This window comes from Leclercia adecarboxylata, from assembly GCF_023639785.1.
Taxonomy (GTDB): Bacteria; Pseudomonadota; Gammaproteobacteria; order Enterobacterales; family Enterobacteriaceae; genus Enterobacter; species Enterobacter adecarboxylatus_D.
Map to the genome: position 1 here is coordinate 1320385 of NZ_CP098325.1, position 56730 is coordinate 1377114.

The 56730-nt window shown below is 58.4% G+C and carries 56 protein-coding genes, 5 tRNA genes, 1 other RNA gene and 1 riboswitch (2 of these 63 cut by a window edge); of the genes, 39 read left to right on the forward strand and 23 right to left on the reverse strand.

The features are described 5' to 3' along the window. The 15 genes from ybgC to pnuC all read left to right on the forward strand — a co-directional run. Positions 1-312, forward strand: the 3' portion of a protein-coding gene (gene ybgC, locus NB069_RS06160) for a tol-pal system-associated acyl-CoA thioesterase (RefSeq protein WP_250588558.1). Its footprint begins 93 nt before the window's first position; 312 of the gene's 405 nt are visible here — the last part of the coding sequence; its start codon lies off the left edge, out of view; its stop codon occupies positions 310-312. After that, the gene (gene tolQ, locus NB069_RS06165) at positions 309-1001 is read left to right on the forward strand and encodes a Tol-Pal system protein TolQ (protein ID WP_072036639.1); all 693 of its coding nucleotides are present in this window, start codon (positions 309-311) and stop codon (positions 999-1001) included. The genes ybgC and tolQ overlap by 4 nt, the downstream gene beginning before the upstream one ends. A gap of 3 nt (positions 1002-1004) precedes the next feature. Then, entirely contained in the window at positions 1005-1433 is a 429-nt protein-coding gene (tolR, locus tag NB069_RS06170; RefSeq protein ID WP_039029343.1) for a colicin uptake protein TolR, read from the forward strand. Between the two features lie 37 nt (positions 1434-1470). After that, a complete protein-coding gene (tolA, locus tag NB069_RS06175) occupies positions 1471-2781 on the forward strand; it encodes a cell envelope integrity protein TolA (RefSeq protein WP_250588559.1) in 1311 nt (436 codons plus the stop codon). A gap of 127 nt (positions 2782-2908) precedes the next feature. Next, positions 2909-4201 (forward strand): Tol-Pal system beta propeller repeat protein TolB, encoded by a 1293-nt coding sequence (tolB, locus tag NB069_RS06180; RefSeq protein WP_250589461.1) that lies wholly within the window; start codon positions 2909-2911, stop codon positions 4199-4201. A gap of 34 nt (positions 4202-4235) precedes the next feature. Beyond that, the gene (gene pal / locus NB069_RS06185) at positions 4236-4757 is read left to right on the forward strand and encodes a peptidoglycan-associated lipoprotein Pal (protein WP_032617096.1); all 522 of its coding nucleotides are present in this window, start codon (positions 4236-4238) and stop codon (positions 4755-4757) included. A 9-nt stretch (positions 4758-4766) separates the two neighbouring features. Further along, entirely contained in the window at positions 4767-5555 is a 789-nt protein-coding gene (cpoB, locus tag NB069_RS06190) for a cell division protein CpoB (protein ID WP_250588560.1), read from the forward strand. A gap of 162 nt (positions 5556-5717) precedes the next feature. After that, positions 5718-5793, forward strand: a tRNA-Lys gene (locus tag NB069_RS06195). 126 nt (positions 5794-5919) lie between these two features. Next, positions 5920-5995: transfer RNA gene (locus NB069_RS06200), tRNA-Val, on the forward strand. Between the two features lie 3 nt (positions 5996-5998). Next, positions 5999-6074: transfer RNA gene (locus tag NB069_RS06205), tRNA-Lys, on the forward strand. A gap of 147 nt (positions 6075-6221) precedes the next feature. Beyond that, positions 6222-6297: transfer RNA gene (locus tag NB069_RS06210), tRNA-Lys, on the forward strand. Positions 6298-6325: 28 nt separating this feature from the next. Further along, positions 6326-6401, forward strand: a tRNA-Lys gene (locus NB069_RS06215). 181 nt (positions 6402-6582) lie between these two features. Beyond that, a non-coding RNA gene (locus tag NB069_RS06225) (RtT sRNA) lies at positions 6583-6711 on the forward strand. Positions 6712-6965: 254 nt separating this feature from the next. Beyond that, the gene (nadA, locus tag NB069_RS06230; protein WP_250588561.1) at positions 6966-8009 is read left to right on the forward strand and encodes a quinolinate synthase NadA; all 1044 of its coding nucleotides are present in this window, start codon (positions 6966-6968) and stop codon (positions 8007-8009) included. 30 nt (positions 8010-8039) lie between these two features. Next, on the forward strand, positions 8040-8759 hold the full coding sequence (gene pnuC / locus NB069_RS06235) for a nicotinamide riboside transporter PnuC (RefSeq protein WP_250588562.1): 720 nt from the start codon (positions 8040-8042) through the stop codon (positions 8757-8759). Here pnuC and zitB read toward each other — a convergent pair. Together zitB and NB069_RS06245 are read right to left on the reverse strand one after the other, a co-directional pair. Beyond that, positions 8756-9694 carry a CDF family zinc transporter ZitB gene (gene zitB / locus NB069_RS06240; protein WP_250588563.1) on the reverse strand — a complete coding sequence of 313 codons (939 nt, stop codon included), beginning with the start codon at positions 9692-9694 and terminating at the stop codon, positions 8756-8758. The two genes, pnuC and zitB, sit on opposite strands and share 4 nt — an antisense overlap. Before the next feature lie 108 nt (positions 9695-9802). Continuing rightward, positions 9803-10294, reverse strand: a complete 492-nt coding sequence (locus tag NB069_RS06245) for a YbgS-like family protein (protein ID WP_250589462.1) — start codon at positions 10292-10294, stop codon at positions 9803-9805. Positions 10295-10615: 321 nt separating this feature from the next. Between NB069_RS06245 and aroG the strand changes: the two genes are divergently transcribed. Beyond that, the gene (gene aroG / locus NB069_RS06250) at positions 10616-11668 is read left to right on the forward strand and encodes a 3-deoxy-7-phosphoheptulonate synthase AroG (protein ID WP_250588564.1); all 1053 of its coding nucleotides are present in this window, start codon (positions 10616-10618) and stop codon (positions 11666-11668) included. 66 nt (positions 11669-11734) lie between these two features. Here the strand turns inward: aroG and gpmA are convergent, their stop codons facing one another. From gpmA to modE, 7 genes are all read right to left on the reverse strand, one after another. Then, positions 11735-12487, reverse strand: a complete 753-nt coding sequence (gene gpmA, locus NB069_RS06255) for a 2,3-diphosphoglycerate-dependent phosphoglycerate mutase (protein ID WP_250588565.1) — start codon at positions 12485-12487, stop codon at positions 11735-11737. Positions 12488-12699: 212 nt separating this feature from the next. Continuing rightward, on the reverse strand, positions 12700-13740 hold the full coding sequence (galM, locus tag NB069_RS06260) for a galactose-1-epimerase (RefSeq protein WP_250588566.1): 1041 nt from the start codon (positions 13738-13740) through the stop codon (positions 12700-12702). Continuing rightward, positions 13734-14882 carry a galactokinase gene (gene galK / locus NB069_RS06265; protein WP_250588567.1) on the reverse strand — a complete coding sequence of 383 codons (1149 nt, stop codon included), beginning with the start codon at positions 14880-14882 and terminating at the stop codon, positions 13734-13736. The genes galM and galK overlap by 7 nt, the downstream gene beginning before the upstream one ends. 2 nt (positions 14883-14884) lie before the next feature. Next, positions 14885-15931: a galactose-1-phosphate uridylyltransferase gene (galT, locus tag NB069_RS06270; protein WP_250588568.1), complete on the reverse strand. Its 1047-nt coding sequence runs from the start codon at positions 15929-15931 to the stop codon at positions 14885-14887. 9 nt (positions 15932-15940) lie between these two features. Beyond that, positions 15941-16957 (reverse strand): UDP-glucose 4-epimerase GalE, encoded by a 1017-nt coding sequence (galE, locus tag NB069_RS06275; RefSeq protein WP_250588569.1) that lies wholly within the window; start codon positions 16955-16957, stop codon positions 15941-15943. Positions 16958-17162: 205 nt separating this feature from the next. Then, complete coding sequence (gene modF / locus NB069_RS06280) at positions 17163-18632, reverse strand: molybdate ABC transporter ATP-binding protein ModF (RefSeq protein WP_250588570.1); 1470 nt, start codon at positions 18630-18632, stop codon at positions 17163-17165. Between the two features lie 68 nt (positions 18633-18700). Beyond that, positions 18701-19489 (reverse strand): molybdenum-dependent transcriptional regulator, encoded by a 789-nt coding sequence (modE, locus tag NB069_RS06285; RefSeq protein ID WP_250588571.1) that lies wholly within the window; start codon positions 19487-19489, stop codon positions 18701-18703. A 127-nt stretch (positions 19490-19616) separates the two neighbouring features. Between modE and NB069_RS06290 the strand changes: the two genes are divergently transcribed. The 4 genes from NB069_RS06290 to modC all read left to right on the forward strand — a co-directional run bounded on the left by NB069_RS06290 (position 19617) and on the right by modC (position 22468). After that, entirely contained in the window at positions 19617-19766 is a 150-nt protein-coding gene (locus NB069_RS06290; RefSeq protein ID WP_039029358.1) for an AcrZ family multidrug efflux pump-associated protein, read from the forward strand. 178 nt (positions 19767-19944) lie between these two features. Next, the gene (gene modA / locus NB069_RS06295) at positions 19945-20721 is read left to right on the forward strand and encodes a molybdate ABC transporter substrate-binding protein (RefSeq protein ID WP_250588572.1); all 777 of its coding nucleotides are present in this window, start codon (positions 19945-19947) and stop codon (positions 20719-20721) included. After that, positions 20718-21407 (forward strand): molybdate ABC transporter permease subunit, encoded by a 690-nt coding sequence (gene modB, locus NB069_RS06300; protein WP_138369561.1) that lies wholly within the window; start codon positions 20718-20720, stop codon positions 21405-21407. The genes modA and modB overlap by 4 nt, the downstream gene beginning before the upstream one ends. Positions 21408-21409: 2 nt before the next feature. Further along, positions 21410-22468, forward strand: a complete 1059-nt coding sequence (gene modC, locus NB069_RS06305; RefSeq protein WP_250588573.1) for a molybdenum ABC transporter ATP-binding protein ModC — start codon at positions 21410-21412, stop codon at positions 22466-22468. Here modC and NB069_RS06310 read toward each other — a convergent pair whose 3' ends face one another. Further along, the gene (locus NB069_RS06310) at positions 22469-23287 is read right to left on the reverse strand and encodes a pyridoxal phosphatase (RefSeq protein ID WP_250588574.1); all 819 of its coding nucleotides are present in this window, start codon (positions 23285-23287) and stop codon (positions 22469-22471) included. Between the two features lie 153 nt (positions 23288-23440). Between NB069_RS06310 and pgl the strand changes: the two genes are divergently transcribed. Then, a complete protein-coding gene (gene pgl, locus NB069_RS06315; protein ID WP_250588575.1) occupies positions 23441-24436 on the forward strand; it encodes a 6-phosphogluconolactonase in 996 nt (331 codons plus the stop codon). 131 nt (positions 24437-24567) lie between these two features. On the opposite strand, the gene NB069_RS06320 is transcribed toward pgl, so the two are convergent. After that, positions 24568-25851, reverse strand: coding sequence for a putative acyl-CoA thioester hydrolase (locus NB069_RS06320; RefSeq protein WP_250588576.1), 1284 nt, complete (start codon positions 25849-25851; stop codon positions 24568-24570). A 224-nt stretch (positions 25852-26075) separates the two neighbouring features. Between NB069_RS06320 and hutI the strand changes: the two genes are divergently transcribed. The 5 genes from hutI (at position 26076) to hutH (ending at position 32345) form a co-directional block, all read left to right on the forward strand. Continuing rightward, the gene (gene hutI / locus NB069_RS06325; RefSeq protein WP_250589463.1) at positions 26076-27299 is read left to right on the forward strand and encodes an imidazolonepropionase; all 1224 of its coding nucleotides are present in this window, start codon (positions 26076-26078) and stop codon (positions 27297-27299) included. Beyond that, entirely contained in the window at positions 27296-28234 is a 939-nt protein-coding gene (hutG, locus tag NB069_RS06330; RefSeq protein ID WP_250588577.1) for a formimidoylglutamase, read from the forward strand. The genes hutI and hutG overlap by 4 nt, the downstream gene beginning before the upstream one ends. Before the next feature lie 44 nt (positions 28235-28278). Then, complete coding sequence (locus tag NB069_RS06335) at positions 28279-29013, forward strand: histidine utilization repressor (protein WP_250588578.1); 735 nt, start codon at positions 28279-28281, stop codon at positions 29011-29013. A 126-nt stretch (positions 29014-29139) separates the two neighbouring features. After that, positions 29140-30825, forward strand: a complete 1686-nt coding sequence (gene hutU / locus NB069_RS06340) for a urocanate hydratase (protein WP_250588579.1) — start codon at positions 29140-29142, stop codon at positions 30823-30825. Then, the gene (gene hutH, locus NB069_RS06345) at positions 30825-32345 is read left to right on the forward strand and encodes a histidine ammonia-lyase (protein ID WP_250588580.1); all 1521 of its coding nucleotides are present in this window, start codon (positions 30825-30827) and stop codon (positions 32343-32345) included. Before hutU ends, hutH begins: the two co-directional genes overlap by 1 nt. A gap of 103 nt (positions 32346-32448) precedes the next feature. On the opposite strand, the gene NB069_RS06350 is transcribed toward hutH, so the two are convergent. Both NB069_RS06350 and bioA read right to left on the reverse strand, forming a co-directional pair. Then, the gene (locus NB069_RS06350) at positions 32449-32925 is read right to left on the reverse strand and encodes a kinase inhibitor (RefSeq protein WP_250588581.1); all 477 of its coding nucleotides are present in this window, start codon (positions 32923-32925) and stop codon (positions 32449-32451) included. A gap of 44 nt (positions 32926-32969) precedes the next feature. Beyond that, complete coding sequence (gene bioA / locus NB069_RS06355; protein WP_250589464.1) at positions 32970-34277, reverse strand: adenosylmethionine--8-amino-7-oxononanoate transaminase; 1308 nt, start codon at positions 34275-34277, stop codon at positions 32970-32972. A gap of 69 nt (positions 34278-34346) precedes the next feature. On the opposite strand from bioA, the gene bioB reads away from it, so the two are divergent. The 4 genes from bioB to bioD are packed head-to-tail and all read left to right on the forward strand — an operon-like array spanning position 34347 to position 37977. Further along, positions 34347-35387: a biotin synthase BioB gene (bioB, locus tag NB069_RS06360; RefSeq protein WP_250588582.1), complete on the forward strand. Its 1041-nt coding sequence runs from the start codon at positions 34347-34349 to the stop codon at positions 35385-35387. Then, entirely contained in the window at positions 35384-36541 is a 1158-nt protein-coding gene (gene bioF / locus NB069_RS06365) for an 8-amino-7-oxononanoate synthase (protein WP_250588583.1), read from the forward strand. The genes bioB and bioF overlap by 4 nt, the downstream gene beginning before the upstream one ends. Continuing rightward, complete coding sequence (gene bioC, locus NB069_RS06370; protein WP_250588584.1) at positions 36525-37280, forward strand: malonyl-ACP O-methyltransferase BioC; 756 nt, start codon at positions 36525-36527, stop codon at positions 37278-37280. The genes bioF and bioC overlap by 17 nt, the downstream gene beginning before the upstream one ends. Continuing rightward, entirely contained in the window at positions 37273-37977 is a 705-nt protein-coding gene (gene bioD, locus NB069_RS06375) for a dethiobiotin synthase (protein ID WP_250588585.1), read from the forward strand. Before bioC ends, bioD begins: the two co-directional genes overlap by 8 nt. On the opposite strand, the gene NB069_RS06380 is transcribed toward bioD, so the two are convergent. Next, positions 37937-38641 (reverse strand): ABC transporter ATP-binding protein, encoded by a 705-nt coding sequence (locus NB069_RS06380; protein WP_250588586.1) that lies wholly within the window; start codon positions 38639-38641, stop codon positions 37937-37939. The genes bioD and NB069_RS06380 overlap by 41 nt on opposite strands. 745 nt (positions 38642-39386) lie before the next feature. Between NB069_RS06380 and uvrB the strand changes: the two genes are divergently transcribed. Beyond that, on the forward strand, positions 39387-41402 hold the full coding sequence (gene uvrB / locus NB069_RS06385; RefSeq protein ID WP_250588587.1) for an excinuclease ABC subunit UvrB: 2016 nt from the start codon (positions 39387-39389) through the stop codon (positions 41400-41402). Between the two features lie 133 nt (positions 41403-41535). Here the strand turns inward: uvrB and yvcK are convergent, their stop codons facing one another. Continuing rightward, entirely contained in the window at positions 41536-42444 is a 909-nt protein-coding gene (gene yvcK, locus NB069_RS06390) for a uridine diphosphate-N-acetylglucosamine-binding protein YvcK (RefSeq protein ID WP_250588588.1), read from the reverse strand. A gap of 225 nt (positions 42445-42669) precedes the next feature. Then, positions 42670-42804: riboswitch (molybdenum cofactor riboswitch) on the forward strand. Between yvcK and moaA the strand changes: the two genes are divergently transcribed. From moaA to NB069_RS06420, 6 genes are all read left to right on the forward strand, one after another. Beyond that, positions 42792-43781, forward strand: coding sequence for a GTP 3',8-cyclase MoaA (moaA, locus tag NB069_RS06395; protein ID WP_250588589.1), 990 nt, complete (start codon positions 42792-42794; stop codon positions 43779-43781). (Overlaps the previous riboswitch by 13 nt.) A 20-nt stretch (positions 43782-43801) precedes the next feature. After that, positions 43802-44314, forward strand: coding sequence for a molybdenum cofactor biosynthesis protein B (gene moaB / locus NB069_RS06400; protein WP_250588590.1), 513 nt, complete (start codon positions 43802-43804; stop codon positions 44312-44314). 3 nt (positions 44315-44317) lie between these two features. After that, on the forward strand, positions 44318-44803 hold the full coding sequence (gene moaC / locus NB069_RS06405; RefSeq protein ID WP_250588591.1) for a cyclic pyranopterin monophosphate synthase MoaC: 486 nt from the start codon (positions 44318-44320) through the stop codon (positions 44801-44803). Continuing rightward, on the forward strand, positions 44796-45041 hold the full coding sequence (moaD, locus tag NB069_RS06410) for a molybdopterin synthase sulfur carrier subunit (RefSeq protein WP_039029381.1): 246 nt from the start codon (positions 44796-44798) through the stop codon (positions 45039-45041). Before moaC ends, moaD begins: the two co-directional genes overlap by 8 nt. A 1-nt stretch (position 45042) precedes the next feature. Further along, positions 45043-45495 carry a molybdopterin synthase catalytic subunit MoaE gene (gene moaE, locus NB069_RS06415; RefSeq protein WP_250588592.1) on the forward strand — a complete coding sequence of 151 codons (453 nt, stop codon included), beginning with the start codon at positions 45043-45045 and terminating at the stop codon, positions 45493-45495. Between the two features lie 58 nt (positions 45496-45553). Beyond that, positions 45554-46261 (forward strand): Bax inhibitor-1/YccA family protein, encoded by a 708-nt coding sequence (locus tag NB069_RS06420; RefSeq protein ID WP_250588593.1) that lies wholly within the window; start codon positions 45554-45556, stop codon positions 46259-46261. A gap of 84 nt (positions 46262-46345) precedes the next feature. Here the strand turns inward: NB069_RS06420 and NB069_RS06425 are convergent, their stop codons facing one another. The 3 genes from NB069_RS06425 to NB069_RS06435 are packed head-to-tail and all read right to left on the reverse strand — an operon-like array spanning position 46346 to position 49307. Next, entirely contained in the window at positions 46346-47308 is a 963-nt protein-coding gene (locus NB069_RS06425) for a lysylphosphatidylglycerol synthase domain-containing protein (RefSeq protein ID WP_250588594.1), read from the reverse strand. After that, positions 47308-48549, reverse strand: coding sequence for a cardiolipin synthase ClsB (clsB, locus tag NB069_RS06430; RefSeq protein ID WP_250588595.1), 1242 nt, complete (start codon positions 48547-48549; stop codon positions 47308-47310). Before clsB ends, NB069_RS06425 begins: the two co-directional genes overlap by 1 nt. After that, positions 48546-49307: an endonuclease/exonuclease/phosphatase family protein gene (locus NB069_RS06435; protein ID WP_250588596.1), complete on the reverse strand. Its 762-nt coding sequence runs from the start codon at positions 49305-49307 to the stop codon at positions 48546-48548. The genes clsB and NB069_RS06435 overlap by 4 nt, the downstream gene beginning before the upstream one ends. 132 nt (positions 49308-49439) lie before the next feature. Here NB069_RS06435 and NB069_RS06440 point away from each other — a divergent pair, with 132 nt between their 5' ends. After that, positions 49440-49850, forward strand: a complete 411-nt coding sequence (locus NB069_RS06440; RefSeq protein WP_250588597.1) for a YbhQ family protein — start codon at positions 49440-49442, stop codon at positions 49848-49850. Here the strand turns inward: NB069_RS06440 and NB069_RS06445 are convergent. The 5 genes from NB069_RS06445 to cecR form a co-directional block, all read right to left on the reverse strand. Further along, positions 49812-50918, reverse strand: coding sequence for an ABC transporter permease (locus NB069_RS06445; RefSeq protein ID WP_250588598.1), 1107 nt, complete (start codon positions 50916-50918; stop codon positions 49812-49814). The genes NB069_RS06440 and NB069_RS06445 overlap by 39 nt on opposite strands. Positions 50919-51006: 88 nt before the next feature. After that, positions 51007-52140, reverse strand: a complete 1134-nt coding sequence (locus NB069_RS06450; RefSeq protein ID WP_250588599.1) for an ABC transporter permease — start codon at positions 52138-52140, stop codon at positions 51007-51009. Next, positions 52133-53869, reverse strand: a complete 1737-nt coding sequence (locus tag NB069_RS06455) for an ATP-binding cassette domain-containing protein (RefSeq protein WP_250588600.1) — start codon at positions 53867-53869, stop codon at positions 52133-52135. Before NB069_RS06455 ends, NB069_RS06450 begins: the two co-directional genes overlap by 8 nt. Further along, positions 53862-54857, reverse strand: a complete 996-nt coding sequence (hlyD, locus tag NB069_RS06460) for a secretion protein HlyD (RefSeq protein ID WP_250588601.1) — start codon at positions 54855-54857, stop codon at positions 53862-53864. Before hlyD ends, NB069_RS06455 begins: the two co-directional genes overlap by 8 nt. Next, positions 54854-55531: a transcriptional regulator CecR gene (gene cecR, locus NB069_RS06465; RefSeq protein WP_250588602.1), complete on the reverse strand. Its 678-nt coding sequence runs from the start codon at positions 55529-55531 to the stop codon at positions 54854-54856. Before cecR ends, hlyD begins: the two co-directional genes overlap by 4 nt. A 226-nt stretch (positions 55532-55757) precedes the next feature. Between cecR and rhlE the strand changes: the two genes are divergently transcribed. Next, a protein-coding gene (gene rhlE / locus NB069_RS06470) for an ATP-dependent RNA helicase RhlE (protein WP_250588603.1) crosses the window boundary here: on the forward strand, positions 55758-56730 show its 5' portion. The gene runs 386 nt beyond the window's last position; only the first 973 of its 1359 coding nucleotides appear in the window; it begins with the start codon at positions 55758-55760; the stop codon falls past the right edge of the window.

Genomic DNA, 56730 nt, shown 5'->3' on the forward strand with positions numbered 1-56730 from the left:
TATGAACGAGCACGCACTGAAATGCTGCGCCATCATCACTTTAGCCAGCAGGTTCTGTTGGCGGAGCGAGTTGCCTTCGTGGTACGCAAGATGACGCTGGAGTATTTTGCGCCTGCCAGACTCGACGATATGCTCGAAGTCCAAACGGAAATAACATCAATGCGCGGAACCTCGATGGTTTTCACGCAGCGGATCGTCAATGGAGAGAACCAGGTACTGAACGAAGCTGAAGTCCTGATTGTCTGTGTTGATCCACTCATCATGAAGCCTCGTGCGCTTCCTAAGTCTATTGTCGCGGAGTTTAAGCAGTGACTGACATGAATATCCTTGATTTGTTCCTGAAGGCGAGCCTTCTGGTTAAACTTATCATGTTGATTTTGATTGGTTTTTCAATCGCATCCTGGGCCATCATTATCCAGAGAACCCGTATCCTCAACGCCGCAGGCCGCGAAGCGGAAGCTTTTGAAGACAAGTTCTGGTCCGGTATCGAACTTTCTCGTTTGTATCAGGAGAGCCAGGGCCGTCGTGAAAACCTCTCCGGCTCCGAGCAAATCTTCTATAGCGGATTTAAAGAGTTCGCGCGCCTGCACCGGGCTAACAACCATGCGCCGGAAGCGGTCGTTGAAGGCGCATCCCGTGCGATGCGTATTTCGATGAACCGTGAACTGGAGACGCTGGAAACGCATATCCCGTTCCTGGGTACCGTCGGCTCCATCAGCCCTTATATCGGTCTGTTTGGTACGGTCTGGGGGATCATGCACGCCTTTATCGCCCTGGGGGCGGTAAAACAGGCGACGCTGCAAATGGTTGCACCAGGTATCGCAGAAGCGCTGATCGCGACCGCTATCGGTCTGTTCGCGGCGATTCCAGCGGTTATGGCCTATAACCGTCTGAACCAGCGTGTGAACAAACTGGAACTGAACTACGACAACTTCATGGAAGAGTTCACTGCGATTCTGCACCGCCAGGCGTTTACCAGCACCGAGAGCAACAAGGGGTAAACCATGGCCAGACAGCGTGGACGGGGTCGTCGCGAATTGAAGTCCGAAATCAACATTGTACCGCTGCTGGATGTGCTGCTGGTGCTGCTGCTGATCTTTATGGCGACAGCACCCATCATTACCCAGAGCGTTGAGGTTGATCTGCCGGACGCGACAGAATCTCAGGCTGTAAGCACCAATGACGATCCTCCGGTCATCATTGAGGTATCCGGGGTTGGACAGTACAGCGTGGTAGTGGAAAAAGATCGTATGGATCAGCTACCGCCGGAGCAGGTCATTGCGGAAGCGCAACGACGTCTGCAATCCAATCCGAAAACAGTCTTCTTAATCGGGGGTGCGAAAGACGTGCCTTACGATGAAATAATTAAAGCGCTGAACCTGTTGCATAGCGCGGGCGTTAAGTCAGTCGGCTTGATGACGCAGCCTATTTGATCATCTGCGTACACAACAGAGTTTTTGGGAACCAATAGTGTCAAAGGCAACCGAACAAAACGATAAGCTTAAACGGGCGATAATTATCTCGGCGGTGCTGCATGTCATTCTTTTTGCAGCACTGATCTGGAGTTCGTTCGATGAGCATCTGGATGCCGCTGCCGGCGGGGGTGGAGGTTCATCCATCGATGCTGTCATGGTCGATCCCGGCGCGGTGGTGCAGAACTATAACCGCCAGCAACAGCAGCAAGCGAGTGCGAAACGTGCTGAAGAGCAACGCGAAAAACAGGCGCAACAGCAGGCGGAGGAGCTGCGTGAAAAGCAGGCTGCCGAGCAGGAACGCCTGAAGCAGCTTGAGAAAGAACGCTTGCAGGCGCAGGAAGCGGCAAAAGAGCAGGCGGAGCAGCAGAAACAGGCTGAAGCCGCAGCGAAGAAAGCCCAGGAGCAGCAGAAGCAGGCCGAAGAGGCCGCGGCGAAAGCCGCAGCAGAGGCTAAAGCGAAAGCGGATGCCCAGGCAAAACAAGCCGCAGAAGCCGCCGCCGCAGCAGCGAAAAAAGCCGCTGCCGATGCGCAGAAACAGGCTGAAGCCGAAGCAGCAAAAGCCGCTGCTGACGCGAAGAAAAAGGTAGAAGCAGAGGCGGCTAAGAAAGCCGCGGCAGAAGCCCAGAAGAAAGCCGAAGCAGAAGCCGCTAAGCAGGCTGCCCAGGAAGCCGAGAAGAAAGCGGCTGCTGAAGCCGCTAAAAAAGCCGCTGCGGCAGAGAAAGCCGCGGCAGCTGAAAAGGCGGCTGCAGAAAAAGCCGCAGCTGATAAGAAAGCCGCTGCGGCAGAAAAAGCAGCCGCAGATAAAAAAGCCGCTGCAGAGAAGAAAGCCGCTGCCGATAAAGCTGCTGCTGACAAAGCCGCCGCCGCGAAAGCCGCTGCTGCGAAAAAAGCTGCAGCAGAAAAAGCGGCTGCATCGGATGTAGACGACCTGTTCGGTGATTTGAGCTCAGGTAAGAATGCGCCGAAATCGGGTGGGGCAAAAGGTAACGGTCAACCAGCAAAAGATAGCGGGACAAGTGGGGCAAACGGCGGCGCGTCCGGCGCTGATATTAGTGCCTATGCCACGCAAATTCGTAACGCAATTCAGAGCCGTCTCTATGGCGCCGATCTGTATGCTGGTAAATCCTGTGTGCTGCATATCAAGCTGGCACCAGACGGGCTGCTGCTGAATGTCACCGAAGAAGGCGGCGATCCTGCGTTATGTCAGGCAGCGCTCACTGCAGCAAAAACTGCCAGAATTCCTAAACCGCCTAGCCAGGCTGTTTATGAAAAAGTAAAAGATGCCAAACTTGATTTCAAACTGTAGCGTTTTTCCCACTAAAGTTGGCAAAACAGTCTACGTTTGAGGCTGTGAGTTGGTAGTTTTGTTTATTTGGGTTTGTTAACATTCTGCTAAATTATGCGGGTAAGGTTACCCGGATATGGGAGATATGATGAAGCAGGCATTACGTGTTGCAATGAGTTTTTTAATGCTGTGGGCAGCGGTGCTGCACGCAGAAGTGCGTATCGAAATCACCCAGGGGGTGGATTCGGCACGTCCAATTGGTGTGGTTCCGTTCCAGTGGAAAGGGCCTGGTGCCGCGCCGGAAGATGTGGGTGGCATTGTTGCTGCTGACCTGCGCAATAGCGGTAAATTCAATCCGTTAGATCGTTCTCGTCTGCCACAGCAGCCGGGCACTGCCGCAGAACTGCAACCGGCGGCATGGTCTGCGCTGGGTATTGATGCGGTAGTGGTGGGGCAGGTTACCCCTAACCCGGACGGCGGTTACACCGTGGCCTATCAGCTGGTGGATACCGGTGGCGCACCGGGTACCGTGCTGGCACAGAACAGCTATAAAGTGAACAAACAGTGGCTGCGTTATGCGGGCCATACGGCGAGTGATGAAGTCTTTGAGAAGCTGACCAGCATTAAAGGCGCATTCCGCACCCGTATCGCTTACGTTGTGCAGACCAACGGCGGCCAGTTCCCATATGAGCTGCGCGTTTCTGACTACGATGGCTACAACCAGTTCACCGTTCACCGTTCACCACAGCCGCTGATGTCCCCGGCCTGGTCACCGGACGGTTCTAAGCTGGCGTATGTGACCTTCGAAAGTGGCCGTTCAGCGCTGGTTATCCAGACGCTGTCTAACGGTGCGGTACGTCAGGTTGCCTCTTTCCCACGTCATAACGGCGCACCTGCGTTCTCGCCTGACGGTACTAAACTGGCGTTTGCCCTGTCTAAAACCGGTAGCCTGAACCTGTACGTGATGGACATCGGCTCTGGCCAGATCCGTCAGGTCACCGACGGTCGCAGCAACAACACCGAACCAACCTGGTTCCCGGACAGCCAGAACCTGGCCTTTACCTCTGACCAGGCGGGTCGTCCACAGGTTTATAAAGTCAATATTAACGGCGGTGCACCGCAGCGTATCACCTGGGAAGGTTCTCAGAACCAGGACGCAGACGTGAGCGCTGACGGTAAGTTCATGGTAATGGTTAGCTCGGCCGGTGGTCAGCAGCACATTGCTAAACAAGATCTGGGCGGGGGCGGCGTACAAGTTCTGTCGTCGACTTTCCTGGACGAAACGCCAAGTCTGGCACCTAACGGCACTATGGTTATCTACAGCTCTTCTCAGGGGATGGGATCCGTGCTGAATCTGGTTTCTACCGATGGGCGTTTCAAAGCGCGTATTCCGGCAACTGATGGACAGGTAAAATCACCTGCCTGGTCGCCGTACCTGTAATAATAATTAATTGAATAATATAGGAATCATAGAAATGCAACTGAACAAAGTGCTGAAAGGGCTGATGATCGCTCTGCCTGTTATGGCAATCGCAGCGTGTTCTTCTAACAAGAACGCCAGCAACGACCAGAGCGGCGAAGGCATGATGGGTGCCGGCACCGGTATGGACGCAAACGGCAACGGCAATATGTCTTCTGAAGAGCAAGCGCGTCTTCAGATGCAGCAGCTGCAGCAGAACAACATTGTTTACTTCGATCTGGACAAGTTCGACATCCGTTCTGACTTCGCTGCGATGCTGGATGCGCACGCTAACTTCCTGCGTAGCAACCCGTCTTACAAAGTCACCGTAGAAGGTCACGCGGACGAACGTGGTACGCCTGAGTACAACATCTCCCTGGGTGAGCGTCGTGCTAACGCCGTTAAAATGTACCTGCAGGGTAAAGGCGTTTCTGCTGACCAGATCTCCATCGTTTCTTACGGTAAAGAAAAACCTGCAGTACTGGGCCACGACGAAGCGGCTTACTCCAAAAACCGTCGTGCCGTACTGGTTTACTAAGAGAATTGCATGAGCAGTAACTTCAGACATCATCTGTTGAGTCTGTCGTTACTGGTTGGTATAGCGGCCCCCTGGGCCGCTTTTGCTCAGGCACCAATCAGTAGTGTCGGCTCAGGCTCGGTAGAAGACCGGGTCACCCAACTCGAGCGTATTTCTAATGCTCACAGCCAGCTTTTAACCCAACTTCAGCAGCAGCTCTCTGACAACCAAACCGATATTGACTCACTGCGCGGACAGATCCAGGAAAGCCAGTACCAGCTCAATCAGGTTGTGGAGCGCCAGAAGCAGATCCTGTTGCAGATTGATAGCCTGAATAACGGCGGCGCAGCAGCGCAACCGGCGACAGGGGATCAGGGTGCTGGTGCGGCGGCAACGCCTCAGGCTGATACGTCAGCCTCAACGGCTGCGCCTGTGCAGAGCGGTGATGCGAACACTGATTACAACGCGGCAATCGCCCTGGTGCAAGACAACTCGCGTCAGGACGAGGCTATGGCGGCGTTTCAGAACTTCGTCAAGAAATACCCGGATTCCACCTATCAGCCAAACGCTAACTACTGGCTGGGTCAGTTGAATTACAACAAAGGTAAAAAAGACGATGCGGCATTCTATTTTGCCTCTGTCGTTAAAAATTACCCTAAATCACCGAAAGCACCTGACGCGATGTACAAGGTCGGTGTGATCATGCAGGACAAAGGCGACACCGCGAAAGCGAAAGCCGTGTTCCAGCAGGTGGTTGCTAAATTCCCGGGTACCGAAGGTGCAAAACAGGCGCAAAAACGTCTTGCTGCGATGGGTTGATTGCCGTATGACCAGAAATCGCGTTTTTTCTGGTCTTGCCGCATAATTCATAAGCAGTTAAGTGATATTCATCAAAATTTTAGTTGCGCAGAATTCTGAAATCAGTAATATATGCCGCCGTTGCCAAGGGATATCAAACAGCCCAAAAGCAGCCAAAATAGTGGGTCGTTAGCTCAGTTGGTAGAGCAGTTGACTTTTAATCAATTGGTCGCAGGTTCGAATCCTGCACGACCCACCACTAATTAAGTGGAAAGCAGTAGGTTAGCGTGAAGGATAACGTTGCGTCAGCAACGGCCCGTAGGGCGAGGCGAAGCCGAGTCATCCTGCACGACCCACCACTTAAAGTAGTATCCAGCGTAGTATCGGGTGATTAGCTCAGCTGGGAGAGCACCTCCCTTACAAGGAGGGGGTCGGCGGTTCGATCCCGTCATCACCCACCACTCGGGTCGTTAGCTCAGTTGGTAGAGCAGTTGACTTTTAATCAATTGGTCGCAGGTTCGAATCCTGCACGACCCACCAATTTTAATATCTGACTCGGATATTAAACGTGAAGGATAACGTTGCTTTAGCAACGGCCCGAAGGGCGAGGCGAAGCCGAGTCATCCTGCACGGCCCACCAATTTTAAATTGGTACCGAGTAAAAATCTTCGAAGTCAGCACCCGAATGGGTCGTTAGCTCAGTTGGTAGAGCAGTTGACTTTTAATCAATTGGTCGCAGGTTCGAATCCTGCACGACCCACCACTTCGAAGAAAGCAGTACATCCCGCAAGGGGTCGTTAGCTCAGTTGGTAGAGCAGTTGACTTTTAATCAATTGGTCGCAGGTTCGAATCCTGCACGACCCACCAATGTAAAAAGGCGCCCTAAAGGCGCCTTTTTGCTATCTGCGATCCAGACGATTCGAACCTGCAGCAGGTTCGGGCCGAACGCAGTGAGGCAACGGAGCCGCTGGCGGCGACGGCCCGAAGGGCAAGCGAAGCGAGTCATCCTGCACGACCCACCAATGTAAAAAGGCGCCCTAAAGGCGCCTTTTTGCTATCTGCGATCCGGACGATTCGAACCTGCAGCAGGTTCGGGCCGAACGCAGTGAGGCAACGGAGCCGCTGGCGGCGACGGCCCGAAGGGCGAGCGAAGCGAGTCATCCTGCACGACCCACCAATGTAAAAAGGCGCCCTAAAGGCGCTTTTTTGCTATCTGTTATTCCTGCGCATGAAACACATGCCTGATGGCGCTGCGCTTATCAGGCCTACATTCACGTAACTCATCGATCAAATGCTACCGGCTCCCTTTTGAAGTGACTTTTCACCTTAAATTCGCTATCTTGTTTAGTATACAAAACACAATTGCCGTCACTTTGGTTATCATCGCTAAAGCATGGCAAATTTGTTAAGCCAGTAAAACGAGAAGCCAAAATGAGTGTGATGTTTGATCCTGAAGCCGCTATCTATCCCTTCCCGCCAAAACCTGTTCCGCTGAGCCTGGACGAAAAGCAGTTTTACCGTGAAAAAATTAAGCGTCTGCTCAAAGAGCGTGATGCGGTCATGGTGGCGCATTACTACACCGACCCTGAAATTCAGCAGTTGGCAGAAGAGACGGGCGGCTGCATTTCGGACTCCCTGGAGATGGCGCGCTTTGGCGCAAAACATCCTGCTTCCACGTTGCTGGTAGCCGGGGTCCGTTTTATGGGTGAGACGGCAAAAATCCTCAGTCCGGAAAAGACTATCCTGATGCCGACCCTGAATGCGGAATGCTCCCTCGATCTGGGCTGCCCGATCGATGAATTTACCGCCTTCTGCGACGCGCATCCTGACAGAACGGTAGTGGTTTACGCCAACACCTCAGCGGCGGTCAAGGCGCGTGCCGACTGGGTCGTTACCTCCAGCATTGCCGTAGAACTCATTGAGCACCTCGACAGCCTGGGCGAGAAAATTATCTGGGCACCGGACAAACACCTGGGTAACTACGTTCAGAAGCAGACCGGGGCGGATATTCTGTGCTGGCAGGGGGCCTGTATCGTGCATGACGAATTCAAAACCCAGGCGCTGGCACGCATGAAAGGTCTTTATCCGGATGCGGCTATTCTGGTCCATCCGGAATCACCGCAGGCTATCGTCGACATGGCGGATGCCGTTGGCTCTACCAGCCAGCTGATCAATGCCGCTAAAACGTTGCCGCACAGTCAGCTTATTGTGGCGACCGATCGTGGCATCTTCTACAAAATGCAGCAGGCGGTGCCTGGCAAAGAGCTGCTGGAGGCGCCAACAGCAGGTGAGGGGGCAACCTGTCGCAGCTGCGCGCACTGTCCGTGGATGGCCATGAACGGGCTGAAGGCGATTGCAGACGGGCTGGAGTCGGGTGGGTCAGCCCATGAGATCCATGTCGATGCTGCGCTGCGGGAAGGGGCCTTAATTCCGCTTAACCGCATGCTGGATTTTGCGGCTACACTACGTCCTTAAACCACGTAAACGTAACGCTCAGGGGAAAAGATGGATTTTTTTAGCACGCAAAACATTCTGGTACATATACCGATTGGCGCTGGCGGCTATGACTTGTCATGGATTGAAGCCGTAGGGACAATTGCAGGCCTGCTCTGTATCTGGCTCGCCAGTCTGGAGAAGATTGTCAATTACGCGTTTGGCCTGGTGAACGTCACGCTTTTTGCCATTATCTTCTTTCAGATCCAGCTGTATGCCAGCCTGCTGCTGCAGCTGTTCTTCTTTGCCGCCAATATCTATGGCTGGTACGCATGGTCGCGGCAGAACAGCCAGCAGGAGGCAGAATTGCAGATCCGCTGGCTGCCGTTGCCGAAGGCCATCGGCTGGCTCGCAGCCTGCGTGGTGGCGATTGGCCTGATGACGGTCTATATCGACCCGGTGTTTGCCTTCCTGACCCGCGTGGCCGTCTCGGTGATGAATGCCCTCGGCATGAACGTGACGATGCCGGAACTGCAGCCTGACGCCTTCCCGTTCTGGGATTCATGCATGATGGTGCTCTCCATTGCCGCCATGATCCTGATGACCCGTAAATATGTCGAAAACTGGCTGCTGTGGGTGATCATTAACGTCATCAGCGTGGCGATCTTCGCTCTGCAGGGGGTCTATGCCATGTCGCTGGAGTATATGATCCTTACCTTCATCGCCCTGAACGGCAGCAGGATGTGGATTAACAGCGCGCGCGAGCGAGGCTCTCACGCGTTGTCGCGCTAGTGGTGGTGATGATGTGTATGGCCGGGCTCAATCTCGTTGAGATGGCAATCCGGTCCATTACAGGGGGTGTATTCCATCTGGATGGTGCTGTGCGCAATGGCGTAATGGTGCTCCAGGAAGTGCTGAATACGCCCCAGTAACGCATCGTGATCGTGGGGAGGGATCACCTGGACGTGCAGCGTCATCAGGGGTTTTTCGCCCACCATCCAGACATGAATATGATGAACATCGCGCACTTCCGGAATGGAGCGCGTTAAGTTTCGCTTCAGCGCCGGAATATCCAGCGTGGCCGGCGCGCCTTCCAGTAGCTCATTCACACTCTCGTGCAACAGACGCCAGGCGCTGCGTAGCACCAGACACGAAACCAGAATCGAGAGTATCGGGTCGACCGGCGTCCAGCCTGTCCAGAGGATCACCAGCGCCGCGACGATGGCACCTACCGAGCCCAGCAGATCCCCCAGCACATGTAGCGCAGCGGCGCGGACGTTGAGGTTTTTCTCTTCGCTACCGCGATGCAAAAGCCAGAAGGCCAGAATATTGGCCACAAGCCCGGCGACGGCAACCACCATCATGGTGACACCCGCGACAGGCTGCGGATAGCGGAAGCGCTGAATGGCTTCCCAGACAATCAGGACAGTGATCAACACCAGTGCAAGAGCATTGACGAAGGCGGCGAGAGTGGTGAGACGCAGCCAGCCAAAGGTGCGTCCACTGCTGGGAGGGCGTCGGGCAAACACCACCGCGAGCAGGGCAAAGAGCAGGGCCGCCGCATCCGTCAGCATATGGCCCGCGTCGGCCAGCAGCGCCAGCGAGCCTGAAATCAGCCCGCCTGTAACTTCGATGACCATAAAGGTCGCGGTGACGCCAAACGCCAGCATTAAGCGTTTAGCATTTTGATCCTGAGAAGAAGGGGCGTGTGAATGGGTGTGCGCCATTAATAATTTCCCGGTTAATTATTATTTTAAGTGTAGAGTTTTTAACATTTTGCACAAAAAATAAAGGAGAGCCTGAGCTCTCCTTCATCATAACCGCGTTACGGTGAATTACTGGGTAGTACCGTCGGTTTTACGTTCTTCCATGGTACGTTCATTATCGACTTTACCGCTTTGCTCCGGGCACTTACCGTCTTTACACATAGAGTTTTTATGCTGCTCGTCCTTGCTCATGCCAGAGCCATTCATCTTGCTCGGGTCATCGTTACCCATTACGGAGTTAGTACCGCCCGTGGTTGAGCTATTGCCGGTACCGTTGGTCACCCCGGTGCTGCTGGAATTGGTCCCGTCCGGGTTCAGCATGGTGCCGCCTGTACCCGTTGTGCCGGTAGTGCCTGATCCGGTATTGATCTGGCTGTTGCCGGTATTATTTGGTGCAATATTTTGACGTGCATCAGGTGCAACTGCCCCTGCATCAGCGGCGGCATTCGCCTGGCCGTTATTGCTGTCAGAGCCCGCGGCGGAATCAGCGGCCAGCGCAGCACCACTTGCCATGGTAAGGGAAGCGGTCAGGAAAAGGGTTGCGAGTTTAGTCATTTTCATCATGCTGCTCCTGTTCTGGTCGTTATGTTCTGGATAACTTCTTTCCACAGTGCATATGCGAAATCGATATACCGCTCAGTGGTTAAAGATGCCATGATCCCTACTTAGGTCAGTATGGAATCGCGATAAAATAAATAATTGCAGTGCATACAGTTAAAAAGTTTAGGGTGTATCTCGTTTTTCGCTACTTTGTGGCGTTTTTTAAGCGAATTCCAGGATTTATCTGTGCGTAGTGTAAAAGCGAGTTTACACTTCCTGACTGACAAGATAGATTGGAGGGATTGCATTCATTTATAAAAGTATGGCAACGCTGGAACGAACATGAATTATCAGAATGACGATTTACGTATTAAAGAGATCAACGAGTTATTACCTCCTGTAGCACTCCTTGAGAAGTTTCCTGCCACTGAAAACGCCGCCAACACCGTTTCTCATGCCCGTAAAGCGATCCACAAGATCCTGAAAGGCAATGACGATCGTCTTCTGGTGGTTATCGGTCCATGTTCCATTCACGATCCTGCGGCGGCGAAAGAGTATGCGGCACGTCTGCTGACGCTGCGTGAAGCGCTGAAGGATGAGCTGGAAATCGTCATGCGCGTCTATTTTGAGAAGCCGCGCACCACAGTGGGCTGGAAAGGGCTGATCAACGATCCGCATATGGATGGCAGCTTCCAGATCAACGACGGCCTGCGCATCGCCCGTAAGCTGCTGCTGGACATCAACGACAGCGGCCTGCCGGCAGCAGGTGAATTCCTCGACATGATCACTCCACAGTACCTTGCAGACCTGATGAGCTGGGGCGCCATTGGTGCGCGTACGACCGAATCTCAGGTTCACCGCGAGCTGGCGTCAGGGCTCTCCTGCCCGGTTGGCTTCAAAAACGGCACCGATGGCACCATCAAAGTGGCTATCGACGCCATCAACGCTGCCGGCGCGCCGCACTGCTTCCTCTCCGTCACCAAGTGGGGCCACTCCGCAATTGTGAATACCAGCGGGAATGGCGACTGCCATATCATTCTGCGTGGCGGTAAAGAACCTAACTACAGCGCGGCACACGTGGCCGAAGTGAAATCGGGCCTGGAAAAAGCCGGTCTGGCGGCGCAGGTGATGATTGACTTCAGCCACGCCAACTCCAGCAAGCAGTTCAAAAAGCAGATGGATGTCGGCACCGACGTCTGCCAGCAGATTGCTGGTGGTGAAAAGGCGATTATTGGGGTGATGATTGAAAGCCACCTGGTGGAAGGCAATCAGAATCTGGAAGGCAGCGAGCCGCTGGTTTACGGTAAGAGCGTGACCGATGCCTGCATCGGCTGGGACGATACCGAAACCGTGCTGCGCCAGCTGGCGAACGCGGTGAAAGCCCGTCGCGGATAAAAAAATGCCGGATAGTCATCCGGCATACAGTCTTTAAGGCCCGGTCATCACGACCGGGCTTTTTTATTACTTCGCTTTACCCTGGTTCGCAACCGCAGCAGCTTTTGCCGCGATCTCGTCTGCGTTACCCAGATAGTAGTGCTTAACAGGTTTGAAGTTCTCGTCGAACTCGTATACCAGCGGTACGCCAGTTGGGATGTTCAGCTCGAGGATCTCGTCTTCGCCCATGTTGTCCAGGTACTTCACCAGCGCACGCAGGGAGTTACCGTGAGCGGCGATGATCACGCGCTCGCCGCTTTTCAGGCGTGGCAGAATGGTTTCGTTCCAGTAAGGCACAACGCGATCGATAGTCAGCGCCAGGCTTTCGGTGGTTGGCAGCTCAGCGTCAGTCAGTGATGCGTAACGCGGATCGTGGCCCGGGTAACGCTCGTCATCTTTGGTCAGCTCTGGTGGAGTAACAGCAAAACCGCGACGCCACTGTTTAACCTGCTCGTCACCGTATTTCTCTGCGGTTTCGGCTTTGTTCAGACCCTGCAGCGCACCGTAATGACGCTCGTTCAGCTTCCAGGATTTCTCAACCGGCAGCCAGGCCTGATCCAGTTCGTCCAGCACGTTCCACAGGGTGTGGATGGCACGTTTCAGCACGGAGGTATAAGCAAAATCAAAGCTGAAGCCTTCCTCTTTCAGCAGTTTACCTGCTGCTTTCGCTTCGCCTACGCCTTTCTCGGACAGGTCAACATCATACCAACCGGTAAAACGGTTTTCGTTGTTCCACTGGCTTTCGCCGTGACGTACCAGAACCAGCTTAGTTACAGCCATATTATACTCCTCCAGAACAAGCATTATTTGAATGATAACAATTCTCATTATATTGCCGCAGTTATCCCGCGGGCAACGCTTAACCCTAACCATAGCGAAAATAGCGTCGGAGTGTAAGATGCTTGTGAATGAGGGGTTGTCATTTTGTCGGTGACTGGCGCTATTTTCAGCAAGATGGGTAAAAAAAAGCCCTCCAGCAGGAGGGCCCAATTTTATTGTGCGATAAAGTGATATTCCGTGACGCTGATGTACTCCTCGCCCGGGCGCAGCACGCAGTCGGGCTGCGGCCATTCCGCATGGTTCGGGCTGTCGGGCAGGAACTCGCTTTCCAGCGCCAGGCCTTGCCAGACACGGTACTCCCCGTCTTCGCGCGCCGGGGTGCCCTCAAGGAAGTTGCCGGAATAGAACTGCAGGGCAGGGGCAGTGGTATAGACCGTCATCTGCAGCTTTTCATCGGCAGACCAGAGCTGTGCCGCGGGTTTGCTCAGATCGCCCTGAGCATCCAGCAGGAAAGCATGATCGTAACCGTTCACCTTGCGCTGATCGTCGTCCGCCAGGAAGTCCTGAGCGATGGCTTTAGTGGTGCGGAAATCAAAGCTGGTTCCGGCTACCGCTTTTAATCCCTCGTGCGGGATCCCCATCTCATCCACAGGCAGATAGCTCTGCGCCAGCAGTTGCAGGCGGTGCTGGCGGACGTCGCTGCAGTTACCGTCGAGGTTGAAATAGGCGTGGTTGGTCAGGTTGACAGGGCAAGGCTTATCGACGGTGGCGCGGTACTCAATGGCGATACGGTTGTCAGCCGTTAAGCGGTAATGCACGGTCGCCGCACAGTTGCCCGGAAAACCCTGATCGCCGTCCGGCGAGTCGAGGGCCAGCAGCGCTTCGCCATCGTTTTGCTGCAGGATGCGCCAGCGACGTTTATCAAATCCGTCCGGGCCGCCGTGCAGCTGGTTTTCGCCCTGGCTTGGCAGCAGATCATAGCGCACGCCGTCCAGCTCAAAGCGGCTTTTGGCGATACGGTTGGCATAGCGGCCTACCGAGGCGCCAAGAAAGGCGGTTTGCTCAACGTACTGTTCAGGCGACGCGCAGCCGAGCAGGGTTTCTCGCACGCTGCCGTCGGCCATCGGGACGCGGGCGGAGAGCAGCGTCGCGCCCCAGTCCATCAGGGTAACGACCATCCCTGCATCGTTGCGCAGGGTGATCAGGCGATACGGCAGACCGTCAGGGGCAAGAACAGGGGTTTCATTTAGCACTGGCCAGCTCCTTGTGAGGCATTGCAAACATAGAAGGTCTCTTTGATGCCGGTTTTGGCTTCATACTGTTGCTCAACGGCTTGCTGAACCACTGGCACCAGGTCCTCTGGCACCAGCGCCACCACGCAGCCGCCGAAGCCGCCGCCGGTCATACGCACGCCACCCTGCTCGCCAATAGCCGCTTTCACAATCTCCACCAGAGTGTCGATCTGCGGCACGGTGATTTCGAAATCATCGCGCATGGAGGCATGAGACTGCGCCATCAGCTCACCCATACGCAGCAGATCGCCTTTCTCCAGCGCTGACGCCGCTTCGACGGTGCGGGCATTTTCGGTCAGGACGTGACGAACGCGTTTTGCCACCACCGGATCCAGTTCGTGCGCCACTTTATTGAACTCGGTCAGCGAGACATCGCGCAGGGCGGACTGCTGGAAGAAACGCGCCCCGGTTTCGCACTGCTCGCGGCGGGTGTTGTACTCGCTGCCGACCAGGGTGCGTTTGAAGTTACTGTTGATAATAATTACCGCCACGCCTTTCGGCAGGGTGACCGCTTTGGTGCCCAGTGAGCGGCAGTCGATCAGCAGCGCGTGGCCTTTTTTGCCCAGCGCCGAAATCAGCTGATCCATGATCCCGCAGTTACAGCCGACGAACTGGTTCTCTGCTTCCTGCCCGTTAAGGGCGATCTGCGCGCCATCCAGCGGCAGATGATAAAGCTGCTGGAAGACGGTGCCGACGGCTACTTCCAGCGAAGCGGACGAACTCAGGCCCGCGCCCTGGGGAACGTTGCCGCTGATCACCAGATCCGCGCCGCCGAAATTTTTGTCGCGCTTCTGCAGATGCTTCACCACGCCGCGAACGTAGTTTGACCACTGCTGGCTGTCATGCACGACAATCGGCGCATCGAGAGAAAATTCGTCGATCTGGTTGTCGTAATCGGCGGCCATCACGCGCACCTTGCGGTCGTCGCGTTTCGCGCAGCTAATCACCGTCTGGTAATCAATGGCGCAGGGAAGGACAAAACCGTCGTTGTAGTCGGTGTGTTCGCCGATCAGGTTAACGCGGCCTGGCGCCTGAATGGCGTGCGTGGCGGGATAGCCAAATTTTTCAGCAAACAGGGCGTGGGTTTTATCTTTCAGACTCATTGTTATTCTCCGGATTCGCGAAAGTGGACATCACTCACTGCACGCAGACGCTCTGCGGCCTGTTCAGCCGTCAGGTCACGCTGGGTTTCTGCCAGCATTTCGTAGCCGACCATAAACTTACGCACGGTGGCGGAACGCAGCAGCGGCGGATAGAAGTGGGCGTGCAGCTGCCAGTGCGGATTCTCTTCGCCGTTAAAGGGCGCGCCGTGCCAGCCCATGGAATACGGGAAGGAGCACTGGAACAGATTGTCATAACGGCTGGTCAGTTTTTTCAGCGCCAGGGCCAGATCGCTGCGCTGGGCTTCGCTCAGATCGGTTAACCGCAGCACATGAGTTTTCGGCAGCAGCAGGGTCTCGAACGGCCAGGCTGCCCAGTAAGGCACCACCGCTAACCAGTGTTCGGTCTCCACCACGGTGCGGCTGCCATCAGCCAGCTCGCGCTGGACATAGTCCAGCAGCATCGGCGACTGCTGCTCAGCGAAATAGGTTTTTTGCAGGCGATCTTCCCGCTCCACTTCGTTCGGCATGAAGCTGTTGGCCCACACCTGTCCATGAGGATGCGGGTTGGAGCAGCCCATCGCCGCCCCCTTGTTCTCAAAGACCTGTACCCACGGATAGCGCTGTCCCAGCTCGGCGGTCTGCTCCTGCCAGGTTTTCACCACCTCGGTCAGGGCTTCGACGCTCAGCTCCGGCAGGGTTTTGCTGTGATCCGGCGAGAAGCAGATCACCCGGCTGGTGCCGCGCGCGCTTTCGCAGCGCAGCAGCGGGTCGTTGCTCTGCGGGGCATCCGGCGTGTCGGTCATCAGGGCGGCAAAATCGTTGGTAAAGACGAAGGTGCCTTTGTAGTCAGGATTGATATCACCCGTGACGCGGGTGTTGCCCGGACAGAGGAAGCAGTCCGGGTCGTGCTGAGGCAGCGTCTCCTGGGATGGGGTCTCCTGCGCGCCCTGCCAGGGGCGCTTGGCGCGATGCGGGGAGACAAGGATCCACTGTCCGGTTAATGGATTGAAGCGACGATGCGGGTGATCGACGGGGTTAAATTGGGTCATGACAGATCCTTAGTCCGGATAACCCTGCGGGTGGCGAGACTGCCAGCGCCAGGTATCCTGTGCCATTTCGTCAAGCGTGCGGGAAACACGCCAGTTGAGCTCTTTATCAGCTTTAGAGGCATCTGCCCAATAGGCAGGCAGATCGCCGTCGCGACGCGGGGCGAAGTGATAGCTCACAGGCTTGCCGCAGGCCGCGCTGAAGGCATTGACCACATCCAGCACGCTGTTACCGACGCCTGCGCCGAGGTTGTAGATATGGACGCCCGGTTTATCCGCCAGCTGCTGCATGGCGGCGACGTGTCCGTCGGCAAGATCCATCACGTGAATGTAGTCGCGAACGCCAGTGCCGTCCGGGGTAGGGTAGTCGTTGCCGAATACCGCCAGCGAATCACGACGACCGACTGCAACCTGAGCGATATAGGGCATCAGGTTGTTCGGAATGCCCTGCGGATCTTCACCCATATCTCCTGACGGATGGGCGCCAACCGGGTTGAAATAGCGCAGCAGGGCGATGCTCCACTCCGGCTGGGCTTTTTGCAGGTCGGTCAGGATCTGTTCCACCATCAGCTTGCTCTTGCCGTACGGGCTTTGTGGCGTCCCGGTCGGGAAACTTTCAGCGTAAGGGATTTGCGGCTGGTCGCCATAGACGGTGGCGGAGGAGCTGAAAATCAGGTTTTTGACGCCCGCCGCGCGCATGGCAGAGACCAGACGCAGCGTGCCGTTGACGTTGTTATCGTAATATTCCAGCGGCTTCGCCACGGATTCGCCCACGGCTTTCAGCCCGGCGAAGTGGATTACGGTATCAATGGCGTGATCGTGGAGGATCTCGGTCATCAGCGCTTCGTTACGAATATCGCCTTCGACAAAGGCAGGCTGTTTACCGGCCAGGCGTTCCATGACCGGCAGCACGCTGCGTTTACTGTTGCACAGGTTATCAAGGATGATGACGTCGTGGCCATTTTGCAGCAGTTGCACACAGGTATGGCTTCCTATGTAACCGCTACCACCTGTTACCAGAACTCGCATATTTCGCTCCATTAGGCTTATGGTATGAGATAATCCTAGCATAACAGAGAGCAGTAAACTGTGACATGGGATAAAATAGTGGAATCGTTTACACTGCCTGTCACGCTGCCACTGTTGAGCTAAAAAAGGATTGTAAATCAAAGTGTGAGGGGTGGGGTGTTGCAGGTTGTCCGAAAAAGCGCGGGGGCATAGCCCCCGACGGGTTTCAGATGGGGCCGGTCTGGTAACGATAGCTGTCGCCCCCGGCGACAAATTCCAGGCGATGGGTGATACAGGCGGGAGCATCTTCCGCATGGTGAGAGACGAACAGCAGCTGCGTTTCACCTTCGCTGATGAGAACATCAACAAACCGGCGAATCAGCTGGCGGTTCAGCGGATCCAGCCCCTGCAACGGCTCGTCGAGGATCAGTAGCGTCGGGTGTTTCACCAGCGCACGCACAATCAGCGCCAGCCGCTGCTGGCCCCATGAAAGACTGCTGAATGGCGCGTCGGCGACCCGGTTATCCATCCCGAGAATATCCAGCCACTGCTGCGCCAGCTTGTGCTGCCGGTCAGACACCGCCTGATAAATACCGATAGAGTCGAAATAACCGGAGAGGATCACATTGCGAACCGTGGTGCTCACGCGGTAATCAAGATGCAGGCTGCTGCTGACATAACCAATATGTTTTTTGATATCCCAGATGGTTTCACCGCTGCCGCGACGGCGCCCAAAGAGGGTTAAATCGTTGCTGTAGCCCTGAGGATGATCCCCGGTAATAAGGCTCAGCAGGGTGGATTTACCCGCGCCGTTGGGGCCGACAATCTGCCAGTGTTCCCCGGGATTTACCGTCCAGCTTAAGTGGTTGAGGATCGGGCGGTCGTTATAGGAGACCACGCCGTCATTAAGCTTAATCCGCGCCTCGCCATCGGGTAAGCCGTGACGCGCCGACGGGGCATCCGGTTCGGGCAGAGTGACGCCGTTAAGTTTTTCACTGTGCGCCAGCTGGGCGATCAGGGCCTGGTTCAGGAGAGCGGCTTTTTCACCCACCGCCGTCAGGGTGCAGTCGGCCAGCACGCCGGCGTGCTGCACAAAATCGGGGATCTCGTCAAAACGGTTGAGCACCAGCACCAGGGTGTAACCCTGCTGATTGAGCGAGGCCAGCAGTTCCGCCAGCTGGCCGCGGGATTTCACGTCGAGGCCGTCAAAAGGTTCATCGAGGATCAGCAGGTCAGGCTCGGCCATCAACGCCTGGCACAGCAGCGTTTTGCGGGTTTCCCCGGTGGAAAGGTATTTAAAGCGGCGGTCCAGCAGGTGAGTAATGCCAAACTGTTCTGCCAGCTGGCGGCAGCGGACGTCATCTTTCACCTCATCCTGGATGATTTCAGCAGCCGTTCGGCCGGTATCGTCTTCATCGGGGCTGAGCATATCGGTGTTGTTACGCTGCCACTCGTCGCTGACCAGTTTCTGCAATTGTTCAAAGGAGAGGCGGGTCACGCGGGTGAAAGCGCTCTGGCGTTCCCCTTTCAGCAGCGTCAGCTCCCCGGCCAGTGCCCGGGCGAGAGCCGATTTGCCGCTGCCGTTACTGCCCACGAAAGCCCAGCTTTCACCGGCATTCAACGTAAAATCAGCGAGGTTAAGCGTACGCGTGTCGCTAAGACGAAACGTGCCTTGCGAAATTTGCAATGATGACATGATTTATCCCATTTTTTGCAGCAATATGCATCAGGGATAACCCACTGTCGGCACGCATGTCAATGCGCTTAGCACAACGTGGCGATAATCACCCGGTCGGCATTAAAATATGCGGTCGCCTCAGCACCTTCTTCTAAATCGCGACTTTCGGCCAGCGGCACGGTGGCGCAGAGAGTCTGACCGTCCGGCAGCGTCATCAGCACTTCACACTGCTCCTCGCCGCGATCGATATGGTTGATAACCCCCTGAAGCTGGTTATCCGCCGCTTTCGCGGCCTCAGGATCCCGGGTGATGTTGACCCACGGCGCTTTCAGCAGGACCAGCACCTCTTTGCCCTCGTCCAGCCCCAGGCGCTTGCCGCTCTGGGCGGTGATGGCCACTTTCAGGCGGGTAGTGCCGTCGGCGAGCAAGATGTCCACATGCTGCTGCACCTGGTCATTATCCCGGGCGGTAACCGTGCCAAACCACTGGTTGCGGGCGCTGGTTTGCAGTGAGAAACGGGAGATAGCCCCGAGCAGGCTGTCCAGCGGCAGGGCATCATCGTCGCTTAACACATCGAAGGCTTTCTGCTGGATCTGCGCCAGCAGGTCATAAAGCTGGATCAGGCGTTGCCCATAGCGTGTCAGGATCGCGCCGCCGCCGCCTTTGCCGCCAGTGGCACGATCGACCAGGGTCTGTTCGCTCAGCGTGTTCATCTCGTTGATGGCATCCCACGCGCTTTTATAGCTGATACCGGCATTCTTTGCCCCCTGGCTGATGGAGCCGGTTTGCTCAATCTGTTTGAGCAGGGCAATGCGGCGGGGATCGGCGAACAGCTTTTGCGAGAGACGTAGGGTGAGGAGAATTTCGGCCTGCATAACAATGTCCTGGCAAAAGGGTTATTGTGACGTAATTCGTTACAGGCGCAAACTGTACCGCACAAAAGGGGATGTAATTCTCGCTTTTCCGGTTAGAATAAGGCATTCACATTGTCTGGAGAAAACCATGTTAGAGTTGCTGAAAAGTCTGGTATTCGCCGTGATCATGGTCCCAGTGGTGATGGCTATCATCCTCGGTGCCATCTACGGCCTGGGTGAGGTGTTCAACATCTTTTCCAATATCGGCCACAGAAAACAGCCGAAAAAGCAGCATTAATTTTCTTTTAAACGCCCGGTTCCGCCGGGCGTTTTGCCCTCAAGTTTCCCCCTCCCTCGCCGATATTAATTTCGGTACAAAATTGATTTACTCCCCGATCGGTACGATTTAACGCTGGGAAAACCCTGGGGTTATCGTTATATTTTATTTTATATAACGACACTCACAGGAGTTAACGATGACACGTACAGGCTTACGCTTTATTGCCGGGGCAACGCTGACCCTCACCCTGACCGGGCATGCGCTGGCAGATGAAGGCAAAATCACGGTATTCGCCGCAGCGTCTCTGACGAACGCGATGCAGGACATTGCCACAGCGTATAAAAAAGAGAAAAACGTCGACGTGGTGTCGTCCTTTGCCTCTTCTTCCACTCTGGCGCGCCAGATTGAAGCCGGGGCACCTGCCGACCTGTTTATCTCTGCCGATCAGAAGTGGATGGACTATGCGGTTGATAAAAAAGCGGTTGATACCGCGAGCCGCACAACCCTGCTGGGTAATAGCCTGGTGGTGGTGGCACCTAAAGCCAGCGCGCAGGGCGGGGTCGCTATCAATAAAGAGACCAACTGGAACAGCCTGCTGAAAGGCGGGCGGCTGGCCGTGGGCGATCCGGAGCACGTTCCGGCGGGTATTTACGCCAAAGAGGCGCTGCAGACGCTGGGAGCCTGGAATACGCTCTCACCGAAACTGGCCCCGGCAGAGGATGTGCGCGGCGCCCTGGCGCTGGTGGCGCGTAATGAAGCACCGCTCGGGATCGTCTACGGTTCCGATGCGGTTGCCGAAAAAGGGGTGAAAGTGGTGGGTACCTTCCCTGAAGACTCGCATAAGAAAGTGGAATATCCTGTGGCCATCATTGATGGACATAAAAACGCAACCGTCAGCGCCTTTTACGATTATCTGAAGGGGCCGCAGGCGTCTGCCATCTTTAAACGTTACGGATTTACGACTCACGAATGATACTGACCGATCCCGAATGGCAGGCCGTGCTGCTGAGCCTGAAAGTCTCTTCCCTCGCGGTTGCCTTTAGTTTGCCCTTTGGGATCTTCTTCGCCTGGCTGCTGGTCCGCTGCAAGTTTCCAGGCAAAGCGCTCCTCGACAGTATTTTGCACCTGCCGCTGGTGCTCCCCCCGGTGGTGGTCGGCTATTTGCTGCTGATTGCCATGGGGCGACGCGGGTTTATCGGCGAGCGGCTGTATGAGTGGTTTGGTCTCAGCTTCGCCTTCAGCTGGCGCGGGGCGGTACTGGCAGCGGCGGTGATGTCGTTCCCGCTGATGGTGCGGGCGATCCGCCTGGCGCTTGAAGGGGTCGATCTTAAACTCGAGCAGGCAGCCCGCACGCTGGGCGCCGGGCGCTGGCGGGTCTTTTTCACCATCACGCTTCCCCTCACGCTGCCGGGCATCATTGTCGGCACCGTGCTGGCGTTTGCCCGCTCGCTGGGTGAGTTTGGTGCCACCATCACTTTTGTGTCCAACATTCCGGGCGAAACCCGCACCATACCGTCAGCCATGTACACCCTGATCCAGACTCCGGGTGGCGAAGGGGCCGCCGCGCGGCTTTGCATTATCTCCATCGTGCTGGCGCTGGTCTCGCTGCTGGTGTCGGAGTGGCTGGCGCGGCTTAGCCGTGAACGGATGGGGAAATAATCATGCTGGAACTCAATTTTACCCAGACGCTGGGCGAGCACTGCCTGACCCTCAATGAAACCCTGCCCGCCAGCGGTATCACCGCCATTTTTGGCGTCTCCGGGGCGGGCAAAACCTCGCTTATCAATGCGATTAGCGGCCTGACCCGGCCCCAGTCCGGGCGGATCGTCCTTAACGACCGGGTGCTGAACGACGTTGAAAAACGCATTTATCTGGCGCCGGAAAAGCGCCGGATTGGCTACGTTTTCCAGGATGCGCGGCTGTTTCCGCACTACAAAGTGCTGGGCAATCTGCGTTACGGCATGGCGAAAAGCATGGCCGGACAGTTTGATAAGCTGGTGGCCCTGCTGGGGATTGAGCACCTGCTTGATCGGCTGCCATCGTCGCTCTCGGGCGGGGAAAAACAGCGCGTGGCGATAGGCCGGGCATTGCTGACCGCACCGGAACTGCTGCTGCTGGACGAGCCGCTGGCCTCCCTCGACATTCCCCGCAAGCGAGAGCTGCTGCCGTACCTGCAGCGTCTGGCGCGCGAAATTAATATTCCGATGCTGTACGTCAGCCATTCACTCGATGAGATCCTGCACCTGGCCGACAAGGTGCTGGTGCTGGAAAATGGCAGCGTAAAAGCGTTCGGGAATCTGGAAGAGGTGTGGGGCAGCAGCGTGATGCATCCGTGGCTGCCGCCGGAGCAGCAGAGCAGCATTCTGAAGGTAAGCGTGCTGGAGCACCATCCCCACTATGCGATGACGGCTCTGGCCATTGGCGATCAGCACGTCTGGGTCAACAGACTGGATAAACCGCTGCATACTAACCTGCGCATTCGCATTCAGGCGTCCGATGTCTCGCTGGTGCTGCAGCCGCCGCTGCAGAGCAGTATCCGTAATATTCTGCGGGCGAAAGTGGCCCAGTGCTTCGACGATAATGGTCAGGTGGAGGTGCAGCTGGAAATTGGCAGCCGCACGCTGTGGGCCCGCATCAGCCCGTGGGCCAGGGATGAACTGGGGATCAAACCTGGCCTCTGGCTCTACGCGCAGATCAAAAGCGTGTCGATCACCACCTGATCACAGCAGATGGGTATAGATGAACTCGGCGATGCTGTTGGTGGTGTTATCGCCGATCACCACGTTGGCGCGCGCTTTGACGGCGTCGTCCGCATTACCCATCGCCACCCCGGTGCCTGCCGCTTCCAGCATGCTGATGTCGTTGTAGTTATCGCCAAACGCAATGACGTCTTTCATTGACCCGCCGATGGATTCCACATACTGCGTCAGGCGTTTGCCCTTGCTGTTGCCTTTGCGGGCAATATCCACCTGATCGTGCCAGGACCATTCGCACTCCAGCCCCAGCGTCTGCTCGACATGTTTTGCGAAGTCGTTCAGTTTTACGGTGTCTTGGTCGGTCAGGGCAAATTTCCAGATAGCGTTAACCTCCCGGGCCGCCTGCGCCAGGGAAGGTACCTGAGTGAATACCGGGCGCTGGGCTTCGGGCAGCGACTGCGCCCAGTTGCTGGTGCGGATGACGTGGCCGGTAGGGCGCTCATACACCATCGCGTTGTCGACATACATCAGACCGTGTACGGCATGTTCATCGAGCAGATCGATGAGTTGCAGCGCCTGCGGGACCGGCAGCGGATCGGATTGTAGAACCTTTTTTGCTTGATAATCATACAAATAGGTTCCGTTGCAGCAAATTGCAGGTGTATCCAACGCCAGTGCCTGATAAAAAGGATGAATAGCAACGTGATGACGACCCGTCACGATGAGGAGCTGGTATCCCACCTCCTGGGCACGCTTCAGTGCTTCAAGTGAAGAGGGGAGCAGGGTTTTTTGCGGGGTTAACAGCGTACCGTCTAAATCCAGTGCAATCACACGCGAGGTCATTTGATATTCCGGGTTAATGTTGAAACAGGAGGATGTGCAGATGGTACACCGCGTAACTAACGCTGCAAAATTCCTGGTTAAAATTCAGCATTCACCGTTAAAAAAGACTATCCTGGTACATTACTTTTACGCGCAGTGAGGAAAGGAGCATTCATGAAACAAACCGTTTATACCGCCAGTCCTGAAAGCCAGCAGATCCATGTCTGGCGTCTGAATCCCGAAGGTACGCTCACTCTGGTTCAGGTTGTCGATGTTCCCGGCCAGGTTCAGCCGATGGTGATCAGCCCGGATAAACGTTTCCTGTATGTGGGTGTTCGTCCGGAGTTCCGCGTACTCGCGTACCGTATCTCTCCAGAAGATGGCGCCCTGACGTACACTGCCGAAGCCGCGCTGCCGGGCAGCCCGACGCATATCTCCACCGATCTGCAGGGGCGCTTTATCTTTAGCGGTTCCTACAATGCCGGATGCGTCAGCGTGACCCGCCTTGACGACGGTATTCCCGGTGAGACCGTTGAGGTGGTTGAAGGGCTGGAAGGGTGCCACTCGGCCAATATCTCCCCGGATAACCGCACCCTCTGGGTGCCGGCCCTGAAGCAGGATCGTATCTGCCTGTTTACCCTGGGTGATGACGGCAAACTGACCGCACAAACGCCAGCAGAAGTGACCACCGTTGAAGGCGCTGGTCCGCGTCATATGGCCTTCCATCCGAATCAGAAGTACGCCTACGTGGTGAACGAACTGAACTGCTCGGTAGACGTCTGGGCGCTGAGCGATCCGCACGGCAATATCGAGTGTGTGCAGACCCTGGATATGATGCCGGCAGATTTCACCGATACCCGCTGGGGGGCAGATATTCATATCACCCCTGACGGACGTCACCTCTATACCTGCGATCGTACTTCCAGCCTGATCACTATCTTTAGCGTTTCTGAAGATGGTAGCGTGCTGGCTATCGAAGGCTTCCAGCCGACCGAAACGCAGCCGCGCGGCTTCAACGTCGATCACAGCGGTAAGTTCCTGATTGCGGCAGGGCAAAAATCGCACCACATCGCGCTGTATGAGATTCAGGGCGAGCAGGGTCTGCTGGAAGAGAAGGGGCGTTACGCCGTCGGCCAGGGGCCAATGTGGGTGGTTGTTAACGCTTTCTAAGACGAATGAAATAAAAAACCTCGCAAATGCGAGGTTTTTTTATGCCGGGTGACGCTGCGCTTACCCGGCCTACGAGACAAATCGTAGGCCCGTGCAAGCAAAGCGCCGCCGGGCATTGTTTTGCTACAGTCTTACTGCTTCGGTTCCGCCATCACCTGGCTGCCCACACCGCGGTTGTTGTATTCCCACATGCGGTTGAAGTTAGCGTCGTTGAGGTTGCGCTGCACGTTGCCTTTATCATCTACCGCACCGGTGTTACCCGCATACGGACGCTGAGAAATGGCGGCGTTGGCCCATGGTTTTGCCATGTTAAAGCCTTCGTTGATCACGCTGTCGCGGATCACCACCTGACCGTTAGTGCCTGAATCAACATCCAGCGAGCGGCCCAGCTGGGCCACGCCGTCACCTGCGGCGGTGAAGCGGCTGTTTACGGCCAGGAAGCCGTAGAACAGGTTGGACTGCGTCGCTGGCGCGAAGACGTAGCCTTCCTGCTGGGTACGGGTATTCATGACGCGGAAATCGGTATTATCAAACACCACCGCGCCGCGACCGGAGACAATATCCACATCCCCTTCGATGTAGCTGTTGGTCACCAGCGTACGGGTGATACGGTTGTTTTTCAGGGTGTTCTCAACGCCGCTGTTGGTGACGAAGAAGGTGTTCTGACGACCCAGGATATTCACCTTGTCGATTTGCACCCGATCGCCATCGCTGCGCAGCGCCACAGCCTGGTGGTTACCGGCATCAACGCTGTCGCCCAGATTGTTTTCAATCGTCAGGTTTTGCAGCTGCAGGCCGTTGTTCTGCGACCAGAAGACCGCGGAACACATCAGGCCAACAGTGGCGCTGTGCTTGCTCTGGCAACGGTCGAACATATACCAGGCTGGTTTACCCGGCATGTATTTACCCCCCGGATTGACCAGATGACGCCAGGTAGTGGTGTCCATCTCAGAGTCGATTGCCAGACCAATTTTGACATCGATTGGCTTTTCACCCGTGCCGTACAGGGTCACGCTACCCGGTGCGGCAGGTACGTACACCGTACCCTGGTACTCGCCCGGTAAAATGGCGATGTACTGGCGGGAGCTGCTGTGCTTAGCAATGGCTGCATCCACTGCTGCCTGGATAGTGGTATGGGTAACACCCTGGGTTCCCGCCGGGCCAACCACAAAGTCAGGCTGTGCAGGCAGGCGGATGGCATAAGGACTCCACGGCGCCGCGTTTGGATCCATGGCCGTAAAGTAGCGAGCCTGCTGGAAGTTTTTCGCTTCATCAGCGGAGAGGATCGGACGGGAAGCCGTGCCCGGCGCAACCTGCTCTGATGGCAGTTGATCCGGCGGGGTAGAGCTGCACGCCGACAACGTCACGCCAAATGCGAGTGCCAGCGCCAGACGAGAAATCCTGGAAATGTTCAAGGGAAGCTCCTGCAAAGCATATCAATAGGGGGATAACCGAAATAGCCTGCTTTTTTATACTAAGTTGAGCGAAACGGGAAGATTAAAAGGCATAAAATTGACTTTTTATTCCCACGCTTAGCGGGAAAGTTGTCACAAATAAATAACATTTTCGGTAAAGGCGATTGACAGGGCGACGGGAATGAAAATAAATGTCTATACAACCCATGACAAGTAGAAGCCCGATGCTGCAACTTCATCCCGACGATCGAATCTGGCGTAACCTGCGCCTCGCGACCCTGGATCCTGACCACGGCACGCCTTATGGTCTGCTGGAGAACATGGCGTTAATCGTGCGCGCAGAGACCATTCTGGCGATTGTTCCCGAATCTGACCTGCCCCGGGAGCTGCCCAACAGCGTCGATTTACAGGGGCGGCTGGTGACGCCAGGCCTGATCGACTGCCACACGCACCTGGTGTTTGGCGGCGATCGCGCCGCCGAGTGGGAGCAGCGGCTGAACGGCGTCTCCTACCAGACCATCAGCGCCCAGGGCGGTGGGATCAATGCCACCGTGACCGCTACCCGGGAGAGCCCGGCTGAGCATCTTCAACAGCTGGCGCAGCAGCGTTTGAACCGGTTGATGCGTGAAGGCGTCACCACCGTTGAAATTAAGTCGGGTTACGGCCTGAACGACGAAGCGGAAGAGAAAATGCTGCGCGTGGCTCAGCGTCTGGCCCAAACCAATCCCGTCGAGATCAGCCCGACGCTGCTGGCCGCGCACGCCGTGCCGAAGGAGTATCGCCAGGATCCGGATGCGTACATCGCCCATGTTTGCCAGCACACGCTGCCTGCCCTGTGGGAAAAAGGGCTCTACGAAGCCGTAGATGTGTTCTGCGAAAATGTCGGGTTTACGCCAGCGCAGAGCGAGCGGGTGTTTCAGGCGGCACAAAAGCTTGGCATCCCCCTGAAAGGCCACGTGGAGCAGCTCTCTAATCTCGGCGGTACCGCCCTGGTCAGCCGCTACCGTGGCCTGTCAGCCGATCATATTGAATATCTTGATGAGACGGGCGTCGACGCGATGGCGCAGAGCGGCACCGTGGCGGTATTACTCCCCGGCGCGTTCTACTTTTTACAGGAGCGCCAGCGCCCGCCGGTTCAGCTTCTGCGCCAGCGGGGCGTGCCGATGGCGGTCGCCACGGATTACAACCCCGGGACCAGCCCCTTCGCCAGCCTGCATCTGGCGATGAACATGGCCTGCGTCCAGTTTGGCCTGACCCCGGAAGAGGCGTGGGCGGGGGTAACGCGCCACGCCGCGCAGGCGCTGGGCCGGGGTGAGACTCACGGCCAGCTCAAGGCCGGGTTTGTCGCCGACTTCGCGATATGGGATGCAAACAATCCGGTTGAGATGGTTTACGAGCCGGGACGTAATCCGCTTTATCAGCGCGTATTCAGAGGAAAAACAGCATGAGTGTGTGGCAGCCGGTTTCACCTGACGTCTGGCAGGGGCGGGATGACAGCAGCGAGGCCAGCAACGCGCTGCGCCTGTTTCAGACCGTAAAACAACGCGACACGCCGCACCCCTCCGGCGACGGCATTGCCTTGCTGGGGTTCGCCTGTGACGAAGGGGTAAGACGCAATCAGGGCCGCCCCGGCGCCGCTCAGGCACCGGATGTACTTCGCCGCGCCCTGGCGAATATGGCGAGCCACCGGGGGCACGATCGGCTGGTGGACATGGGCACCTTTGGCGTCGAGGGAGAGGCGCTGGAGGCGGCCCAGCAGGCGCTGAGCGAAACCGTTACCGCCTGCCAGCAGGCGGGCATGCGCACGCTGGTGTTTGGCGGCGGACACGAAACCGCCTGGGCGCACGGTCGCGGCGTGCTGGATGCCTTTCCCGGCGAGCGGGTCGTCATTATCAACCTCGATGCCCATCTCGATCTGCGTCATGCCAGCCAGGCCACCTCCGGCACCCCGTTCCGCCAGCTGGCGCTATACTGCGCCGCGCAGCAGCGTGAGTTTCATTATGCCTGTCTGGGCGTTAGCCGGGCGGCGAATACTCAGGCGCTGTGGGATGAGGCGGCGCGTCTTAACGTCACCCTGGTGGAAGATCTCGATTTTCAGCAGCAGGCGCTGTCCGTCCTGACAACGCTCCTTGACCAGGCAGACCGGGTTTACCTGACTATCGATCTCGACGTTATGCCTGCCGGTGAGATGCCTGCCGTGTCGGCACCCGCCGCGCTCGGCGTTCCGGCCCGGGATCTGCTTCCGGTCATAGAAAAAATCTGTCGCAGCGGCAAACTGCAGGCGGCCGATCTGGTGGAGTTCAGCCCCGGCTTCGATCGCGACGGCCAGGGGGCGAAGCTCGCCGCACGGCTGGCGTGGCAAATTGCTCACTGGTGGGTCTGATCCCTGTATATACTCGACTTTTTATCACGGCTTAAGGAATTGCTATGTTCTCTCGCGCCCCGCAGCAGCAGGCCAGTGCCCCCGCCCCTTTCTATGAAAAGGTTAAACAGGCGATCAGCCATCAGATAGCCACCGGCGTATGGCGTCCGCACGATCGCATCCCTTCCGAAGCTGAGCTGGTGGCCCAGTTCGGCTTCAGCCGGATGACCATTAACCGTGCGCTGCGGGAGCTGACCGACGAAGGGCTGCTGGTGCGCCTGCAGGGGGTAGGGACCTTCGTTGCCGAGCCTAAGGGGCAGTCGGCACTGTTTGAAATTCGCAGCATTGCCGACGAAATTGCCTCCCGCAACCATCAGCACCGGTGTGAGGTGCTGTTCCTGGAGGAGACGCAGGCCAGCGCCGCCCAGGCCACGGCGCTCAACGTCAAAGAGGGAACGCGCATTTTTCACTCCCTGATGCTGCATTATGAAAATGACATCCCGGTACAGATTGAGGATCGTAGCGTTAACGCTGCCCTGGTGCCGGACTATCTGCAGCAGGATTACACCACCACCACGCCCCATGCTTATCTGTCGCTGATCGCCCCCCTGACGGAAGGGGAGCACATCGTTGAGGCGGTGCGCGCCACGCCGAAGGAGTGCGAACTGCTGCGCATCAAGGAGCACGATCCCTGCCTGCTGATCCATCGCCGGACCTGGTCGGCATCACACATTGTCTCCCATGCCCGGCTGCTCTTCCCCGGCAACCGCTACCGGCTGCAGGGTCATTTCATGTCATAAGCCGAAAAGCGTGATTGCTGACGCAATATAACAAAAATGTATCTTAATTGTTAAAACTGGCCTTGTGCGCACTTGTCTATACAAGTATATCTTAGTGTATATTCTGTCCCCAATGAGGAGCACACAATGTCGTCAGGTAAGTATCGCCAGCAAGAGATCCGCGCCCCACGTGGCACCCGGCTGAATGCCAAAAGCTGGCTCACCGAAGCCCCGCTGCGCATGTTAATGAACAACCTCGATCCTGACGTGGCGGAGAATCCTCACGAGCTGGTGGTGTATGGCGGTATTGGCCGCGCCGCGCGCAACTGGGAGTGCTATGACGCCATTGTCGCCGCGCTCACCGAACTGGAAAACGACGAAACCCTGCTGGTGCAATCCGGCAAGCCGGTTGGCGTGTTCAAAACCCACAAAAATGCCCCCCGCGTGCTGATCGCCAACTCGAACCTGGTGCCGCACTGGGCCACCTGGGAACACTTCAACGAGCTGGATGCGAAAGGGCTGGCGATGTATGGCCAGATGACCGCCGGCAGCTGGATCTACATCGGCAGCCAGGGCATTGTCCAGGGCACCTACGAAACCTTCGTTGAAGCGGGCCGCCAGCACTATAACGGCTCCCTGAAAGGGCGCTGGGTACTCACCGCGGGCCTGGGCGGCATGGGCGGCGCACAGCCGCTGGCGGCGACCCTCGCCGGTGCCTGCTCCCTGAACATCGAGTGCCAGCAGAGCCGCATCGATTTCCGTCTGCGTACCCGTTACGTTGACGAGCAGGCGGAATCGCTTGATGACGCTCTGGCGCGCATCAAAAAATACACTGCCGAAGGCCGGGCGGTTTCCATTGCCCTGTGCGGCAATGCCGCCGATATCGTCCCGGAACTGGTGGCGCGCGGTGTTCGCCCGGATCTGGTCACCGACCAGACCAGCGCTCACGATCCGCTCCACGGCTACCTGCCAAAAGGCTGGAGCTGGGAAGAGTATCAGCAGAAAGCGCAGCAGGATCCCGAAGGCACCGTGCTGGCGGCGAAGCGTTCCATGGCCGATCACGTCAACGCGATGCTGGCCTTCAGCCAGCAGGGCATACCGACGTTCGACTACGGCAACAACATTCGCCAGATGGCGAAAGAGATGGGCGTGAGCAACGCCTTTGACTTCCCGGGCTTCGTCCCCGCCTACATCCGTCCGCTGTTCTGCCGCGGCATCGGCCCGTTCCGCTGGGTGGCCCTCTCCGGCGACCCGGAAGATATCTACAAAACCGACGCCAAAGTGAAAGAGATTATCGCCGATGATGAGCACCTTCATCACTGGCTGGATATGGCCCGGGAGCGCATTAACTTCCAGGGCCTGCCGGCGCGTATCTGCTGGGTCGGGCTGGAGTGGCGCCAGAAGCTGGGCCTGGCCTTCAACGAAATGGTTCGCAGCGGGGAAGTCTCTGCACCGATCGTCATTGGCCGTGACCATCTCGACTCCGGCTCGGTCGCCAGCCCGAACCGCGAAACCGAAGCGATGCAGGACGGCTCTGACGCAGTCTCCGACTGGCCGCTGCTGAATGCGCTGCTCAACACCGCCAGCGGCGCGACCTGGGTCTCGCTGCACCACGGCGGCGGCGTGGGCATGGGCTTCTCCCAGCATGCCGGGATGGTGATCGTCTGCGACGGCACCGATGAAGCCGCGGCGCGTATTGCCCGCGTCCTGCATAACGACCCGGCTACAGGCGTTATGCGCCATGCGGATGCCGGATATGACATTGCCATTGCCTGCGCAAAAGAGCAGGGGCTGAACCTGCCGATGATTACTGCCAATCAAGGAAAGTACTGATGAATGCCTTAACACTGACGCCCGGCTCTCTGACCCTTGCGCAGCTTCGCCAGGTCTGGCAGCAGCCGCTCCAGTTAACTCTCGACGAAGCCGCCCATAAAGCGATTAACGACAGCGTCGCCTGCGTGGAAGCTATTGTCGCCGAAGGGCGCACCGCCTACGGCATCAATACCGGCTTTGGCCTGCTGGCCCAGACGCGCATCGCCACGCAGGATCTGGAAAACCTGCAACGTTCGCTGGTGCTCTCCCACGCCGCGGGCGTCGGCGAGCCGCTGGATGATGACATTGTGCGTCTCATGATGGTGCTGAAAATTAACAGCCTGGCGCGCGGTTTCTCCGGCATCCGCCTGAGCGTTGTCCAGGCGCTGATTGCGCTGGTCAATGCGGGCGTCTATCCGTGGGTCCCGGCGAAAGGTTCCGTGGGCGCATCCGGCGATCTGGCCCCGCTGGCGCACATGTCCCTGACCCTGCTCGGCGAAGGTAAAGCCCGCTACCGTGGCGAGTGGTTGCCGGCCGCAACCGCCCTGCAAAAAGCGGGACTGGCCCCGGTAACGCTGGCGGCAAAAGAGGGGCTGGCGCTGCTGAACGGCACTCAGGCGTCTACCGCCTTCGCCCTGCGCGGCCTGTTTGAAGCCGAAGATCTGTTTGCCTCGGCGGTGGTCTGCGGGGCGCTGACCACCGAAGCGGTGCTCGGCTCCCGTCGTCCATTCGATGCCCGCATCCACGAGGTGCGCGGCCAGCGCGGGCAGATCGACGCCGCGGCGCTGTTCCGTCATGTTCTGACCGACACCAGCGCCATTGCCGAGTCGCATCACAACTGCGACAAGGTGCAGGATCCCTACTCCCTGCGCTGCCAGCCCCAGGTGATGGGTGCCTGCCTGACCCAGCTGCGCCAGGCGGCAGAGGTGCTGCTGGTGGAATCTAATGCCGTGTCCGACAACCCGCTGGTGTTCGCGGCGGAAAACGAGGTGGTCTCTGGCGGTAACTTCCACGCCGAACCGGTGGCGATGGCGGCAGATAATCTGGCCCTGGCGATTGCCGAGATTGGCGCGCTCTCCGAGCGCCGTATTGCCCTGATGATGGATAAACACATGTCCCAGCTGCCGCCGTTCCTGGTGCGCAACGGTGGGGTGAACTCCGGGTTTATGATTGCCCAGGTGACCGCCGCCGCGCTGGCGAGCGAGAACAAGGCGCTGTCGCACCCCCACAGCGTCGACAGCCTGCCGACTTCCGCCAACCAGGAAGATCATGTTTCGATGGCGCCTGCGGCAGGTCGTCGTTTATGGGAGATGACCGGCAACACCCGCGGCGTGCTGGCGGTGGAGTGGCTGGCGGCCGCTCAGGGTTGCGATCTGCGCGATGGCCTGACCTCCAGCCCGCTGCTGGAGCAGGCGCGGCATATTCTGCGGGAGCAGGTGGCGCATTATGATGATGACCGCTTCTTCGCCCCGGATATTGATGCGGCGATGACGTTGCTGAGCAAAGGGAGCCTGGTGGGATTGTTGCCGGGATTCCTGTAAAAACACGTATGCAAAACCGTAGGCCGGGTCAGGCGAAGCCGCCACCCGGCAAATGCCCGGTGGCGCTGCGCTTGCACGGGCCTACGGTTTCACCCGGCTATTTTTACGAATACATCGCCGTAATCGACGCGCTGCCCAGGGTGTGGAAGTGAACGTTAAAGCCCACCATCGCACCGCTGGCCTCTTCATCCACCTCGATTTTTTCCACGTTCAGCGCGTGCACCGTGAAAATATAGCGGTGGGTTTCGCCTTTAGGCGGTGCCGCGCCGCCGTAGCCCGCTTTGCCAAAATCGGTGCGGCACTGCACCGCCCCTTCCGGCAGGGCGACCAGCGAGGAGCCGGAACCCTGCGGCAGCACGCGGGTGTCGGCCGGGAGATTAGCCACAACCCAGTGCCACCAGCCGGAGCCGGTCGGCGCATCCGGATCGTAGCAGGTGACGACAAAGCTTTTAGTGCCAGACGGCACCTCGTCCCAGGCCAGTTGTGGAGAGATGTTATCCCCCTCATAACCCATGCCGTTAAACACGTGGCGCAGCGGGAGTTTATCTCCGTCGCGCAGATCCTGACTGATAAGTTTCATGCTGTTCCTCCGTAATGAGCTCTGCCAGAAGTGTAACGCATAAACTAGAGTGTAAAGTGCGCTGGCACCTGAACGGCATCCACCACGGCGCAGGTCAGCTTGCTGAGCTGGTCGCGGCTAATCACGTACGGCGGCATCAGATAGATTAACTTCCCGAACGGACGCACCCAGACGCCGCGGGCCACAAAGAAGCGCTGCAGCGCCGCCATGTTCACCGGATGGGTGGTCTCGACGACCCCGATAGCCCCCAGCACCCGCACATCCGCCACATACTCAGACTCGCGCGCTGCCGCCAGTTCGTCTTTCAGCTGGATTTCGATAGTCGCTACCTGGGTCTGCCACTCGCCGCTCTCCAGCAGGGCCAGGCTTTCGCTGGCGACGGCGCAGGCCAGCGGGTTACCCATAAAGGTCGGGCCGTGCATAAAGCAGCCCGCTTCGCCGTTGCTGATGGTGTCGGCCACCTGACGGGTGGTGAGGGTAGCGGAGAGGGTCATGGTCCCGCCGGTCAGGGCTTTGCCAAGGCACAGGATATCCGGCGTAATGCCCGCGTGCTCGCAGGCAAAGAGCTTGCCGGTACGCCCGAAGCCGGTGGCGATCTCGTCGGCAATCAGCAGAATGCCTTCCCGGTCGCACATCCTGCGAATGCGCTTCAGCCACTCGGGATGGTACATGCGCATCCCGCCTGCGCCCTGCACGATGGGCTCGAGGATCACTGCGGCAATCTCCTGGCGATGGGCGGCCATCAGGCGGGCAAAACCGACCATGTCCGTTTCATCCCAGGCACCATCAAAGCGGCTTTGCGGCGCCGGGGCAAACAGGTTTTCCGGCAGATAGCCCTTCCACAGGCTGTGCATCGAGTTGTCCGGATCGCAGGCGGACATCGCCCCGAAGGTGTCGCCGTGGTAGCCGTTGCGGAAGGTGAGGAACCGCTGGCGGGATTCGCCCTTCGCGTGCCAGTACTGCAGCGCCATCTTCATCGCCACTTCCACCGCCACCGAGCCTGAATCGGCAAGGAATACGCACTCCAGCGCCTTGGGGGTCATCGCCACCAGCCGACGACAGAGATCCACCGCGGGCGGATGGGTGATGCCGCCGAACATTACGTGCGACATACGGTCAATCTGCGCCTTCATCGCCGCGTTAAGTCGCGGGTGGTTGTAGCCGTGAATGGCCGCCCACCAGGAGGACATCCCGTCTACCAGCTGCTCGCCGCTGGCCAGGGTCAGCTTGCAGCCGTGGGCTTCCGTCACCGGATAAACCGGCAGGGGCTGGGTCATGGAGGTGTAGGGATGCCAGATATGGCGCTGATCGAAAGCGAGATCGTCCGTTGTCATAATCGACTTGTAAACCATTTTGAAAACAATTAGGTTTACAAGCATAAACCGAAACCATCCTGAACTAAACCCCTTTGGAGATGCCCCATGGCTCACCAGACTCGCTGGACACTGTCGCAAGTCACTGCTTTATTTGAAAAACCCCTTCTCGAACTGCTGTTTGAAGCGCAGCAGATCCACCGTCAACACTTCGATCCCCGGCAGGTTCAGGTCAGTACGCTGCTGTCGATCAAAACCGGCGCCTGCCCGGAAGACTGCAAATACTGCCCGCAAAGCGCGCGCTATAAAACCGGGCTCGAATCCGAGCGGCTAATGGAGGTGGAGCAGGTGCTGGAGTCGGCCCGCCAGGCAAAAAATGCCGGTTCAACCCGCTTCTGCATGGGCGCGGCGTGGAAAAACCCCCACGAGCGCGACATGCCGTATCTCGAGCAGATGGTGCAGGGGGTGAAGGCGATGGGCCTCGAAGCCTGCATGACCCTCGGCACCCTGGACGACAATCAGGCCCGGCGCCTGGCCTCGGCGGGGCTGGATTACTACAACCACAACCTCGACACCTCCCCGGAGTTCTACGGCAATATCATCACCACCCGCACCTATCAGGAGCGCCTGGACACCCTGGACAAAGTGCGCGACGCGGGCATTAAGGTCTGCTCGGGCGGTATCGTGGGCCTGGGTGAAACGGTGACCGACCGTGCCGGCCTGCTGCTCCAGCTGGCTAATCTCCCGACCCCGCCGGAGAGCGTGCCGATCAACATGCTGGTGAAGGTGAAGGGCACGCCGCTGGCGGATAACGACGACGTGGACGCCTTTGACTTCATCCGCACCATCGCTGTCGCGCGGGTGATGATGCCGACGTCCTACGTGCGCCTCTCGGCGGGCCGCGAGCAGATGAACGAGCAGACCCAGGCGATGTGCTTTATGGCCGGGGCCAACTCCATTTTCTACGGCTGCAAGCTGCTGACCACCCCGAACCCGGAAGAGGACAAAGACGTCCAGCTCTTCCGCAAGCTGGGGCTCAATCCGCAGCAGACTGCCGTTCTTACAGGGGATAACGAGCAGCAGCGCCAGCTGGAACAGCAGCTTTTCAACGCCGATACCGACCAGTTCTATAACGCGGCAACGGTATGACCTGGCAACAACGTATTGATGCCGCCCTCGACGCACGTCGGGCGGCAGACGCCCTGCGCGTGCGTACAACGGTGGAGAATGGCGCAGGCCGTTTTCTCACCCGCGACCAGCGGCGCTACTGCAACTTCTCCAGCAACGACTATCTCGGCCTGAGCCAGCACCCGGCCATTATCCGCGCCTGGCAGCAGGGGGCGGAGCAGTACGGGGTGGGCAGCGGCGGCTCCGGCCATGTCAGCGGCCACACCACCGCGCATCAGGCGCTGGAGGAGCATCTCGCCGACTGGCTTGGCTATCCCCGCGCGCTGCTGTTTATCTCCGGCTTTGCCGCCAACCAGGCGCTGATTGCGGCGCTTACCGATAAAACCGACCGCATCGTCGCCGACCGCCTGAGCCACGCCTCCCTGCTGGAGGCAGCCAGCCACAGCCCGGCCCGGCTTCGCCGTTTTGCCCATAACGATGTCGCTCAGCTGGACTCGCTGCTGGATAAACCCTGCGACGGCCAGCAGCTGGTGATCACCGAAGGCATTTTCAGCATGGACGGTGACAGCGCTCCGCTGGCCGATATCCATGCTGCGGCGCGGCGTCACGGCAGCTGGCTGCTGGTGGACGATGCCCACGGGATTGGCGTGACCGGTCCCGAGGGGCGGGGCAGTGCGGCAAGCCTGGGCGTCAAACCCGAGCTGCTGGTGGTGACCTTTGGCAAAGGCGTCGGGGTGAGCGGCGCGGCGGTGCTGTGCAGCGACCCGGTAGCCGACTATCTGCTGCAGTTTGCCCGGCATCTCATCTACAGCACCAGCATGCCGCCTGCCCAGGCGGTGGCGCTGCTGGCGGCGTTCAATCTGATTCGCAGCGATGACGGGGAGACGCGTCGGCAGCGTCTGGCGGCGCATATCCGCCAGTTCCGCGCTGGCGTGCGCGACCTCCCGGTTGCGATCACTGCCTCCCGGAGCGCCATTCAGCCGCTGATTGTGGGTGAAAATGACCGCGCCCTGCACCTGGCGCAGACTCTCAGAGAGCAGGGGATCTGGGTGACGGCCATTCGTCCCCCCACCGTACCGGCGGGGACGGCGCGCCTGCGCCTGACCCTGACGGCGGCGCATGACGCGTCAGATATCACCGCGTTACTGGAGGCGCTGCATGACGCAAGTGAATAAACAGGCGATTGCCGCTGCCTTTGGCCGGGCGGCGCAGAGCTACTCCCGCCATGACGCGCTCCAGCGGCAAAGCGCTGAGGGGCTGAGGGCGCTGCTCGCCGACACCTCCTTTGCCAGCGTGCTGGACGCCGGATGCGGGCCGGGCAGCAACAGCCTGGCCTGGCGCAGCAGCGGAAGCCTGGTGACGGCGATGGATCTCAGCGCCCCCATGCTGGACGAAGCCCGCCGCAACCAGGCGGCTGACCACTATTTGCAGGCCGATATCGAAGCCATTCCGCTGGCGGACGGGCAGTTCAGCCTGGTCTGGAGCCATCTGGCGGTGCAGTGGTGCACCAGCCTGCCGCAGGCGCTGGCCGAGCTGTGGCGGGTGGCGAAACCCGGGGGCAGGGTGGCCTTTACTACCCTCCTGAAGGACTCCCTGCCGGAGCTGAACCAGGCCTGGCTGGCGGTGGACACGCAGCCGCACGCCAACCGCTTTCTGACCGGGGAACAGGTTACCGGGGCGTTATCCGGCTGGCGGCACCGCTACGCGATCCAGACCGTCACCCTGCTGTTTGACGATGCCCTCAGCGCCATGCACTCCCTGAAGGGGATCGGCGCCACCCATCTGCATGCCGGGCGGGCCGGGAAGCCCTTAACCCGCGGGCAACTGCAGACCCTGGCCCTGGCGTGGCCGCAGCGTGAGGGAAAATTCCCGCTCTCTTATCAACTTTTTCATGGAATTATCGAACGTGACTGAACGCTATTTTGTTACCGGCACCGACACCGAAGTGGGGAAAACCGTGGCCAGCACCGCACTGCTGCAGGCAGCCCGGGCCCTGGGCCACAAGACCGCTGGCTATAAGCCGGTCGCCTCGGGCAGCGAGATGACCGCCGACGGCCTGCGAAACAGCGACGCGCTGGCGCTACAGCACAACAGCAGCGTGGCGCTCAGCTACCCGGCGGTAAACCCTTACACCTTCGCGGAGCCTACTTCACCGCATATCATCAGCGCGGACGAGCAGCGCCCCATCGAATTTAGCGCGCTCTCCGCCGGATTACGGGCGCTGGAGAGCCAGGCCGACTGGGTGCTGGTGGAAGGGGCAGGCGGCTGGTTCACGCCGCTTTCAGCGACGCAGACCTTTGCCGACTGGGCGATTGCCGAGCGTCTGCCGGTGATCCTGGTGGTAGGGGTGAAGCTGGGCTGCATCAATCACGCCATGCTCACCGCCCAGGCGATCCGTCAGGCGGGGCTGCATTTTGCGGGGTGGGTGGCCAACGTGGTGGTGGCCCCCGGCAAACGCCATGCGGAATACATGGCGACGCTCGAACGTATGCTGCCTGCGCCGCTGCTGGGAGAAATCCCCTGGCTTGGCGATATGGCCGACACCAGGGATATCGGGGGCTACCTCTCTCTTAAGGCGCTGACGCCGTCGGCCCCATCCAGTGGGCGATGAGCGGAGCATCAAGTTCGCTGACGCGGCCCTGGGCCACGTTGCGCCCGCGATAGAGCAGGCAAAAGCGATCTGCCACCCGGCGGATCAGCGACAGGTGCTGCTCCGCCAGCAGCACCGAAAGCCCCAGCTCGCGGTTAAGCCTGAGCAGCAGCTGCGCCAGCTTGACGCTAAACTGCTGGCTGGCGCCGCGGCTGGGCTCGTCGAGGATCAGCAGGCGAGGGCGGGTCACCAGCGCGTTTGCCAGCGCCAGCTGGTACTGCTGGTCGTCGTTAAGCCCTGACGCCCGCAGCTGGCGCAGCGGGTAAAGCTCCGGAAAGAACTCAAAAATATCGCTGCTCACCGGCCCGCCTTCGCTCCCCTTCGCCATCCGCGCGATATGCAGATTCTCCTCTACCGTCAGTTGCGAAAAGATCCGCCTCTCCTGCGGGACAAAACCAATTCCTGATCCGGGTTGCCATTCGCAGGGGGAGACCCCGGCGTCATGCCAGACCATCGAGCCGCTGGCGATGGGCAGCAGGCCGGCAATACAGCTCACGAGGGTCGTTTTCCCCATTCCGGGCAGCCCGACCACCCCGGTGCAGATGCCGGGGGGCAGATCCAGGTCAACGTTCCACAGGGTGTGGCGATCTCCGTAATACTGGTTGACGGCACGCAGGCTCAACATGGTGTTTCTCCTTAACAGGCGTTGATGACCTCTGATACTCTGCAAGACTCTTGCCACCGCTCGTAAAAAGACGATTAAACATCTCTTTTTAGGAATACACCCAGAAAGTAGCCTCAACAGGGCAGGCGCCTGCACTACCTCAGTGCCCCGCAGACGAGGTCTGGTGCAGCGCCCATTTGAACGAAATGTGAGCTATCTCTCATCAATTCGTTATCTGATTTTCGGCATCGGATCGCCAAAATTGGGCGATAAAAATTTTTTACCGTCCCGCTGTGGGCAAAAACCGGGAATTAGCCGAGTCACGCTCCGTATGGGCTGGAAGCAGTTATCCACTATTCCTGTGGATAACCATGTGTATTAGAGTTAGAAAACGCAAGGTAAGCGAGAGAATACGCGGCCTGCGCCTGAATTGATGCGAAACGCGTCTTTTTGTAAATTAATAATGAAATCAAAGCGTTAAATAAAATCAATCTCTGTCATTAAACTGTCAACCTAATGCGCTAAAGTCCGGCGCCTCGCCTTGACAAATGTTAAAAAATGAAAAGTTCTGGGGATAACCGAGTGTTGTTGGAATTTTATCCCGTCACAGCCGAAATTTTGTTCAGCTTCGTTTGATTCCAGACCGGAGTGGCACAAAAAAACGTGGTTGCCACTGGGTTTATATCCAGTATAATTTACTGGCAAAAATAGCCATCCAGAGTAAAATTACTCACCTGCCGTATTAACCATCATCAGGTCGCCGTTCATGAGTAAACCGTTCAAACTGAATTCCGCTTTCCGTCCTTCTGGCGATCAGCCTGAAGCGATTCGCCGTCTGAAAGAGGGGCTGGAGGATGGGCTTGCGCACCAGACGCTGCTGGGGGTGACCGGGTCGGGTAAAACCTTCACCGTTGCCAACGTGATCGCCGATCTGCAGCGTCCTACCATGGTGCTGGCCCCCAACAAAACTCTGGCGGCGCAGCTCTACGGCGAGATGAAGGAGTTCTTCCCCGAGAATGCGGTGGAGTACTTCGTCTCTTACTACGACTACTACCAGCCGGAAGCCTACGTCCCGAGCTCCGACACTTTTATCGAAAAAGATGCCTCGGTGAACGAACATATCGAGCAGATGCGTCTGTCCGCTACGAAAGCGCTGCTTGAGCGCCGTGACGTGGTGGTGGTGGCCTCGGTATCGGCAATCTACGGTCTGGGCGATCCGGACCTCTACCTGAAGATGATGCTGCACCTGACCGTGGGGATGATTATCGATCAGCGCGCCATTTTGCGCCGCCTGGCCGAGCTGCAGTACACCCGTAACGATCAGGCGTTCCAGCGCGGTACCTTCCGCGTGCGCGGCGAAGTGATCGATATCTTCCCTGCGGAGTCGGACGACTTCGCGCTGCGCGTGGAGCTGTTCGATGAAGAGGTGGAGCGGCTGTCGCTGTTCGACCCGCTGACCGGTCATGTTGAATCCACCATTCAGCGCTTCACCGTTTATCCGAAAACGCACTACGTCACTCCGCGTGAGCGCATCGTGCAGGCGATGGAAGACATCAAGGTTGAGCTGGCGGATCGCCGTAAAACCTTGCTGGAGAACAACAAGCTGCTCGAAGAGCAGCGTATCAGCCAGCGTACCCAGTTCGATCTCGAGATGATGAACGAGCTGGGCTACTGCTCCGGTATCGAAAACTACTCGCGCTATCTCTCCGGCCGCGGGCCGGGCGAAGCGCCGCCAACCCTGTTTGACTACCTGCCGGCGGATGGCCTGCTGGTGGTGGATGAATCCCACGTTACCATTCCGCAGATTGGCGGCATGTACCGCGGCGACCGGGCGCGTAAAGAGACGCTGGTGGAGTACGGCTTCCGCCTGCCGTCGGCGCTGGATAACCGTCCAATGAAGTTTGAAGAGTTCGAGGCGCTGGCACCGCAAACCATTTACGTGTCGGCCACGCCGGGCAACTACGAGCTGGAGAAATCCGGCGACGAAGTGGTGGATCAGGTGGTGCGTCCCACCGGCCTGCTGGATCCGATTATCGAAGTGCGTCCGGTTGCCACCCAGGTGGATGACCTGCTCTCGGAGATCCGCGCCCGGTCGGCCATTAACGAGCGCGTGCTGGTCACTACCCTGACCAAACGGATGGCGGAAGATCTGACCGAATACCTTGAAGAACACGGCGAGAAGGTGCGCTATCTGCACTCGGATATCGACACCGTAGAGCGTATGGAGATCATCCGCGATCTGCGCCTCGGCGAGTTCGACGTGCTGGTGGGGATCAACCTGCTGCGTGAGGGGCTGGATATGCCAGAAGTGTCGCTGGTGGCGATTCTGGACGCCGATAAAGAAGGCTTCCTGCGTTCCGAGCGCTCGCTGATCCAGACCATTGGCCGTGCGGCGCGAAACGTCAACGGCAAAGCGATTCTGTACGGGGATAAGATCACCCCGTCCATGGCGAAAGCGATCGGGGAAACCGAGCGCCGCCGCGAGAAGCAGCAGCGCTATAACGAAGAGCACGGGATCGTCCCGCAGGGGCTGAACAAGAAAGTGGTGGATATCCTGCAGCTTGGCCAGAACATCGCCAAAACCAAGACCAAGGGACGCGGCAAGTCGCGCTCACCGGTTGAGGCCGATACCGTGGCACTGACGCCGAAAGCGCTGCAGCAGAAAATTCACGAGCTGGAAGGGCAGATGATGCAGCACGCGCAGAACCTGGAGTTTGAGGAGGCTGCGCAGATCCGCGACCAGCTGCATCAGCTGCGGGATCTGTTTATTGCGGCATCGTAGGTAAAAGCAAAACGGCAGCCTTCGGCTGCCATTTTTAGGGTTTGCACCTTCTCCCTGTGGGAGAATGCCGGGATGAGGGCACCAGCCTGTAGGCCCGGTAAGCGCAGCGCCACCGGGCGATACAGACCGCACACTAACCCAACGCCTGCACCGCCTTCTCCAGCGCCGCGCGCAACAGATGCCTGTCATGCCGGTACTTAATGTCGCTTGCCTCAAGCGGCTCCTGCACCACCACCCGGCCTTCCATTCCTGAGACATCCTCTTTCGGCCCGACAACCACCGCATCGACGATCTTTTTCCCTACGTACTGCTCCATCAGCGCCAGCTTATCGGACAGCGAAAGTCCCGCGGCGGCCGGGCTGAGCTCGCGGCCCAGATTACCGATATAGACCACCGGGGCAGGCGTGCGCCGCATTGCCTGGGCCAGCTCCTTAATCAGCAGCAACGGCATCAGGCTGGTGTAAAAACTGCCGGGACCGATGAGGATCAGATCCGCTTCACCTATCGCCTCTACCGCTTCGCGGGTCGCCGGAACGGAGGGGTAGAGCATCAGCTCTTTTGGCGGGGTAGGAAGCTGATCGATATTCACTTCGCCATACACTTCATGGTCGTTACAGTCGATTGCCATCAAATCCACCGGAAGTTCGGACATTGGAATCAAAAAGGCGTCCACTTTAAGCAGATTGCGAATTAAATTGATCGCCTCCAGCGGCCGCACGCTGAGATGGTCCAGCGCCTTTAACATCAGATTTCCGAGGTTATGGCCAGAAAGTTCGCCGTTCCCGCCAAAACGATACTCAAACATCGCCGACGCCACGCTCGGTTCGGTGATAAGCTGATTTAAACAGTTGCGCATATCCCCCCAGGCGATACCCCCTTCGGAGCGGCGGATGCGTCCGGTTGACCCGCCGTTATCGGTGGTCGTGACGATCCCGGTAAGGCGTGAGCCGAGCGAAGACAACGAGGACATCACCCGGCCCAGTCCGTGGCCTCCGCCGAGAGCAACGACGCGGTCAAGATCCGCAAAAGTGCGATTGCGCATAAAAATTCCTTATTAAGACGAACGCGTTAACAGTAACTCAACTACCCCTAAATGACGATGCTGCGGCCCGCGCAAAATGACGTATATCAATGCAAAAGTATGATAATTGCGTATTCTGAATCGAAATTGCACGATTCGCTCGCTATATACAAGTTTATACAGCGAAAGCCGAAGATAGCGAAACTCTGTTTAACACGCTAATATCGGCATAACCACGTTTTCATTACTGAAAACATACACTCTAGCCCTGGCACCTGTGTCGACAGATATGGTGCCCTGGCCGTGGCGGTTTCGCCACCAGGGTTCAGGAAGAAATGACTGTGCCTCCCGTATCAGGAAAGGTGTACATGGCTTCACAACTTACCGATGCATTCGCGCGTAAGTTTTTTTACCTGCGTTTGTCGATTACCGATGTGTGCAACTTCCGTTGCACCTACTGCCTGCCGGATGGCTACAAACCCGGCGGCGTCACCAATAACGGCTTTCTCTCCGTGGATGAAGTGCGCCGCGTCACGCGCGCATTTGCCGCCATGGGAACCGAGAAGGTCCGGCTTACCGGCGGCGAACCCTCGCTGCGCCGGGACTTCACCGATATCGTCGCGGCGGTACGTGAAAACAACGCCATCCGCCAGATTGCCGTCACCACCAATGGTTATCGTCTGGCGCGCGATGTCGCGCAGTGGCGTGAGGCGGGCCTGACGGCCATTAACGTCAGCGTCGACAGCCTGGACGCCCGTCAGTTTTATGCCATCACCGGGCAGGATAAATTCCACCAGGTGATGGACGGCATCGATGCGGCCTTTGCGGCCGGCTTCGACAAGGTGAAGGTCAACACCGTGCTGATGCGCGATGTGAACCATCATCAGCTGGATACCTTCCTGGCGTGGATCAAACCCCGCCGCATTCAACTGCGCTTCATTGAGCTGATGGAGACGGGCGAGGGCAGCGATCTCTTCTCCCGCCATCACATCTCCGGCATGGTGCTGCGCGATGAACTGCTCCGGCGCGGCTGGATCCATCAGCTTCGCCAGCGCAGCGACGGCCCGGCGCAGGTCTTCTGTCACCCCGACTACGAAGGGGAGATCGGCCTTATCATGCCTTATGAAAAAGACTTCTGCGCCAGCTGTAACCGCCTTCGCGTCTCGTCGGTGGGCAAGCTGCATCTGTGCCTTTTTGGCGACGGCGGCGTCGATCTGCGTGACCTGCTGGCCGATGATGCGCAGCAGGCGGCGCTGGAAGAGCGCATTTCTGACGCGCTGATGCACAAAAAACAGACCCACTTCCTGCATCAGGGCAACACCGGGATCACCCAGAACCTGTCATACATTGGCGGGTAATCGCTACAAGGAACCAGAAGATGAGTCAGGTAAGCGCTGAATTTATCCCGACGCGTATTGCTGTTCTTACCGTTTCCGGGCGCCGCAGCGAAGAGGATGACACCTCCGGCCACTGGCTGCGCGATGCGGCCCACGAGGCAGGGCATCACGTTGTCGACAAGGCGATCGTGAAAGAGAACCGCTACGCCATTCGCGCGGAAGTATCGCGCTGGGTCGCCAGTGACGACGTCCAGGTGGTGCTGATCACCGGCGGCACCGGTTTTACCCCAGGCGATCAGGCGCCGGAAGCGCTGCTCCCGCTGTTCGATCGCGAGATCGAAGGTTTTGGGGAAGTGTTCCGCATGCTCTCGTTTGAAGAGATCGGCACCTCCACCCTTCAGTCGCGCGCCGTCGCGGGGATCGCCAACAACACGCTGATTTTTGCCATGCCGGGCTCCACCAAAGCGTGCCGCACCGCCTGGGACAATATTATTGCCCCGCAGCTGGATGCCCGCACGCGTCCGTGTAATTTCCATCCTCATCTGAAGAAGTAAGCTATGTCGCAACTGACCCACATTAACGCCGCTGGCGAAGCGCATATGGTGGATGTCTCCGCCAAGGCCGAGACCGTGCGTGAAGCCCGCGCGGAAGCCTTCGTCACCATGCTCCCGGAAACCCTGGCGATGATTATCGACGGGAGCCACCATAAAGGGGACGTCTTCGCCACCGCGCGGATCGCCGGGATCCAGGCGGCAAAACGCACCTGGGAACTGATCCCGCTGTGCCATCCGCTGATGCTGAGCAAAGTAGAGGTCAACCTGCGCGCCGAGCCGGAGCAAAACCGCGTGCGCATTGAGTCCTTGTGCCGCCTGACCGGGAAAACCGGGGTAGAGATGGAAGCCTTAACCGCTGCCTCCGTGGCGGCGCTGACCATCTACGACATGTGCAAAGCGGTGCAGAAGGATATGGTCATCGGCCCGGTTCGCCTGCTGGCGAAAAGCGGGGGTAAATCGGGCGATTTCAGGGCACAAGAGAATGATTAAAGTACTGTTTTTTGCGCAGGTGCGTGAGCTGGTGAATACCGACAGCCTGACGCTGGATATTCAGGTCGATACCGTGGAAGCGCTGCGGGCGCATCTGGCGGCGCAAAGCGATCGCTGGGCGCTGGCGCTGGACGCCGAAAAACTGCTGGCGGCGGTCAACCAGACGCTGGTGGAGTTCACGCATCCGGTGAAGCCTGGCGATGAGGTGGCTTTCTTTCCACCGGTTACCGGGGGCTGAGATGGCAGAGACCAAAATTGTTGTCGAGCCGGCGCGTTTTAACGTTGGCAGCGAGTACAGCTGGCTGGCGGAGCGTGACGAAGACGGCGCGGTGGTGACCTTCACCGGCAAAGTGCGTAACCACAATCTGGGCGACAGCGTGAAAGCGCTGACCCTCGAGCACTATCCCGGCATGACCGAAAAGGCGCTGACGGAGATCGTCGTCCAGGCGCGCGAGCGCTGGCCGCTCGGCCGCGTAACGGTGATCCACCGTATCGGTGAGATGTGGCCGGGAGAGGAGATTGTCTTTGTCGGCGTGACCAGCGCCCATCGCGGCAGCGCGTTCGCGGCGGGCGAGTTCATTATGGATTATCTGAAAACCCGCGCCCCGTTCTGGAAGCGCGAAGCCACCCCGGAAGGGGATCGCTGGGTCGAGTCCCGGGACAGCGACAAGGAAGCCGCCAGCCGCTGGTAGCCGGATTGCCGGGATGTGTTAGGCTTTAACTGTGTGTCCACTTAAAAAGGAGTGCGTTATGGACAGATTTCCCCGTTCCGATTCCATCGTTCAGCAGAGCCGTACCGGGCTGCAAACCTACATGGCCCAGGTCTACGGCTGGATGACCTGCGGCCTGCTGCTCACCGCGTTTGTCGCCTGGTTTTCCGCCAATACCCCGGCGGTGATGATGTTTGTCTTCTCCAGCAAAATCACCTTCTTTGGCCTGATTATCGCCCAGCTGGCGCTGGTGTTTGTCCTCTCCGGGCTGGTGCATAAGCTCAGCGCAGGGATGGCCACCACGCTGTTTATGCTCTATTCAGCGCTGACCGGCCTGACGCTCTCCAGTATCTTTATCGTCTATACCTACTCCTCCATCGCCAGCACCTTTGTGGTGGCGGGCGGGATGTTCGGCGCGATGAGTCTCTACGGCTACACCACCAAACGCGACCTGAGCGGGTTTGGCAATATGCTGTTTATGGCGCTGATTGGGATTGTGCTGGCGTCGCTGGTGAACTTCTGGCTGAAGAGTGAAGCGCTGATGTGGGCTGTGACCTATATCGGGGTGATTGTCTTCGTCGGCCTGACGGCGTACGACACCCAGAAGCTGAAAAACATCGGTGAGAATATCGACGTGCGTGACAGTTCAAACCTGCGCAAGTACTCCATTCTCGGGGCGCTGACGCTCTATCTGGACTTTATCAACCTGTTCCTGATGCTGCTGCGTATTTTCGGCAATCGCCGCTAGGTGAGATGCCCGGCGGCGCGATGCTTGCCGGGCCTACACAATCCCCAGGCCGGGTAAGCGCAGCGCCACCCGGCTTATTCCACCTTACTTCGCCATCTGCTGCTCGTTTTTGGCCCGCAGCTTCTTCGCCCGGCTCTCCAGCACCAGATAACAGACCGTTGCCAGCCCCAGCGGCAGGAAGTAATAGAGCATACGGTAGGCCAGCAGGGCGGCGATGATGGTGCCGTGGGACACATGCTCCCCCGCCAACAGGGCGATAAACACCGCTTCCAGCACGCCGATCCCGGCCGGGATATGAACAATTACCCCAGCGATACTGCTCACCAGCAGCACCCCCAGCACAAAGAAGTAGTTCACATCTTCGCCCATCAGCAGCCAGATAATAGCCCCCATCGCCATCCAGTTGGCGGCTGAAATCCCCATCTGCGCCAGCGCAAAACGCCAGGAGGGCAGCACCAGCTTCTGCCCTTTGATGGTCATATGGCGCCGCTTAGCAAAGGCGCAGGCCCAAAGGTAGAAAGCGATCATCAGCAGCAGGACGATGCCGATGATGCGCAGCGTCGACTGATCGATATACCACTGATCGGGCAGCTGTACCACGCCTGCGGTGAAGATCACCCCGCCCAGCAGGATATAGCCCAGCCAGTTGGTGGTGATACTCAGGGAGAAAATGCGGGTGATGGTGCCGCTCGGCAGCCCCAGCCGGGAATAGAGCCGGTAGCGCATGCCGATGCCGCCAACCCAGGTACTTAAGGTCAGGTTAAAGGCGTAGCAGATAAACGACACCAGCATGACCTGGCGTTTAGCCAGCTTATGCCCGCAGTAGACCCGCCCAAGCAGGTCGTAACAGCCATACAGCAGGAAGCTCAGCACCACCAGCGCCACCGCGCCCATCAGCGACATGCGGTCGTAGTCGCGGATAACCTTCCATACCTCGGCCCAGTCGACCTTTTTGGCGTATATGACCAGCAGCACCGCAACGGCAATAAAGAAGACCCAGGTGAGGATCTTCTTTGCCAGACGCCAGCGCGAATGTTTTTTGCTCATCAGGGTTTTACCCCCGTATTGCTTGCCTCGACGCGATCCTGCGTCTCCATCTCAGGCTGGACCGGCGGCGGCACCTGTGCCAGTTTGGGCGTATGGGCAGGCAACCAGCCGACCAGCGCCGGGAAGTGGCGCAGGAAGTGGAACACCACCACGCTCTTGCCCAGATTCCACCAGGTGCGTTTCGGCACCATCGACTCGTCCACCCGCACGCAATCTTCGGCGATGATGGTGGTGAGATTGTCGCGCAGGGTCTGGTTAAACTCGCGATCGTGGATGATCAGGTTGGCCTCCAGATTCAGCGACAGGCTGAGGGGATCCAGGTTGCTGGAGCCGACGGTCACCCAGTGATCGTCCATCAGCGCCACTTTGCCATGCAGGGGACGACGGCGATATTCGTAAATCTCGACCCCCCCTTTCACCAGATAGTTGTAGAGCAGACGCGCACCCACCGTGACAATGGGCATGTCCGGCTCGCCCTGCACAATCAGCCTGACCCGCACCCCGCGCCGTGCCGCGTTGCGCATGGCGTGCAGCAGGCGATAGCCCGGGAAGAAGTAGGCGTTGGCGATGATCACTTCGCGTCGGGCGTTAGCCAGCATCTTCAGATAATGGCGCTCAATATCATCCCGGTGCTCTTCGTTATCGCGCCAGATAAACAGGGCCTGGGCTTCACCCGGTTTGGTGTTCTCTTCGGCGCGATGACGCCGCTTCCACCAGCGACGCACAGCGGCTTTGCCGGGCAGGTTTTCCACCACAAACTGCAAAATATCCTGCACCACCGGCCCTTCGACCTGAACGGCATAGTCCTGCTTGGCCTCCGGGCCATAGTCCGACATATGTTCTGCGGAGTAGTTAATCCCGCCAACAAACGCCACCTGCTCATCCACCACCACGATTTTACGGTGCATGCGGCGGAAGACGTTGGTACGCATACCGAAAAGCGGCGGGCGCGGATCGTAGTAGCGGAAGACCACCCCTGCCGAGGTGAGCTCCCCGACGAACTCGTCGCTGAGGTCGGGGGAGCCGTAGCCGTCGAGCAGCACTTCGATATGCACCCCGCGCTGCGCCGCACGCAGCAGAACCGCATGCAGTTTTCGGCCTACGTTATCTTCAAACCAGATAAAGGTCTCAAGGAGCACCCGGCTCTGGGCTTTATCGATGGCGGCAAATACCGCCGGATAATATTGATCGCCATTCTCCAGCAGCTTTATTCGGTTGCCGCTTTGCCATGAACATTTCATAGATGAATCTCCGCACTTAACGGCGCATGGTCGGAAAGGTGACGCCAGTTGCTCAGGGCCAGCGCGGTGGGGCTGCTGGCATGCGCATTCTTGACATAAATCCTGTCCAGACGCAGCAGAGGGAATCTCACCGGGAAGGTGCGGGCTGGCCTGCCATGGGCGAGGGTAAAGATCTCCTCTAACCCGGCCTGGGCTTTCAGCGGATGGTTGGCGCGCTGACGCCAGTCATTAAAATCACCGGCAACGACCACAGGTTCGCCTTCGGGCAAACCGTTGACCCATTCACTCATCATCTGCAATTGCGCCTGGCGGTGCGCTTCGCGCAGCCCAAGGTGAACCGACGCCACGTGCAGCGGCCTGTTCAGTTCGGGTAGGCCAATCCGGCAGTAGAGCAGCCCGCGCTTTTCGCTCTCGCCCACCGACACATCATGATTTTCATAGTGTTCGATAGGGTAGCGGGAGAGAACGGCGTTACCGTGATGCCCCTCGGGATAGACGGCGTTGCGCCCGTAGGCGTAGTCGCTCCACATTGTGTCAGCGAGAAATTCATAGTGGCTGGTATCGGGCCAGTTTTCCACATGCAGCGGATGCACTTCGTGGGCGCCCATCACCTCCTGCAGGCAGACAATATCTGCACTGACGGTGCGTACGGCGTCGCGCAGTTCGGGCAGAATGAAACGGCGGTTAAAAGCCGCAAATCCTTTATGAATGTTGATCGTTAACACTTTAAGCGAAAAATGCCGGGTTTGTTGGGCCATACACTCCTTCCCGCGTCACTATCCTGATGAAAATAAAGTGTAGTCGTCGTCACAAAAAGGTGCTGTGTTACGGAATTTTCCGTAAAGTGCGATAGTCTGAACAGGCAGAGTAAAATCCTTCAGGAGAGTGCCATGAAGTGGCAACAACGCATACGCGTCGCAACCGGCCTGAGTTGCTGGCAGATTATGTTGCATTTATTGGTCGTTGCCGTGCTGGTAATGGCCTGGATGAGCGGGAACCTGGTGCGGGTCGGCTTAGGATTATGCGTGGTGTATGGCGTGACCGTCCTGCTGATGCTCTTTTTGCAGCGTCACCATGAGGAGCGCTGGCGCGAAGTGGCGGATGTGCTCGAAGAGCTCACCACCACCTGGTATTTTGGTGCGGCACTGATTGTGCTGTGGCTGCTGTCCCGCGTGCTGCAAAACAACCTGCTGCTGGCCCTGGCAGGACTGGCTATTCTTGCAGGACCGGCAGTCGTGTCGCTGTTAACGAAAGACAAAAAGCTACGCGATATTGCGTCTAAACATCGCGTACGCCACTGAGCCCGTCACGGCCGCTATCACCAGTAGCGGCCACAAACTCCCCCACACGATATCCAGACTCGCATCCTTCAGATAGATCTGCTTGGTAATATCGGTAAAGTGCCGGATCGGGTTTACCCAGGTTAAATTTTGCAGCCACACCGGCATGTTCTCCACCGGCGAGACATAGCCCGAGAGCAAAATAGCGGGCATCATAAAGACAAACACCCCGATAAAGGCCTGCTGCTGGGTCGAGCAGAGCGCCGAGATCAGCAGCCCAAACCCCACCAGCGACAGTCCGTATATCACCATCGTGAAGTAGAACAGCAGCAGCGATCCGGCAAAGGGTATGTGATACGCCCAGATGCCAATGGCCAGTACAATGCTGGCCTGGAAGGTGGCGACAATCAGCGCCGGCACCGCCTTGCCGACAAAGATTTGCCAGGTGGAAAGTGGGGAGACCAGCAGCTGATCGAAAGTGCCCTGTTCGCGCTCGCGGGCCACCGACAGCGAGGTGACGATCATCACCCCGATGGTGGTGATCATGGCGATCAGCGACGGCACCACAAACCATTTGTAGTCGAGGTTCGGGTTATACCAGTTGCGCACCACCAGCTCGCTGTTGTTCGGTTTCGGTTTGCCCTCCATCAATTCCTGCTGATAATCCTTCACCACCTGTTGCAGGTAGTTGGCGGCAATCTGCGCGCTGTTGGAGTTACGCCCGTCGAGGATCAGCTGCATTGGGGCGGTTTGCAGGCTGTCGAGATTGCGCGAAAAATCGGCCGGGAAGCGCACCAGCAGCAGCGCCTTTTGCGTGTCGATGGTGGGCTGGATCTCCTGCGGACTCCTGAGGATCAGCACGTGGGTAAAGGCTTTGGCACGGGCAAAGCGCTGGGTCAGCTCCACCGAATGTTTGCCATTATCTTCGTTATAGATGGCGATGGTGGCGTTAGTCACCTCCAGCGTGGCCGCCCAGGGGAACAGCAGCACCTGGATCAGCACTGGCAGAATCAAAATCGCCCGGGTCTGCGGCTCACGCAGCAGCGACTGCAGCTCTTTGCGGATCAATGTCCATAAACGGTGAAACATAGTTGCTCCTCAAAACGCCGGGCGGCACTGCGTTTGCCCGGCCTACAAAACCCCCAGGCCCGGTAAGCGCAGCGCCACCGGGCGAAACCTAATCTAATCGCCGTTTGGTTTTCATCCACGTCAGCCCAATAAACATCACCGCTGACGCAATCAAAAACAGCAGGTTCACAATCAGCACCACCGGGATATTGCCCGCCAGGAAGAGGCTTTGCAGGGTGCTGACGAAATAGCGCGCCGGGATGATGTAGGTCACCGCGCGGATCACCGCAGGCATACTGTCGATCTGGAAAATAAAACCGGACAGCATAATCGACGGCAGAAACGCGGCGTTCAGCGCCACCTGGGCGGCATTGAACTGGTTGCGGGTGATGGTGGAGATAAGCAGCCCCATCCCCAGGGTGCTGAGTAGAAACAGGCTGGTGATCACGAACAGCACCAGCAGCGAGCCACGATAGGGCACGCCGAGAATAAAAACTGAAACCAGCATGCAGAGCAGCATTGCCAGCATCCCGAGGAAGTAGTAGGGGATCAGCTTGCACAGCAGCAGCTCCGTGCGCGTGACTTCGGTAGAGAGCAGCGCCTCCATGGTGCCGCGCTCCCACTCGCGGGCGATCACCAGCGACGTCAGAATGGCGCCGATCACCGTCATGATAATGGTCACCGCACCGGGAATGATAAAGTGCTGGCTGATGGCCGCCGGGTTAAACCAGTACCGGGTCTGGACGTCGATAAGCGGCTCAAATTTCTCACCGCGATCCTCCGCCCGCTGCATCTGCCACAGCTGCCAGATCCCCTCCGTATAGCCCTGCACAAAGTTGGCGGTGTTGGGCTCGCTACCGTCGGTGATCACCTGGATGGGGGCGGTATCGCCGGGAAGCGCCATGCGGGCCGCGAAATCCACCGGGATGACAATCAGGCCGCGAATGCGACCGGCCTGCATCATCTGGGTCAGCTGCTGGCGGTTGTCGCTGATGGTGGCGTCGATATAGGGCGAGCCGGTCAGGGTATGGGTAAAGTCGAGCGCCTCTTCGCTGTGCTGCTCCAGCAGAATGCCCACCCGCAGCTTGCTGGAGTCGAGGTTAATTCCGTAGCCAAAAATAAACAGCAGCAGCAGGGGGATCACCACCGCTATCAGCCAGCTGCTCGGATCGCGCACAATCTGCCGCGTCTCTTTGATGCACAGGGCGCGAACCCGACGCCAGGAGAGGGCATTCTCAGACATGGCCGTGCTCCTTATCCCAGTCGTTGATGAGGGTGATAAACGCCTGTTCCATGGTGGGATCCGGCTGCTGCTCGTCCGCCACCTGGGCCTTAAGATCGTCCGGCGTGCCGTGGGCAATCAGCTTGCCGCGGTAGACCAGCCCAATCCGGTCGCAATACTCCGCCTCATCCATAAAGTGGGTGGTGACCATCACCGTCACCCCTTTTTCCACCATGCTGTTGATATGCAGCCAGAACTCCCGGCGGGTGAGGGGGTCGACGCCGGAGGTGGGTTCGTCGAGAAACAGAATGTCCGGCTCATGCATCAGGGAGCAGGCCAGCGCCAGCCGCTGCTTAAACCCGAGGGGCAGCGCGTCGGTGGCCTGGCTGGCCACCTGGCGCAGGCCAAACGCCTCGCTCATGCGGGCGATTTTTTCACTCTGCGCCCGCCCGCGTAGACCGTAAACGCCGGAGAAAAAGCGCAGGTTCTGTTCTACCGTGAGGTTGCCGTACAGGGAGAATTTTTGCGCCATATAGCCCAGGTGCTGGCGCGCCTTGCCGGAGCTGACTTTCAGGTCCATATCCAGCACCAGCGCTTTTCCGGCGGTGGGAACCAGCAGGCCGCACATCATTTTAAAGGTGGTGGATTTCCCCGCGCCGTTGGGCCCCAGCAGGCCGAAGATTTCGCCGCGTTTCACCGCAAAGTTCACGTCATCGGTGGCGGCAAAATCACCGAACTTTTTGGTCAGGGATTTCGCCTCAATCACCGTCTCGCCGGGGGTGCCTTCCACGGTATGCAGGATCGCCCCCAGCGGAGATTCGGCGGTGCCTGCGCCGCCAAGCAGATCGATAAAGGCATCTTCGAAGCGCGGAGCAGTCTCCTCAATGGCCAGATCCGGCAGATCCGCGTGATGGCGCAGGTCGTCCGTGCTGGCCTCTTTTTTCAGGATCACCCGCACCGATTTTCCCTGGATCATGCCGTCGCTCACCTGGGGCAGCTTCAGAACCCGCTGCAGCAGGCGGCGGTTGTTCTCGTGAGGGGAGTGCAGAAGCACGCTGCGCCCGGTCATTCTCCGCGTGAGTTCGGTCGGGTCGCCCTGGTAGAGCAGCTCCCCTTCGTTCATCAGCAGCACATCCCGGCACTGCTCCGCTTCGTCGAGATAGGAGGTGCTCCAGAGGATTAACATCCCGTCGCCCGCCAGCTCGTGCACCATCTGCCACAGCTCGCGGCGGGAGATAGGATCGACGCCGACGCCGGGTTCATCCAGCAGCAACACCTTTGGCTCTCCGACCAGAGTACAGGCCAGCCCCAGCTTCTGCTTCATGCCGCCGGAGAGCTTGCCCGCCAGCCGCCCGGTGAACGGGCCCAGCGACGTAAATTCGAGCAGGCGCTGAAAGGTTTTTTCCCGCGTTTCACCGGTGACGCTGCGCAGATCGGCGTAGAGGGTCAGGTTCTCCATTACCGTCAGATCTTCATACAGGCCAAACTTCTGCGGCATATAGCCCAGCATGGCGTGCAGGGCGCGATCGTCCTGGACCGGATCCAGCCCCAGCACGCTGGCGCTGCCTTCGTCGGGTTTCAGCAGCCCGGCCAGCATCCGCATCAGGGTGGTTTTTCCCGCGCCGTCCGGGCCGACCAGCCCGGTGACGTAGCCTTTATGCAGCGTACAGTCGAGGGGCGCGACGGCGGGTTTGTCCATTCCGGCAAAGCGTTTGACCAGGCCGGCAAGCTGGATCACCGCATCACTCATGGGCTTGCCCATTGTCAAAGCTGACGGTCACCGGCATCCCCTGACGCAGCGCGTCGTCGGCATCGGTGACGATAATGCGCAGGCGATAGACCAGATCGGTGCGCAGGTCCGGGGTTTCTACGGTTTTGGGCGTAAATTCGGCGGTAGGGGAGACGAAGCCGATTTTTCCATGGTACGGCTTGTCCGGACGGCCATCGGTGTACAGCAGCACCTCGCGTCCCGGTTTAGCCTCCCCGAGGCTGGCTTCGTTGACGTAGGCCCGCACCCACACCGGGCGGGTGAGCGACAGGGTCAGCACCGTGCTGCCGGCGTTCAGCATGCTGCCGGGCTCCACGGCGCGGGTCATCAGCGTGCCGTCAGCCGGGGCGACCAGCGTGGTGTCGTGCAGATCCAGCTCTGCCTGGGCCAGCTGGGCCTGAGCCTGTTCGAGGCTGGCTTTGGCCTGGGCGATATCCTGCTCGCGATTACCGGAGCGGTACTGACGCAGCTTGTCCTGGGACGATTTCAGGGTCGCCAGAGCCTGATCCCGCGAGGAGCGGGCGTTCTCCAGATCGTTGGCCGACACGGTGCGGCTTTTCCACAGCCCCTGCTGGCGATTGAAGAAGTTCTGCGCGTAGTTATAGGCGGCCTGCGCCTGTTTAACCGCGGCGGCGGCCTGGGCCACCTCTTCGTCACGGTAGCCCGCCTGCATCAAGTCGTATTGCGCCTGAGCCACGGCAACGCCTGCCCGGGCCTGCAACAGGGCGTTCTGGTAGGGGGCTTTATCCAGCTCGCCGAGCGTCTGCCCGGCGGTGATAGCATCGCCTTCATCCACATTCAGACCCGCCAGCCGTCCGCCAACGCGAAAGCTCATGTTGACGGTGCGGATATCGACGTTCCCGTACAGGGTCAGGGTGTTATCCTGCTTGCTCTGATACCACAGCCAGCCGCCGATACCGGCTGCCAGCACAACCACCACGGCCACAATAATGGCGACAGGTTTCTTCATGACTCCAGGCTCCTTTGCGTTAAGCCCTGCAGGATCAAATCGACGTGACAGGTGATGACCTGGCTAATCTGCAGCGCTTTATCCTCATCAAATTCGGTCCAGCCGGTGCGTAACAGAATGGTTTCCCGCCCCAGGCGAAAGGCGAGCACTTCGCCCAGCAGGGCATGGGTATGCAAAATGGTCTGCGTATCGAGAGCGTCACGGCCGGTATAGGCTGCCACCAGCCGGGTCAGGTGGGAGTGCATCGGGGCGATCACCTGATCGTGCACCAGCTGATAGGCGGCGGAAGGCGAGAGCTGCTCCCGTGAGATAAACTTACTCAGGTTCAGCGTATCGTCATGGGTCAGCAGCTGAATCATATTGTTGCAGGCGTTGAGGATCAGCCCCCGGATGGCGGCGCGATCCGGTGCAGGCTCCGCCAGCAACGCGGTGGCCTCCTCCACGTGCGGGCGAAAGTGGCTGCCAATGAAGTCGGCGATCCACTGGGCGCAGGCGAGGTAGAGATCCTCTTTCGAGCCAAAGTAGTAGGTGATGGCAGCGATATTCTGCCCCGCCTGGGCGGCGATATCGCGGGTAGTAGCATGCAGCCCATATTCGCCAAACTGCGCCAGCGCAGCGGCGATTAACTGGCTTTTGGCCTGCTCGCCTTTAGTGGTGGTCGGGATCGGATTCATAGTGGCTTTGAAAATTAATCAATCGATTGATTAAGATTATGACTGTTTTTTGAGCTTGTCCAGTTATGTTGTCTGGTGAAATCGCCTCCGGCGGGATAATTTATGCGCCATGTCACAAAAGCTGCTACACTCCGCTGCTTCGCGACACCGTGGTTTTTGTCCTTCTTTTTGTCACTATCTCCCTGAAAACTACACCTGAAAATGGTCGGGGCGGTTCGGAGTTGTTATGTCTTTTGATACCCTTGGCCTGAACCCGGAAATTCTGCGCGCTGTCGCTGAACAGGGTTACCGCGAACCTACCCCTATTCAACAGCAGGCCATTCCCGCCGTGCTGGCAGGCCGCGACCTGATGGCCAGCGCCCAGACCGGGACTGGTAAAACCGCTGGCTTTACCCTGCCGCTGCTGCAACGTCTGATCTCCAGCGAACCGCACGCGAAAGGCCGTCGCCCGGTGCGCGCCCTGATCCTGACCCCAACCCGTGAACTGGCCGCCCAGGTGGGTGAGAACGTGCGTGAGTACAGCCGCTATCTCAACATCCGCTCGCTGGTGGTGTTTGGCGGGGTGAGCATCAACCCGCAGATGATGAAACTGCGCGGTGGCGTGGACGTGCTGATCGCCACCCCGGGCCGTCTGCTGGATCTGGAACACCAGAACGCGGTTAAGCTCGATGGCGTGGAGATCCTGGTGCTCGATGAAGCCGACCGCATGCTCGACATGGGCTTTATCCACGATATTCGCCGCGTGCTGGCAAAACTGCCGGCCCGCCGCCAGAACCTGCTCTTCTCCGCCACCTTCTCCGACGAGATCAAAGGCCTGGCGGAAAAACTGCTGCACAACCCGCTGGAAGTCGAGGTGGCGCGCCGCAACACCGCCTCCGAGCAGGTGACCCAGCATGTCCATATGGTGGACAAAAAGCGCAAGCGCGAACTGCTCTCCCAGATGATTGGCGAAGGTAACTGGCAGCAGGTGCTGGTCTTTACCCGCACCAAACACGGTGCGAACCACCTCGCAGAACAGCTGAATAAAGACGGGATCCGCAGCGCGGCCATCCACGGCAACAAGAGCCAGGGGGCCCGTACCCGCGCGCTGGCCGACTTTAAATCCGGCGATATCCGCGTGCTGGTGGCAACCGACATCGCCGCCCGCGGCCTGGATATTGAAGAGCTGCCGCACGTGGTGAACTACGAGCTGCCAAACG

Coding starts and splice junctions, on each gene's coding strand:
- tolR (WP_039029343.1), top strand. CDS start 1,005: ATGGCCAGACAGCGTGGACGGGGTCGTCGCGAATTGAAGTCCGAAATC.
- tolB (WP_250589461.1), top strand. CDS start 2,909: ATGAAGCAGGCATTACGTGTTGCAATGAGTTTTTTAATGCTGTGGGCA.
- pal (WP_032617096.1), top strand. CDS start 4,236: ATGCAACTGAACAAAGTGCTGAAAGGGCTGATGATCGCTCTGCCTGTT.
- cpoB (WP_250588560.1), top strand. CDS start 4,767: ATGAGCAGTAACTTCAGACATCATCTGTTGAGTCTGTCGTTACTGGTT.
- nadA (WP_250588561.1), top strand. CDS start 6,966: ATGAGTGTGATGTTTGATCCTGAAGCCGCTATCTATCCCTTCCCGCCA.
- pnuC (WP_250588562.1), top strand. CDS start 8,040: ATGGATTTTTTTAGCACGCAAAACATTCTGGTACATATACCGATTGGC.
- zitB (WP_250588563.1), bottom strand. CDS start 9,694: ATGGCGCACACCCATTCACACGCCCCTTCTTCTCAGGATCAAAATGCT.
- NB069_RS06245 (WP_250589462.1), bottom strand. CDS start 10,294: ATGAAAATGACTAAACTCGCAACCCTTTTCCTGACCGCTTCCCTTACC.
- aroG (WP_250588564.1), top strand. CDS start 10,616: ATGAATTATCAGAATGACGATTTACGTATTAAAGAGATCAACGAGTTA.
- gpmA (WP_250588565.1), bottom strand. CDS start 12,487: ATGGCTGTAACTAAGCTGGTTCTGGTACGTCACGGCGAAAGCCAGTGG.
- galK (WP_250588567.1), bottom strand. CDS start 14,882: ATGAGTCTGAAAGATAAAACCCACGCCCTGTTTGCTGAAAAATTTGGC.
- galT (WP_250588568.1), bottom strand. CDS start 15,931: ATGACCCAATTTAACCCCGTCGATCACCCGCATCGTCGCTTCAATCCA.
- galE (WP_250588569.1), bottom strand. CDS start 16,957: ATGCGAGTTCTGGTAACAGGTGGTAGCGGTTACATAGGAAGCCATACC.
- modF (WP_250588570.1), bottom strand. CDS start 18,632: ATGTCATCATTGCAAATTTCGCAAGGCACGTTTCGTCTTAGCGACACG.
- modE (WP_250588571.1), bottom strand. CDS start 19,489: ATGCAGGCCGAAATTCTCCTCACCCTACGTCTCTCGCAAAAGCTGTTC.
- NB069_RS06290 (WP_039029358.1), top strand. CDS start 19,617: ATGTTAGAGTTGCTGAAAAGTCTGGTATTCGCCGTGATCATGGTCCCA.
- modA (WP_250588572.1), top strand. CDS start 19,945: ATGACACGTACAGGCTTACGCTTTATTGCCGGGGCAACGCTGACCCTC.
- modB (WP_138369561.1), top strand. CDS start 20,718: ATGATACTGACCGATCCCGAATGGCAGGCCGTGCTGCTGAGCCTGAAA.
- modC (WP_250588573.1), top strand. CDS start 21,410: ATGCTGGAACTCAATTTTACCCAGACGCTGGGCGAGCACTGCCTGACC.
- NB069_RS06310 (WP_250588574.1), bottom strand. CDS start 23,287: ATGACCTCGCGTGTGATTGCACTGGATTTAGACGGTACGCTGTTAACC.
- pgl (WP_250588575.1), top strand. CDS start 23,441: ATGAAACAAACCGTTTATACCGCCAGTCCTGAAAGCCAGCAGATCCAT.
- hutI (WP_250589463.1), top strand. CDS start 26,076: ATGCTGCAACTTCATCCCGACGATCGAATCTGGCGTAACCTGCGCCTC.
- hutG (WP_250588577.1), top strand. CDS start 27,296: ATGAGTGTGTGGCAGCCGGTTTCACCTGACGTCTGGCAGGGGCGGGAT.
- NB069_RS06335 (WP_250588578.1), top strand. CDS start 28,279: ATGTTCTCTCGCGCCCCGCAGCAGCAGGCCAGTGCCCCCGCCCCTTTC.
- hutU (WP_250588579.1), top strand. CDS start 29,140: ATGTCGTCAGGTAAGTATCGCCAGCAAGAGATCCGCGCCCCACGTGGC.
- hutH (WP_250588580.1), top strand. CDS start 30,825: ATGAATGCCTTAACACTGACGCCCGGCTCTCTGACCCTTGCGCAGCTT.
- NB069_RS06350 (WP_250588581.1), bottom strand. CDS start 32,925: ATGAAACTTATCAGTCAGGATCTGCGCGACGGAGATAAACTCCCGCTG.
- bioA (WP_250589464.1), bottom strand. CDS start 34,277: ATGGTTTACAAGTCGATTATGACAACGGACGATCTCGCTTTCGATCAG.
- bioB (WP_250588582.1), top strand. CDS start 34,347: ATGGCTCACCAGACTCGCTGGACACTGTCGCAAGTCACTGCTTTATTT.
- bioF (WP_250588583.1), top strand. CDS start 35,384: ATGACCTGGCAACAACGTATTGATGCCGCCCTCGACGCACGTCGGGCG.
- bioC (WP_250588584.1), top strand. CDS start 36,525: ATGACGCAAGTGAATAAACAGGCGATTGCCGCTGCCTTTGGCCGGGCG.
- NB069_RS06380 (WP_250588586.1), bottom strand. CDS start 38,641: ATGTTGAGCCTGCGTGCCGTCAACCAGTATTACGGAGATCGCCACACC.
- uvrB (WP_250588587.1), top strand. CDS start 39,387: ATGAGTAAACCGTTCAAACTGAATTCCGCTTTCCGTCCTTCTGGCGAT.
- yvcK (WP_250588588.1), bottom strand. CDS start 42,444: ATGCGCAATCGCACTTTTGCGGATCTTGACCGCGTCGTTGCTCTCGGC.
- moaA (WP_250588589.1), top strand. CDS start 42,792: ATGGCTTCACAACTTACCGATGCATTCGCGCGTAAGTTTTTTTACCTG.
- moaB (WP_250588590.1), top strand. CDS start 43,802: ATGAGTCAGGTAAGCGCTGAATTTATCCCGACGCGTATTGCTGTTCTT.
- moaC (WP_250588591.1), top strand. CDS start 44,318: ATGTCGCAACTGACCCACATTAACGCCGCTGGCGAAGCGCATATGGTG.
- moaD (WP_039029381.1), top strand. CDS start 44,796: ATGATTAAAGTACTGTTTTTTGCGCAGGTGCGTGAGCTGGTGAATACC.
- moaE (WP_250588592.1), top strand. CDS start 45,043: ATGGCAGAGACCAAAATTGTTGTCGAGCCGGCGCGTTTTAACGTTGGC.
- NB069_RS06420 (WP_250588593.1), top strand. CDS start 45,554: ATGGACAGATTTCCCCGTTCCGATTCCATCGTTCAGCAGAGCCGTACC.
- NB069_RS06425 (WP_250588594.1), bottom strand. CDS start 47,308: ATGAGCAAAAAACATTCGCGCTGGCGTCTGGCAAAGAAGATCCTCACC.
- clsB (WP_250588595.1), bottom strand. CDS start 48,549: ATGAAATGTTCATGGCAAAGCGGCAACCGAATAAAGCTGCTGGAGAAT.
- NB069_RS06435 (WP_250588596.1), bottom strand. CDS start 49,307: ATGGCCCAACAAACCCGGCATTTTTCGCTTAAAGTGTTAACGATCAAC.
- NB069_RS06440 (WP_250588597.1), top strand. CDS start 49,440: ATGAAGTGGCAACAACGCATACGCGTCGCAACCGGCCTGAGTTGCTGG.
- NB069_RS06445 (WP_250588598.1), bottom strand. CDS start 50,918: ATGTTTCACCGTTTATGGACATTGATCCGCAAAGAGCTGCAGTCGCTG.
- NB069_RS06450 (WP_250588599.1), bottom strand. CDS start 52,140: ATGTCTGAGAATGCCCTCTCCTGGCGTCGGGTTCGCGCCCTGTGCATC.
- NB069_RS06455 (WP_250588600.1), bottom strand. CDS start 53,869: ATGAGTGATGCGGTGATCCAGCTTGCCGGCCTGGTCAAACGCTTTGCC.
- hlyD (WP_250588601.1), bottom strand. CDS start 54,857: ATGAAGAAACCTGTCGCCATTATTGTGGCCGTGGTGGTTGTGCTGGCA.
- cecR (WP_250588602.1), bottom strand. CDS start 55,531: ATGAATCCGATCCCGACCACCACTAAAGGCGAGCAGGCCAAAAGCCAG.